This is a genomic window from Rhizobium sp. SRI_017 (assembly GCF_057586295.1).
On record NZ_JBYCZP010000015.1, the window covers coordinates 55,710 to 112,755 of the forward strand.

Sequence of the window (57,046 nt, forward strand, 5' to 3'; positions counted from 1 at the left end):
CTGAATGTGGTGGAGAGCGCAGGCTCGCTCGAAAATTTCAGCGGCGTCCGCAACCGCAAGAACACGCAGTTCGGCATCGTCCAGAATGACGTGCTCGAATATCTAAAGACCTTCGAGGCAAATGACCCCGAGATCCAGCAGGCCGTCCGCGGCGTGCGCATCATGTTCCCGCTCTACAACGAAGAGGTCCATGTTCTCGCCAAAACCGACATCAAGTCGATGGCGGATCTCGCGGGCAGGAAGGTCGCTGTGGGCGTCAAGGACAGCGGCACTTATCTTACGTCATCGCTGATGCTTGACATCCTTCAGATCAAGGGTGTCCAGAAGGTCGAGGTGAACCCGGACAAGGCGCTGCCACAGCTTCAATCCGGCGAGATCGACGCCTTTTTCTACGTCGCCGGCGCGCCCGCGTCGCTATTCCAGGGCGACGCGATCGACGGCGCGAAATTCCACCTTGTGCCGATCACCGAGGCGCCGCTGCTCGCGACCTACATTCCAGCCAAGATCGAGCCCGGCACTTACACCTTTGAGAAACAGGCGGTCGATACGGTGGCTGTGAAGGCCGTGCTGATGACCTTCGACTATGACAAGAAGCGCAACGCCTATCACCGCGATTCCTGCAAGGCGGTCGCCGATTTCTCCAACTACATCATCACCAATATGGAAAAGCTCCAGGCGACGGGACACCCCAAGTGGAAGACAGTGGACCTCACCGCGGTTCCTCCCGGCTGGAAGGTCGGCGTCTGTGTCAAGGAAGGGCTTGCGGCTGCCTACAAGCCGACTTGCGCGACGCCCGTGGCGACGCCGGCCGAGGATGCGACCGATGAGAATGACGATTATCTGAAGCTGCTCAAGGAGCGGCTCAAGAAACAATAGGCAAGGGCGAGGTATGCGTTCCGGGTTTATCGGTCAGTTGGTCGGCGTTGGACTGGCGGTGGCGCCGCTGCAGGCGTCCGCCGAGGACTGGAGGCGATATGACAATCCCCGCTTCGCCTATGCGATCGATATTCCGTCCGGCTTCTCTGACGTGTCCGAGGCCGAAAACAGCGATGGTGGCGTGTCCACGAGCGCGGATGGAAATGCTGAACTGCGGGTGTGGGGCGCCTATCTCGTCGATCGGGATTTCAAGTCCGATATCGCGGGCCGTGTACGGTCAGATCTGTCCGAAGGCTGGGATATCTCCTATGATCGCCGAACGGCAAAGAATGCGAGTTGGTCGGGCGGCAAAGGCGGCCGGGTGTTCTATGCCAGGGCAATGACGGGCTGCGATGATGCGGTCATCTACTTCCGGCTTGAATACGATCGCTCACAGCTGAAGGCTTATGACGCCGTCGTCGGCCGCCTGGTCAAATCCTTGCACGGCACATGTTGAGAGAAAAAAGAGAAGAACACTGCTCGCCCCATTGATCAAGACCGACAATCTCGTCCTACGGCCCTACCGGTCGGAGGATTTTCAACATCTTATGGCGCTTTACGAAACCGATCGGGCGGCTTTCATCGGCGGTAGGCTTTCGCCGCGGCAAGTCTGGGATGGTTTCATGAACTGCATCGGGCAGTGGAATGTCCTGGGTTTCGGCGGTTGGGCCGTCGAGGAGGCAGCTTCCGGCGCGCTTGTCGGCGAAGTCGCGGTGCATCGGCCGATTGATTACCCGGAAATCGAGCTGGGCTGGCTGCTGTTCGAGGGCTTCGAGGGCAGGGGATATGCCCATGAGGCGGCCTTCGCGGCACGACAGTGGGCGTTCGACGAACGCGGTCTGTCGTCGCTCGTCTCCTACATAGATCGCGACAATATACGCTCGATCCGTCTCGCGGAGCGACTCGGCGCAGTGCTGGATTCGCAGGCGCCGACGCCGAACGGCGATCCCTGCTTCGTCTATCGGCACCATCGCGGCTAGTCGCTGTGCCGGTTAGCCTTGCTCAGCTCCGCAAGACGGCGTTCGATGAAGCGCCTTTCCGCGGGCGCCGGCGTCCGCTCAAGCGCCGAGTGATACGCAGCACAAGCCTCCACTTTTCGACCAAGTCTGCGCAGAAAATCTGCACGGGTGAGTTCCGCGTAGCGATAGTCTGGTAGCTCGCCGCGTGTCATAATCGTGTCAACCATGGAGAGGCCGGCAGCCGGCCCATCCCGCATGCCGACCGCGATCGCGCGATTGAGCTCGGTCACAGGTCCGGGGTCGGCAATCATCAAGAGGTCATACCAGCCGATGATTGCGCTCCAGTCGGGGGCTCTCCCATCGATGGTGGCCGCATGTACAGCAGCGATGGCGGCCTGAAGCGTGTAAGTCGACAGGGGCGGTCGGGCGAGGGCGGCGCGCACCAACCTGCTCCCTTCTTCTATCTCGCTAGCGTTCCAAAGCGAACGATCTTGTTCGTCGAGCGGCGTGAGGTTGCCCGCTGCATCGAGCCGTGCCGAGCGACGCGAATGCTGCAGCAGCATCAGCCCCAGGAGCCCTTCCACATCGGGATGCGGGATATGCCCAAGCAACAACCGCGCCAGCCGGACTGCTTCTTCGCAGAGGTCAGTACGCAGGATCGCCTCGCCAGCGCCGGAAGCATGGCCTTCCGAGAACACGAGGTAGATGACGCGCAGCACGACCTCCAGCCTTTCCTCAAGTTCGATCTTGCTCGGTATCTCATAGGGGATCGCCTCGGCTTTGATCCGTCCCTTGGCGCGGACGATGCGCTGCGCCATCGTCGGCACCCGAACGAAATAGGCGGCTGCGATCGCCTCCGTCGTCAGGCCGCAGACCTCTCGCAGGCAGAGCGCCGCCTGCTGGTCCGGCGGCAGCAACGGATGGCAGCAAGTGAAGATCAGCCGCAGCATGTCGTCCTTGACCATGTCGGGGTCGAGCGGCTCATCCTGATCCTCTTCCATCAAGCGCGTGATCTCCGGTTCGAGTTCGCGGAATCGCGCGCGGCGGCGGAGCTTGTCGATCGTCCGGAATCGCCCCGCGGAGACCAGCCACGACCGCGGATTGGCCGGCACACCCTCGCGCGGCCATCGCTCGGCCGCGGTGAGGAAGGCGGCCTGCACCGCCTCCTCGGCCAGTTCGAAACTGCCGAGCAGCCGGATGAGCGTCGCCAGCACATAGGGCGCATGCGTCCGATAGGCGCGATCAATGTCCTGCATCAGCCATTCGGATCCGGAATTTCGTAGATCGGACGCACCTCAATCGTGCCGAGCCGGGCGAGAGGTATGCCAGCCGCGATCTCGATTGCTTCGGCTCTATCGATGGCGTCGATCAGGATGAAGCCGCCCATCTGCTCCTTGGCTTCCGCATAGGGGCCATCGGTCACCAACATCTGTCCGTTGCGGACCTTGACCAGCGAGGCAGAGGAGGGCGATTGCAGCGCCTCGGCGTGGACCAGCTTGCCGCTGCCATGGAGACTTTGGTCATAGCCGAGCGACTCGCGGTCGAATTCACGCTTTTCGGTCGCATCCATCCTATCGAGGACAGTGCCGTCGAAATGCACGATGCAGAGGAATTTCATGGTCTTTCTCCGTGCTTTCGATTCAGGCTTTGGTTGGAACTGTGTAGACGGGGCGGATCTCGATCTGCCCATATTTTGCGAGCGGAATGCCGGCGGCAATGCCCACTGCCTCGTTCATGTCGCGGGCTTCGATCAGGATGATGCCGGCCATCTGCTCCTTGGCTTCGGAGAAAGGACCAGCGGTCATCGAGACCTCGCTGTTGCGGACCTTGACGATCAGCCCACTATCGGGCGGCTCGAGCCCATGACCCGCGATCAGTTGGTGGCGTTCTCCGAGCTCTGTGTCATAGGCCAGGTTGCTGCGCTCGAGCGTCGCGATCTCATCCGGCGACATTGCCGAGAAGACTGCGTAGTCGAGATGCACGATGCAGAGATACTTCATCGACGTCCTCCGTTGTTGACATCAATGGTCGAACGGGTCGAACGGGATTCGACAGCGCCTCGGAAAATAGCAGCGAAATTTTCACTCGGCCAACGGTCGGCACGAAAAAGCCGCCGGAAACGAGTCCCGGCGGCTCTTGAATACCGGCTGATCGAAATCAGCAGGAATAGTACATGTCGAACTCGACCGGGTGCGGCGTCATTTCGAAACGCATCACTTCAGCCATCTTGAGCTCAATATAGCTGTCGATCTGGTCGTCATCGAACACGCCGCCGGCGGTCAGGAACTTGCGATCCTTGTCGAGGCTTTCCAGCGCTTCGCGCAGCGAACCGCAGACGGTCGGGATCTTCTTGAGCTCCTTCGGCGGAAGGTCGTAGAGGTCCTTGTCCATGGCCTTGCCGGGATGGATCTTGTTCTTGATCCCGTCGATACCGGCCATCAGCATTGCCGCAAAGCCGAGATAGGGGTTCTGGGCCGGATCGGGGAAGCGGACTTCGACGCGCTTGGCCTTCGGCGAAGAGCCGAACGGGATACGGCACGAGGCGGAGCGGTTGCGGGCCGAATAGGCGAGCAGAACCGGTGCTTCATAACCCGGCACCAGACGCTTGTAGGAGTTGGTGGTCGGGTTGGTGAAGGCGTTGATCGCCTTGGCATGCTTGATAATGCCGCCGATGTAATAGAGGCAATTCTCGGAGAGACCTGCATATTCGTCGCCCGCGAAGGTCGGCTTGCCGTCCTTCCAGATCGATTGATGCACATGCATGCCCGAGCCATTGTCGCCGAAGACCGGCTTCGGCATGAAGGTAGCCGTCTTGCCATAGGCATTCGCGACCTGATGAACCACATACTTGTAGATCTGCATGTGATCGGCGCTGCGCACCAGCGTGTTGAACTTCACGCCGAGCTCATGCTGCGCGGCGGCGACTTCATGGTGCTGCTTTTCGACCGTTACACCCATTTCGGTGAGCACGGTCAGCATTTCCGAGCGCATGTCCTGTAGGCTGTCGATCGGCGGAACCGGAAAATAGCCGCCCTTGATGCGCGGACGGTGACCGAGATTGCCGGATTCGTAGTCGGTATCGTCATTCTCCGGCAGTTCGGAGGAATCGAGCTTGAAGCCGGTATTGTAGGGCATCGCCTTGTACTTGACGTCGTCGAACACGAAGAATTCCGGCTCCGGGCCCATATTGATCGTATCGCCGAGGCCTGAGGCCTTGAGATAGGCTTCAGCCTTCTTGGCCGTGCCGCGCGGGTCGCGATTATAGGCTTCGCCCGAGATCGGATCGAGAATGTCGCAGAGGACGACCATGGTCGACTGCGCGAAGAACGGGTCCATATGCGCGCTCGACGCATCGGGCATCAGCACCATGTCGGACTCGTTGATCGCCTTCCAACCGCCGATGGACGAGCCGTCGAACATGACGCCATCGGCGAACATGTCCTCATCGACGGCGATAACGTCCATCGTCACATGCTGCAGCTTGCCCTTGGGGTCGGTGAAGCGGAGGTCGACGAATTTTACGTCGTTGTCCTTGATCTGCTTCAGGATGTCTTTTGCTGTCGTCATTTAGCTCTTCCCTATGGTTATGACGATGTCCGCCCATACGCGGATATGCGTGGGCAATCAGATGGCGTCTACGCCGGTCTCGCCGGTGCGGATACGGACGACTTCCTCCACATTGGAGACGAAGATCTTGCCGTCCCCGATACGTCCGGTCTGTGCCGCATTGCGGATCGCATCGATGACACGCTCCACATTCTCATCTGCAAGCACGACCTCGACCTTCACCTTGGGCAGGAAATCGACGACATATTCGGCACCACGATAAAGTTCCGTGTGGCCCTTCTGCCGTCCGAAACCCTTCGCTTCGGTGACGGTAATACCCTGCAGGCCGACTTCCTGAAGGGCTTCCTTCACTTCATCGAGCTTGAAAGGCTTGATGATCGCTTCGATCTTTTTCATGAGGAAAGTTCTCTCCGCTTCTCCCGTTTCTGCAGGTCTGGCCCGCTGCCGCCTCCGATGCATTTTGTATGCCAGTCAGGAGCGAGATTCTTGTTTTTGGGGCCAGAAATCAGCCGAACGGTGGTGATGTTGCGCGTTTCTCGGCAAAAAACCAGATGAAAATCGCCTCGTCGTGGAGTTTTTTTGCCGCTTTCGCAGATTTTGACCCCCGCACCATAGACAGGCTTGGGTCGGCGCATGCTGCGCGGGGCAAATCTTGTGCATTTGCTTAGTTTTCAGTCATTTGCTTTTTCCCGACTGGCAGGGCAGACTCCCTATGCGGGTGCCGGTTGCTGTTGCACCTCGTCATTTTTGCCAAAAAAGCGTGCAAACGGTCATTTCATGCTGATCCTTCCCGATGCCGTCACCAAGATCGATTCCGCCTGCATCGAGTCCGGAATATCGAGCTATGGCCTGATGACCGCCGCAGGTCGAGCGGTGTCCGCTTGCGCGCTGAAGCGGCACCCTGGTGCTTGTCGTTTTGTCGTCGTTGCTGGACCCGGCAACAATGGCGGTGATGCCTATGTAGCTGCTCGGGGATTGAAGGATGCGGGCGCCGAGGTCGCCCTTTACCAGCTCAAAGCAGGCGCGCCCGCGACAGCCGACGCGAGACGAGCCTTGGCTGAATGCGGCATCGTGAATGCACCGATTGAGGCCTATCAGCCAGCACTGGGAGACGTCGTGATCGACGGCGTGTTCGGCGCCGGGCTGGCACGCGATGTGCCAGCTGCGCTGGTGGCTTTCATCGGCAAGGTGAAAGACGCGCGCCTTCCGGTGATCGCAATCGATTTGCCGAGCGGCATCGATGGCCGAACGGGCCACGTGCACGGGGCCGCCTTTGACGCCGAGGTCACCGTCACCTTCATGGCGCTCAAGCCCGGCATGCTGCTTCTGCCGGGCCGCGACCATTGCGGCGAGGTCGAGATATCAGATATCGGCGTCCCTCGGCGGTATGTGGAAGCGCACCAATGCGACGTCGCCATCAATGGCCCGGATGTCTGGGCCGCCTTCACAGGCCGACACCGTTCGGCGGCCCACAAATATACGCGCGGGGCCCTGGTCGTGTTTTCCGGCGAAGCATCCCATACCGGCGCAGCCCGCCTGGCAGCAGAGGCAGGCTTGCGCGCCGGGGCCGGTCTGGTGACGATTGCGTGCCCCCCGAATGCGATGGAAGAGAATGCGACTCATCTCACCGCGGTCATGTTGCGACAAATCGACAATTCGAGCGATCTTCGCGAGTGGCTGACCGACAACCGCCTCGGCACATTCGTGCTGGGCCCGGGTTTCGGCATCGGCCAGAAGGCACGGGATTTCGCGCTGGCGCTCGGCGATCGTAAACTGGTGCTCGATGCCGATGGCATCACCAGCTTCAAGGATGATCCGCAAACACTGTTTGAGGCTTTCTCAGGAGAGCCGCGGCTCGTGCTGACACCGCATGAAGGCGAGTTCGCGCGATTGTTTCCCGATATCGCCAAGAATGTCGGCCTCTCGAAAGTCGATAAGGCCATCGCCGCAGCCAGGCGGGCCAATGCCGCCATCATCTACAAGGGTTCGGATACCGTGATCGCCGGTTCCGACGGTCGCGCCGCGATCAACACCAATGCACCGCCTACGCTCGCCACGGCAGGCTCAGGCGATGTGCTGGCCGGCATCTGCGGCGCGCTGATGGCCCAGGGTTATCCCGTCTACGAAGCAGCTTGCGCCGCGGTCTGGCATCATGGCGAGGCGGCGCAGCGGGCGGGGACAGGGCTGACGGCGGAAATCCTCGCCAGCCATGTCCGGACCTGACCCTACTCCGCAGCGTCCTTGTTCATCGGCCGCCGCTCCAGCAACTCCTTCAGGAACTGCCCGGTATAGGAGCGCTTCTCCTTGACCACTTGTTCCGGCGTGCCCTCGGCGATGATCTCACCGCCGCCATCGCCGCCCTCGGGGCCGAAATCGATGATCCAGTCGGCGGTCTTGATGACTTCGAGATTGTGCTCGATGACGACGACGGAATTGCCCTGGTTGACCAGTTCGTGAAGCATTTCCAAGAGCTTGACAACGTCGTGGAAATGCAGGCCGGTGGTCGGCTCGTCGAGAATATAGAGCGTGCGGCCGGTGGATTTCTTTGACAACTCCTTGGCCAGCTTGACGCGCTGAGCCTCACCGCCCGAAAGCGTGTTGGCCTGCTGGCCGACCTTGATATAGCCGAGGCCGACTTCGCGCAGCGCGGTCAGCTTGTCGCGCACGGCCGGCACGGCGGCAAAGAAGTCGCAGCCTTCCTCGACGGTCATATCCAGCACGTCGGAGATCGACTTGCCCTTGAAATGCACGTCGAGCGTTTCTCTGTTGTAGCGTTTGCCGTGGCAGACGTCGCAGGTGACATAGACGTCCGGCAGGAAGTGCATCTCGATCTTGATGACGCCGTCGCCCTGGCAGGCCTCGCAGCGGCCACCCTTGACGTTGAACGAGAAACGACCCGGCGCGTAACCTTTCGCCTTGGCGTCCGGCAGACCAGCGAACCAGTCGCGGATCGGGGTAAACGCGCCGGTATAGGTCGCCGGATTTGAACGCGGCGTACGGCCGATCGGCGACTGATCGATGTCGATAACCTTGTCTATATGCTCGAAGCCATCTATGCGGTCGTGCTCGGCCGGGTTTTCGCGGGCACCCATGACACGGCGGGCGGCAGACTTGTAAAGCGTCTCGATGAGGAAGGTGGACTTGCCGCCGCCCGACACGCCGGTGACGGCGGTGAAGACGCCGAGCGGGATCGCCGCCGTCACATCCTTGAGATTGTTGCCGCGCGCGCCGACGACCTTGATTTCCTTGCCCTTCTTCGGCTTGCGGCGCCCGGACGGCACCGAAACCGAAAGCTCGCCCGACAGATATTTGCCGGTGAGCGAGTTCGGGTTGTTCATGATGTCGGACGGTGTGCCCTCGGCAACAATCTGGCCACCGTGAATACCGGCGGCAGGGCCGATATCGACGACGTGGTCGGCGGTCATGATCGCGTCCTCGTCATGCTCGACGACGATCACGGTATTGCCGATGTCGCGCAAGTGCTTGAGCGTATCGAGCAGTCGCGCATTGTCGCGCTGGTGCAGGCCGATCGACGGCTCGTCGAGCACATAGAGGACGCCTGTCAGGCCGGAGCCGATCTGCGAGGCAAGCCGGATGCGCTGGCTTTCGCCACCCGATAGCGTGCCGGAATTGCGCGACAGCGAGAGGTAGTCCAGGCCGACATCGTTGAGGAATTTCAGACGGTCGCGGATTTCCTTGAGGATTCGGATCGCAATCTCGTTCTGCTTCGAATTCAGGTGTTGCGGCAGCGCGATGAACCAGTCATTCGCCACCTTGATCGACATTTCCGAGACTTGCCCGATATGTAGCTTGTCGATTTTCACCGCCAGCGATTCCGGCTTCAGCCGGTAGCCGGCGCAGGCCGGGCAGGGGGCGGCGCTCATGTAGCGCTCGATTTCTTCGCGCGACCATGCGGAATCGGTCTCTTTCCAGCGGCGCTCGAGGTTGGGGACGATACCTTCGAACGTCTTGGTCGTCTGGTAGGAGCGGGCGCCGTCGGCATAATGGAAGGTGATTTCGCGCTTGCCGGTGCCGTTCAGAATGGCGTCCTGCGCCTCCTCGGTCAGCTCGTTCCAGCGGTTCGAGAGCTTGAAACCATACGCTTTGCCGAGCGCCTCGAGCGTCTGGTTGTAATAGGGCGAGGACGACTTGGCCCAGGGCGCGACGGCGCCATCGCGCAACGTGCGATGCGCTTCCGGCACGATCAGGTCGGCATCGATCTTCTGCTGCGAGCCGAGGCCGTCGCAGCTCGGGCAGGCACCGAATGGATTGTTGAACGAGAAGAGACGAGGCTCAATCTCAGGAATAGTGAAACCGGACACCGGGCACGCGAATTTTTCCGAGAACATTACCCGTTCATGCGTCTCGTTGAGCGATTTGTTGGCCGAGCCGCCCTCCGAAGTGTCTTCCGCCCGCAGAGGCTTGTCGGCGAATTCGGCGATTGCGAGGCCATCGGCGAGCTTGAGCGACGTCTCGAAGGAATCCGCAAGCCGCGAGGCCATGTCCGGCCGCACGACGATGCGGTCGACCACGACATCGATATCGTGCTTGTACTTCTTGTCCAAAGCAGGCGCATCGGCGATCTCGTAAAACTGGCCGTCGATCTTGACGCGCTGGAACCCCTTCTTCATCAATTCGGCGAGTTCCTTTTTGTACTCACCCTTTCGTCCGCGCACGATCGGCGCAAGAATGTAGAGCCGCGTACCTTCTTCATAGTCCAGCACCCTGTCGACCATCTGGCTGACCGTCTGGCTCTCGATCGGCAGCCCCGTTGCCGGCGAGTAGGGAACGCCAACGCGCGCGAACAGCAGGCGCATATAGTCGTGGATCTCGGTGACCGTGCCCACCGTCGAGCGCGGGTTCCTGGATGTCGTCTTCTGCTCGATCGAGATGGCGGGCGACAGCCCGTCGATCTGGTCGACATCGGGCTTCTGCATCATCTCAAGGAACTGGCGCGCATAAGCCGACAGGCTTTCGACATAGCGACGCTGGCCCTCGGCATAGATCGTGTCGAAGGCGAGCGATGACTTGCCCGAACCGGACAGGCCGGTCATGACGATCAGGCTGTTGCGGGGCAGGTCGAGGTCGATATTCTTCAGGTTATGCTCGCGCGCGCCGCGTATCGAGATAGTCTTCAGTTCGCTCATGAACGAGAAATTCCGGTCTTGGGGATCACGGGATTGATCACTGGCCGGTGACAGTTCCGCCGGCCCATTTTCCTGCTTCTAACTAACGCAAACGAACCGGCATTGGCAAACGTCAGTCTGCCAAAAAGTGTCAGCATCGGTGCGAATCCGTTTGACAAACTCTACCGCCAAAACTAGAACAAAAAAAGAACAAATTTCTGGCAGCCGATCCATCGCGGTCTTTAGCTGTGGATGACGCCCCACTAAGGGCGCATCGCTGGCGCAAAGCGTTTATGGATGTCTGGATATTTCTGCGGGAAGATCCCGCGTTGCAAGGAAGATAGTTATGGCGGGAAGTGTCAACAAGGTCATTCTCATCGGCAATGTGGGTGCAGATCCCGAAATCCGGCGTACGCAGGACGGCCGGCCGATCGCCAACCTCCGCATTGCAACTTCGGAACAGTGGCGCGACAAGAATTCCGGCGAGCGCAAGGAGAAGACTGAGTGGCATACTGTCGTGGTCTTCAACGAAGGCCTCTGCAAGGTCGTCGAGCAATATGTGAAGAAGGGTGCCAAGCTCTATATTGAGGGCGCGCTGCAGACGCGTAAATGGCAAGACCAGTCCGGCAACGAGCGTTATTCCACGGAAGTGGTTTTACAGGGATTCAATTCGACCCTGACCATGCTTGACGGTCGTGGCGAGGGCGGCGGCCGCGGCCAGGGCGGTTCCGACGATTACGACCAGAACTATGGTGGTGATACCGGTGGCCGCAGCAGCGCGCCTGCTCGTTCGTCGAACCAGGGCAGCCGCAGCTCGACCCCCGTGCCGTCCTTCTCGCGCGACATGGATGACGACATTCCTTTCTGAGCCGCACGGAATGCATTGCCTGACGACGAACACCGACGGCGCTCGAACCGATGACCGTCCTTGATACCGGCCGAATTTCGAGCGGCTGCAGTCTGCAGGTCTACGCTGATGGTTGCTACGAGCCCGAAAGCTGTACCGGTGGCTGGGCTTTCGTGGCCTATCGCGATGGTGTGGAAATCGCTTCCGAATCTGGCCATATCGCGCGCTCGTCGAACAACGCGATGGAGTTGATCGCGTTGCTGGAAGCGGCGACCTGGATCAACGTCAATGCTGCGGGCGAACCGTCAATCCTTTGGTCCGATTCCGTATATGCCGTGAAAGGCTGCAATCAGTGGCGGCATGTCTGGAGGAGCAGGGGCTGGAGGAAGAAAGGGCCGGACCCGAAAGCACGGAGCCGGGCCATAGCCGATCAGGCGCTCTGGATCGCAATCGACAGCGTGTTGTCGAAGTACCGTCGGATCGACATTGTCTGGTGCAAAGGTCATGCGGGCAATCCCGGTAATGAGCGAGCCGATAACCTGGCTGAGCTCGGGCGCCGCGCAAAGGCGAGAAATACCTCATAAGCGGCCGCAAGCGCGGCTTCGATCAGCATAGACCGCATTAGGGTCCGGTATAGACCGTCATCGTTGCCCGAACGCCATCTATGACGAACTGCACGGCCAGCGCCGAGAGCAGCACGCCGAGCAGCCGGGTGAGGATCGCCCGGCCGGTCTGGCCGAGAAGCCGGTCGATGCGGTCGGCAACCATCAGGGCTGCCAGGATGATTGCAAAGACGACCGCAATGATCAGAATCAGCTGCACGCGCTGGAAAGCCGTCGGGAAATTGCCCGCCAGCAGGATGGTGGCCGAAATTGAGCCAGGCCCGGTGATCAGCGGGATCGCCAAGGGAAAGACCGCGAGATTCTGGATGTGATCCTTGGTTATGGCGACCTCGCCGACCTTCAGCTTACGCTCCTGGCGTTTCTCGAAAACCATCTCGAAAGCGATGAAGAACAGCAGGAAGCCGCCCGCGATGCGGAAGGCCGGCAGCGAAATTCCGAGCACTGACAGCACGCCCGCGCCGCTGATGGCAAAAACAAGCAGGATGCAGAAGGCGATGAGCGTGCCGCGAATGGCGGTCTGCTTGCGCTGGGCGGCATTCATGCCCGCAGTCAGACCGAGGAAAATTGGTGCAAGCCCCGGAGGATCGGTCGTCACCAGCAGCGTCGTGAAGGCATTGATCAACTCCGCCGTCGTCGCCATATGAGCCCCCTGGTTCCCCCTTTCTTGATAGCCTTTCCCGAATGGCGCGACAAGCGGTCGAATTCTGCGTCGAGGGATGGCGCAAGGCATTGGAAAATCCGCCAAAGCTGTTCATAAACGAGCCGCAAAATTGGCCTATCCGAACCCTTTCCGCTATAAGTCAGGCAGTGATTCCGAATAAGGAAACGTAAGCGCTTTGTCAGAGATTACTCCACCCCCGGGCGGCAGAGGCCCGAGCGGCATCGAACCTATCTCCATCATCGAGGAAATGCAGCGTTCCTACCTCGATTACGCCATGAGCGTGATCGTGAGCCGCGCGCTACCCGACGTTCGTGACGGCCTCAAGCCGGTCCATCGCCGCATCCTGTACGGCATGAGCGAGCTGGGCATCGACTGGAACAAGAAGTACGTCAAGTGCGCCCGCGTCACCGGCGACGTGATGGGTAAATATCACCCGCACGGCAACCTGGCGATCTATGACGCACTGGCCCGCATGGCGCAGGATTGGTCGCTTCGCCTGCCGCTGATCGACGGGCAGGGCAATTTCGGATCGGTGGACGGCGATCCGCCTGCGGCTGAACGCTACACCGAATGCCGCCTCGACAAGGCCGCGCATTCCCTGCTCGACGACCTCGACAAGGAAACGGTCGACTTCCGTGAGAACTATGACGGCACGTTGCGGGAGCCGGTGGTCCTTCCGGCCAAGTTCCCCAACCTGCTGGTCAACGGCGCGGGCGGCATCGCCGTCGGCATGGCGACCAACATTCCTCCGCACAACCTCGTCGAAGTCATCAATGCCTGCATTGCGCTGATCGACAATCCAGCGATGGACCTCCTGCAAATCATGGAGATCATTCCCGGGCCGGACTTCCCGACAGGCGCCCAGATTCTCGGCCGTGCCGGCATCCGCCAGGCCTATGAAACGGGCCGCGGCTCGGTCATCATGCGCGGCGTCGCCCGCATCGAGCCGATGCGCAACGACCGCGAGCAGATCATCATCTCCGAGATTCCCTATCAGGTGAACAAGTCGACGATGATCGAGAAGATGGCCGAACTGGTGCGTGACAAGCGCATCGAGGGCATCTCCGATATCCGCGACGAGTCCGACCGCGAGGGCTACCGCGTCGTCATCGAGCTCAAGAAGGACGCCAACGCCGACGTCATTCTCAACCAGCTCTATCGTTACACGCCGCTGCAGACCTCCTTCGGCTGCAACATGGTGGCCTTGAACGGCGGCAAGCCGGAACAACTGCCGTTGCTCGACATGCTGCGCGCCTTCGTCAGCTTCCGCGAGGAAGTGGTGATGCGCCGCACCAAGTACCTGCTTCGCAAGGTGCGCGAGCGGGCGCATGTCTTGGTCGGTCTCGCCATTGCCGTCGCCAATATCGACGAAGTGATCGCGCTGATCCGCCGCGCACCCGATCCGCAGACCGCGCGCGAGCAGTTGATGGAGCGTCGCTGGCCGGCGCATGACGTCGAATCGCTGATCCGCCTGATCGACGATCCGCGCCACAAGATCAACGACGACGGCACCTACAATCTTTCCGAGGAGCAGGCCCGCGCCATTCTCGAACTGCGTCTGCAGCGCCTCACCGCGCTCGGTCGGGATGAAATCGCAGACGAGCTCAACAAGATCGGTGCCGAGATCAAGGACTATCTCGACATTCTGTCCTCGCGCCTTCGCATCTTGACAATTGTCAAGGACGAGCTCGGCGCCGTGCGCGACGAATTCGGTACGCCGCGCCGCACCCAGATCGCCGATGGCGGTCCTGACATGGATGACGAGGACCTGATCGCCCGCGAAGACATGGTGGTGACGGTTTCCCATACGGGTTACGTCAAGCGCGTGCCGCTCAACACCTATCGCGCTCAGCGTCGAGGCGGCAAGGGTCGGACGGGCGTGACGACGCGGGATGAAGATTTCGTCACGCGCCTGTTCGTCGCCAATACACATACACCGGTGCTGTTCTTCTCCTCGCGTGGCATCGTCTATAAGGAAAAGGTCTGGCGCCTGCCGATCGGCACGCCGACATCCCGCGGCAAGGCCCTCATCAACATGCTGCCACTCGAGAAGGGCGAACGCATCACCACGATCATGCCGCTGCCCGAAGACGAGGACAGCTGGGCCAATCTCGACGTCATGTTCTCGACGACAAGGGGCACCGTCCGGCGCAACAAGCTGTCGGACTTCGTCCAGGTCAATCGCAACGGCAAGATCGCGATGAAGCTCGAGGAAGAGGGCGATGAAATCCTCTCGGTCGAGACCTGCAACGGTCCCGATCCTCTCATCGGCGATCCAGGCGATGACGTGCTTTTGACAACGGCGCTGGGCCAAGCGATCCGCTTCTCGGTCGATGAGGTCCGGGTGTTTGCCGGCCGCAACTCGATCGGCGTCAGAGGCATAACGCTGGCTGAAAACGACCGCCTGATCTCGATGACGATCCTTGGTCATGTCGATGCAGAAGCCTTCGAGCGCGCCGCCTACCTGAAGCGGTCGGCGGTGGAGCGTCGGGCCCTTGGTGTCGACGAGGAGGACATCCAGCTTGTAGGTGAGGAGGTTGCCGAAGAGGGCGATATCTCCGACGAACGTTATGCCGCTCTCAAGGCGCTGGAGCAGTTCGTTCTGACGGTGTCCGAGAAGGGCTTCGGCAAGCGCTCGTCATCTTATGACTTCCGCATCTCCGGCCGCGGCGGCAAGGGTATCCGCGCCACTGACACGTCCAAGACCGCGGAGATCGGCGAACTCGTTGCCGCCTTCCCGGTGGAAGACGCCGACCAGATCATGCTGGTCTCCGATGGCGGCCAGCTGATCCGCGTTCCGGTCAACGGCATCCGCATCGCCAGCCGCGCCACCAAGGGCGTCACGATCTTCTCGACAGCCGCCGACGAAAAGGTCGTGTCCGTCGAGCGGATCAGCGAGCCGGAGGAAGAAGAGGGCGCAGAGGCCGAAGGCGAAACCGGGGCAGAGGCTTCCGGCACGCCGGAAGCTGAAGGTCCGGTTGAAGGCTAAGTCGTGACGATTATGATGGGCCGCCGAGACAATGAGCGTGGCGGCTCATTCAATGACAGGATCACGAGGCCGGCCTCAGAAACATGTCTTAGTGCCAAAGTGTAATCCTTTGCGGTCGATCAGTGGCCCGCGGGCAATGCATATCTCCCCGGAATTCGCATAGTCGTCTTTATCGGTATCGACGAAGGCGAAGACTCTTTCGGTGGCGGTCAAAATCTCCACGTTGGTAAGTTCGCCGTCAGCGTTGCTATCAAGAGACATGATCTGGTAGGCGGCTTTGGCGTTCAATGCGATCAACTCCGCCGACTCTTGCGCCGCGCGCTGACTTTCCTGAGGATCGATCATCCCGTTCTTGTCTCGGTCCGCCTTCATTGTTCTGTTGATCCGGTAGTCCTCACCAAAGCGCGATGGCGTCGCCAAGACGAATGACCGGACCTCGGACTCGGAGACGTTTCCATCGGCATCAAGGTCCATTTTGGCGAGGTATTTGCTGTGAGCGGAGCGCGCGTTTTCTTCGACCGCAGCCGTGACAGCCTCAACACCGGTAGCAGTCAGGACATCGGTTCCACCCGTAAGCGCGTGAAACGCCGCCAGTGTTGTTCGCTCAAAGTCTGACAGCTTCAGCGTTTGGTTTGGCGTCTCGTCGAACTGGCCCATTATCCAACTGTGGCCTGCGCCGAACCCGCCTGCCGCTGCGCCGACAGCCTTCAGCGACGGAGCGGTCGCCGCGACGCTGGGAGCAAGCATGGCAGCAACTGCAAACCATGTCCTTAGAGAGCGCATCGCAAACCTCGCCTTTCAATCGCAATCCAGCATCACGATCAACGAGGCAATCAGGCGATTGTAAGGCCATGACCGGCTTAAGCCGCCGCCAGCTTCAGCCCCGCAACACCTGCCACGATCAGCGCAATGCAGGTCAATCTCAGCGCCGTCGCCGGTTCGCCGAAAGCCATGATACCGAGCATCGCCGCACCGACGGCGCCGATGCCAGTCCAGATCGCGTAAGCCGTGCCGACGGGGATCGATCTTAGCGAGAGCGAGAGGCAGGCCATGCTGAGCACAAGCAAAGTGATGGCCAGTGCCGCAAACTTCAGATTGGCGAAATTGTCGGATTGCTTGAGTGCATAGACCCAGCCGATCTCTAAGACGCCTGCGATGAAGAGAAGAAACCAGTTCATGAGCGACCCTCCTTGGTCAGTAGGGTCGTCCCTGGTCAAAGTCCGCGCTGGCGAGGTCGTCCCCGCCGGACTACTCATACTTTATCGGCCCCAGCGCCAAGGGTCAAATGCCCGGCGTGCATGGCTGGTGGTCCGGGACGGCAAATCCGGCGTCCAGACAAAGAAAAAACCGGACGGGCAGGGGAAGCCGTCCGGTTTTCTAAATTGCGCGGGAACAAGGGGAGGGGGAGGGAAACCCGCGCGTCGGGGAGGTCGTAAACTTCAGAATGCCATGCGGCGGGCAGAGGCTTCCTTCATGCCTTTGCTTTCGCGGATAGAGTTGACGATCGAGGAAACCGCAGTCGTCACGAACATCGTGGCAATCAAGGCTGCCATCAGGGTCAGGGTCATCTGCATCATCTCGTCGTCCTCTTTGGCGTCTCGCCTTTAACTTGATGTCTTTATGCCATCTGGAAGGCTACGCGGCTGTTACAAAAGGAACAGGGTCGGTACCAAAGGGTCTTTGCTGTTCCGAACTTGAAGCCATTAAAGCATTGAGGCACTGAAACGGCTCTGAATGGCGCGTTCATCCAACGTTCATCGCGAGAATTGGTTTCGCGGCCACAGACTTTTTTCGGATGGATGCTATCGGTCACATTGCGATTGCATCGGCCATGCCCTAACTTCCAGCGGCGATTTGTATGATTTTGCATTGAGAATTCGGGGGCCTTGATGAGCAAGTTCACGCGGCGGGTCATGCTGGCGGGTGTGTCCGCGGCTGCCGGCATCGCCGCCGGCCGCAATTGGCTTGCACCGCAAAGCGATCCCGGCCCAAAATTTCCGATTGTGGACAGCTTTGCCCAGGTCGATGGCAGCGTCCTCAACGATGCGAGCGAACTTAATCCGACCAAGATCTACAAGCACGCCACCCTGAATTCCGGCCTGGACACGGAATACACCAACCGGCTTCGCACTTTCCTCTCCGACGCCGTCGACAATGATCGGCCCTTTGCGGCAAGCACGGCGCGGCATTCAATGGGTGGTCACAGCCTTCCCGACCAAGGCCTGGCACTCACGCTGTCGCAGAAATGGATCGAGGCGGACACCGCGAAGAAGACCTATCGGGTGACGGCCGGCACGCGCTGGTCGACAGTCATAGCCGAACTCGACAAGATCGGCTTTTCGCCTGCGGTCATGCAGTCCAACAACGATTTCGGCGTGGCCAGCACCTTTTCCGTGAATGCCCATGGCTGGCCGGTTCCGTTCGGGCCGATGGGCAGCACCGTCCGGTCGATCCGCTTGATGCGTGCGGACGGCGATGTCATCAAGTGCTCACGCGAGGACAATCCGCAACTGTTTTCGCTCGCTATGGGCGGCTACGGCCTGTTTGGCCTGATCACCGATCTCGAACTCGACATGGTGCCCAATGCCCGGCTCACCCCTACCTATACCCGCATGCCGGGCGCCGATGTCGGCAAGGCCTTCGCCGAGGCGCTGGCCAAGGATCCGACGATCCAGATGGCCTATGGGCGGCTGGATGTGTCGATCGACCGATTCTTCAATGACGGGTTGCTGATCACGTATCGGCCCAGCGCGGACCAGAACGAACTGCCGCCGGCCGCCGGCAGCGGTGTTGTCAGCTATGTTTCGGCCGGTCTGTTCCGCGCCCAGCTCGGCTCCGACTCCACCAAGCATTTCCGCTGGTGGACAGAAACCACCGTGGGGCCCGGGATCGTGGGCGACTCGACGCGCAACAGCTTGATGAATGAGCCGGTCGCGACCCTGGCGGACGGCGATACTGGCCGGACCGACATCCTGCATGAATATTTCGTGCCACCCGACCGCTTCCGCGAGTTCGTAGCGCATTGCCAACAGGTGATTCCCGCCTCGTATCAGCAACTCATGAACATCACGGTGCGCTACGTTGCAGCCGACAACGACAGCGTGCTGAGTTACGCGCCGGAACCACGCATCGCCTCCGTCATGCTGTTTTCGCAGGAGAAATCGGTGCGCGCCGAGGCGGATATGGCACGGATGACACATCACCTGATCGAGCGGGTCCTCTCGATCGGTGGGACTTACTACTTGCCCTATCGCCCGCATGCGACGATCGAACAATTCAAGCGTGGTTATCCGAGAGCAGGGGAGCTGGCGCAAAAAAAGCGCGAGCTCGACAAAGGAATGACCTTCCGTAACCGTTTCTGGGATAACTACCTTTCAAAAATCTGATGAGGACGACCATGAATCGCCTAAGGCTCGTTGCCATCCTCTACTTTCTCGTGCTGCTGTTTGCGGCGTCGCTCAACTATCTGCCCTTCATTCCCGTCACCGACGGCAAGACCTTCGGCATTTTCGCGCTCGATATCTACGATGACGCGCTGCATCTTGCCTCGGCGCTTTGGGCGGGGATCGCGGCATGGCTTGGCGCCCGCGCCTCGCGTACCTTCCTTCTCGCATTTGGCGTGCTTTACTTCGGCGACGGCCTGCTCGGATTGATCACCGGGTCTGGCTATCTCGATCTCGGGATCATTAATTACGGCATCCAGGATCTACCCTTCAGCTTCAAGATCATGGCCAACCTGCCGCATCTCGGCCTGGGCGGCCTTGCGATCCTCTCCGGTTTCTTCTTCCGGAATGACGCAGCATGATCCGGTTCATCGGCAAGCTCGTCAAATGGGTCGTAATTCTGGTCCTGCTGACCGCTGTCGGCCTCGCCGCACCGATCGGCTATGTCGAATTTTCCTGCCATATTCCGGTGACGAACGCATCCTATGCGCCCGTCATCACCGATCCAAACGAGCAGCGACGCGAGGCGAACACGTATCTGACCTATCCGGAATGGCATATTGTCTATGCCTATGACGGCCTGGCTGAGGTTCTGAAAACCTCGGATGAGTACGATTTCGACTATGCTTCGAGCGTCTGGCGGTTCTGGGAATCGACCTGCGCGCTGACGCGTGTTGCCGATGCCCATGGCGGTGCTGACGGCGACACACGGCTGATGCTCTATACGATCGGTGCCAGCTTCACCCTCGAGATGGGGCTGAAGGCTGCCTATGAAGAAACGGTGGGCCGTGTTTTCGCCGCCGTTCGTGGACCAGTAAAGTCGCCGCAGGACGTCGTGGCGGCCACGATGGCGGCGGACTATGCGGCCTTTCTCCGCCAAACACCCTGGTACAAGTACAATTTCCAGCGGATGGTCGATGCATTGTGGGATATCCCCATTGTCGATCCTTGGCGCGGTTGGGAGCGGCGTCTGGCGCTTGGCGGCGAATGGAAGGCAAAGATCTTCTACGCCGACCTGATCGCTGCGGGCGTTGCGGCGACCGGCGAAGCCAAGCTGACCATCCAATCGGTCGTCACCGGGCTCGATGCGACTCAACTTGGTATCATCCCCGATGTGAAAGTCGTTTCCGAGGCACCCGACGGCATGGTCATAGAGACGCCACGCTACGCGCGATTCACGCAGATCCTGTCGGAGATCGCACGTGCCGGCGGTTCGATTCGTGAAATCGCCGGAAATGACGATATCATGGTGGCGCTGACGCTGCCGCCCGGCGAAGAATATGTCGGACCGGGTGAGGTGATTGAGCGGATGCCGCGGGACGGCTTCTGGTCCGAGCGGGTGCTTGTCGACACCAAGGTCTCTGACCTCGCCCGTCTTCTCGCCGCCCGCACGCCCGGCGATCCAGGACTCGAGCACGTGTTTGACTACTGAGGGGATAGGCTTGGGCCGTGGCCTGTTGCTGACGATAATGGCGGCAATCGCTGCCATCGCACTTCCGGCGCTCGTTCTTCCGCTGGCAGGCCCGGCACAGGCGGCGCGCGTCATTTTTCTGGAAGTGCCGGACCTTTCGACCTTACCCGACGGCGTCACGATCGATCGCTGGAATGGCCGGCAGGCGATTCTCGCCGGCGTAGATGCGGGGGCGGCGCGGGCGCTCTATGCGAGTGGCGCCCTCATTGTCTATCCAGTGCGCCGCGCGGGTTGTCTGTCTCTATCGCAGACATGAAGAAGCCGGACGGCAGGGGACCGTCCGGCTGCTTTGAAGGGCGAAGGGCAGGGAGGGGAATGCCTATCGCTCCAGGGGGATCAGAGTGCCGCGTTGCGGCGCATGCTGTCTTTCACGGCCTCGTTTTCACGGATGGCGTTGATGACGGAGGAAACAGCTGAAGCAACGAACATCACGGCAATTATGGCAGCCATAAAAGTAAGCGTCGCATACATCATCGTCATCGTCCTCTCATCCGTGGGCGCCGTGCATGCGACCGTCGTCGCACGCAGAGCGCGTTGTTGCTGTCTCCTGGGGAACCGGCTTTGGCACTGGAGTAACCAACCGTTCCGCGAACTTGACGTTAGATAAACACGAGCCCACTGAAATCGGCCTGAATGGAACGTTCATCTGGCGTTCAGGTTCCGTCAAAGCACTGGAAAATCAGTTGCGTGGCCGGGTTTTCCATGACACAAGGCGTCGCGAAATCGTGACGGAAGGCGAGATGACGAAGGCGTTTTATCCCGGATCGTTCGACCCGCTGACGAACGGGCATCTCGATGTTCTGATTCAGGCGCTCAGCATTGCCCCGACCGTGGTCGTCGGCATCGGCGTCAATCCCAACAAGCAGCCAACATTCAGCTTCGAGGAACGCGCGGCCCTGATCCGGGAATCACTCGCCGGTGCGCTGCCCGAGCGCAAGGATGACATCGAGGTGGTCGCCTTCCAGAACCTCGTCGTCGATGCCGCCCGGCAGTTCGACGCCAAGGTTCTCATCCGCGGCCTGCGCGATGGCACCGACCTGGACTATGAAATGCAGATGGCCGGAATGAATCGGCAGATGGCGCCTGATGTTCAGACCGTGTTCCTGCCGGCGGCGCCCGCTTCACGGCCCATAACGGCCACATTGGTGCGCCAGATCGCCGCGATGGGCGGCGATGTCAGCGCCTTCGTACCGCCGGCAGTCTTCGCCGCGCTTCAGAACAAACGAAAGTCCTGATCCTTCAGGAAGGGAGAAACATGAACATCTTCAAGACTCTCGCTGCGGGCCTGTTTCTGGTCCTCGGCTTCGCCGGCCAGGCTTCGGCCGATCCGAACCAGCTTACCATCCAGCTTAAGGATGGATCGGTCGTGATCCAGCTGATGCCCGACGTGGCACCGCAGCATGTCGCCCGCATCAAGGAACTCGCCAAGAAGGGTGCCTATGACAATGTCGCCTTCCACCGTGTGATTGACGGCTTCATGGCCCAGACAGGCGACGTCCAGTACGGCAACATGTCAAAGAATTTCCAACCGCAGATGGCCGGCATGGGCGGTTCCGACCTGCCGGATGTACCGGCCGAATTCTCGAACGTGCCCTTCGAACGCGGCATCATCGGCATGGCTCGATCGCAGGATCCGAACTCCGCCAATTCGCAGTTCTTCATCATGTTCGCGCCTGGCGACTTTCTGAACGGCCAGTATACGGTCGTCGGCAAGGTCCTTTCCGGCATGGAGCATGTCGACGACATCAAGCGCGGCGATCAGGACAACAATGGCAGCGTGACCGACCCCGATCGCATGATCAAGGTCACGGTCGGCAAGTAAGATAAGCGCAATAAGCTGGGCCCCAATAAGTTACGCCCAAAGAAGCTAGACAAGGAGAAAGCATATGGCCGAGATCAAGGATCCGGAAAACACCCTCATCGTCGAGACCACGAAGGGCAAGGTCGTCATCGAAATGATGCCGAACGCGGCGCCTGACCACGTCACGCGGATCAAGGAACTGGCGCGCGAAGGCGCCTATGACGGCGTTGTTTTCCACCGCGTCATCCCCGACTTCATGGCCCAGACGGGCGATGTCAAGTTCGGCAAGAAGGGTGGCAAGGACTTCAACCCGGCGCGCGCCGGCATGGGCGGTTCCGACAAGCCGGACCTCAAGGCCGAGTTCTCCAACATCAGCCACATCAGAGGCACCTGCTCGATGGCACGTTCGCAGAGCCCGAACTCGGCGAATTCGCAGTTCTTCATCTGCTTCACCGACGCGCCTTGGCTCAACAAGCAGTACTCGGTCTGGGGCCAGGTCATCGAGGGCATGGACAATGTCGACAAGATCAAGAAGGGCGAGCCCGTCACCGATCCGGATTCCATCGTCTCGGTGAAGGTCGCCGCCGACGTCGCCTGATCGAAAGCAGTAGACATCAGCCGCTCCGGGGCTTATGCGCCGGGGCGGTTTTCTATTTCTCCCATCCGTTCCCTCAGCAGGGGAGCCCCGCCCACAAGCTCACATGCGCGTAGACCTCTTCGACTTCGACCTGCCTGACGAACGGATCGCCTTGCGACCGGCGAACCCGCGCGATTCCGCGCGACTGCTCGTCGTCGACCCCTCGAGGGACAGGTTCGAAGAGCGGCAGGTGCGCGATCTCGCCGACCTGCTTCGTCCGGGTGATGCGCTCGTCTTCAACGACACAAAGGTCATCCCGGCCCAGCTTGAGGGCATGCGCGAACGCGACGGAAATCTGTCAAGCGTTTCGGCCACGCTGCATATGCGGATCGGCCCGGATCGTTGGAAGGCCTTCGCCCGCCCCGGCAAGCGTATCAAGGTCGGCGACCGCATTCGCTTCGGCGATCGGGGCGATCTCTGCCTGCTGGGAGCGATCGATGCCACAGTGGAAGAAAAGGGCGATGCCGGCGAAGTGACGCTGCACTTCGATTTTTCCGGCCCTACCCTCGACGAGGCGATCGCCACCGTCGGCCACATTCCGCTGCCGCCCTACATTGCCTCCAAGCGCGACGAAGATGCTCAGGATCGCGCCGACTATCAGACGATTTACGCAAGGGAAGAGGGCGCGGTCGCGGCTCCCACCGCCGGTCTTCATTTCACGCCGCAACTCTTTGAAAAGCTGGATCAAAAAGGCGTCGAGCGGATCTTCGTCACGCTGCATGTCGGGGCAGGGACCTTCCTGCCCGTCAAGGCCGACGACACGGAAGATCACGTGATGCATTTCGAGAGCGGCTATATCGATGCTGCGACGGCGGAGCGGTTGAATGCCGTGAAGGCGAGGGGCGGCCGTATCATCTCCGTCGGCACGACGTCACTCCGCCTGCTTGAAAGCGCCGCAGGCGAGGATGGCTTGATCCGTCCCTGGGCAGGCGCCACCGATATCTTCATCACGCCCGGTTACCGCTTCCGCGCGGTCGATATGCTTCTCACCAATTTTCATTTGCCGCGTTCGACTCTCTTCATGCTGGTCTCCGCTTTTTCAGGCATAGAAACGATGAAGTCGGCCTACGATCACGCCATCCAATCCGGCTATCGCTTCTATTCCTACGGCGATGCCAGCCTGCTTTTCCGGAAAGACCGATGAACAGCGAATTCAAGTTCACATTGCTGAAGACCGACGGCAAGGCGCGGCGAGGGGAGGTCTCAATGCCGCGCGGCACGATCCGAACACCCGCCTTCATGCCTGTCGGCACCGTCGGCACGGTCAAGGCGATGTATCTCGACCAGGTGCGCGATACCGGTGCCGATATCATCCTCGGCAACACCTATCACCTGATGCTGCGGCCCGGTCCCGAGCGTGTGGCCCGCCTCGGCGGTCTGCATGAACTGATCCGCTGGTCGCATCCGATCCTCACCGATTCCGGCGGTTTCCAGGTCATGTCGCTCTCGGGCCTGCGCAAGCTCGACGAGAAGGGCGTGACATTCAAGAGCCATCTCGACGGCTCGCTGCATCACATGTCGCCGGAGCGCTCGATCGAGATCCAGGGCCTGCTCGGTTCCGATATCCAGATGCAGCTCGACGAATGCATCGCACTGCCGGCCGACCCGAAGGAGATCGAGCGGGCCATGGAAATGTCCATCCGTTGGGCCGAGCGTTGCAAGGTCGCATTCGGAAACCAGCCCGGCAAGGCGATGTTCGGCATTGTCCAGGGCGGCGATCAGCCGGGTCTCCGCGTGAAAAGCGCCGAGGCGCTGCGCGCCCTTGATCTGAAGGGCTATGCTATCGGCGGCCTCGCCGTCGGCGAACCGCAGGCTGTGATGCTTGACATGATCGACACGGTCAATCCGCACCTGCCGACCGAGAAGCCGCGCTATCTCATGGGCGTCGGTACGCCTGACGACATCCTGAAATCCGTCGCCCGCGGCATTGATATGTTCGATTGTGTGATGCCGACCCGCTCTGGCCGCCACGGCCTGGCCTTCACCCGCCGCGGCAAGGTCAATATCCGCAACGCCCGCCACGCCGAGGACATGCGCCCGCTCGACGACGAATCGTCATGCCCGGCCGCGCGAGATTATTCGCGGGCCTATCTGCATCATCTCGTCCGCTCCAACGAGGCGCTCGGTAGCATGCTGCTGACCTGGAACAACCTAAGCTACTATCAGGACCTGATGAGCGGCATCCGCAAGGCGATCGACGAGGGGCGGTTCGCGGACTTCATGGCGGAGACGCAGGAGAACTGGGCGAGGGGAGATCTCGAGCCGGCTTAAGCGCTCGGCCAAAACCCCTCCCAAATCCTCTCGACAAGCGGAAGACTTAGGAGGGGTTCGTTCTTGAATAGGTCAGGCTACTCCCTGAACGTCCCCAGCTTCTTCGCCGAAACGGTCGCCAAATAATCCATCAGCGGCGGATTAAGGCAATCATAGGGTTCGAGCCCAAGCTCCCTAAATCGCGCGCGGATTGCATCCATCCGGCTCGGGCTGACACCTGACTCAATGACCGACGAAACGAAGGCGGCAAAGCCCGGCGCGGCAGATCCGGATTCCGCGAAACGCTCCGGATGGATGAAGCTCAAGCCCTTGAAGCCATGTTCCTTTTCCACCGGACCATACATATGAACGCCGCATTCCTTGCAAGCGTTGCGCTGGATGAGGGCGGCTGGATCGACGACAGCGAGCTTGTCGCCATTTTCAACGACCTCGACATTCTCGGTGCCCGTCACGGCGACAACCGAAAAGATGGCTCCCGCCGGCTTCCAGCATTTGGTGCAGCCGCAGGCGTGATTGTGGGCAACATCTCCCTTGATCTTCAGCTTGACGGTTCTCGACGTGCAAAGGCAGGTGAGGGTACCGCCGGCAAAGCTTCCGCTTCCCGGTTTGACGCCATTGTCGATAGATGGATGCAAGGCAACTGTCATCGCAAGTCCTCCCACTTGAGTAACATTCCAGCACTGCCAGTGTTTCACGCCTTCCGAGCGGTGGCAATGTGCAAATCCGCAGCGCGGATCGCCGCACCGTACCGCTTGGCCGCGTGAAACGCTTTTTGCTGTCCGGTCTTCATGCGATAGGATGGCCGATATCGGGAATGGGACGACGACAATGAACAGGGCAGATGTTGAAACGGCGCTTGAGGTGATGCGTGGGCTCTTTCCCGAGACGCCGCTGCAATACAATCAGCATCTTTCCAACCGCTTCGGTGCCGATATCTGGTTGAAGCGCGAAGACCTGACGCCGGTCCGCTCCTACAAGATCCGCGGCGCCTTTAATTTCATGCGCAAGGTCATCGCCAAGGGCGGCCAGAAGCCTGAAAACGGCGAGACATTCGTTTGCGCCTCAGCCGGCAATCATGCCCAAGGCTTCGCCTTCGTCTGCCGCCACTTCGGCGTCAAGGGTGTTGTTTTCATGCCAGTCACCACGCCGCAGCAGAAGATCGAGAAGACCCGGATCTTCGGCGGCGGCATGATCGAGATCAAGCTCGTCGGCGACATCTTCGATCAGTGCTATGCCGCAGCCCGCACCTTCGTCGAGGTGACTGGCGGCTATATGGTTCCGCCTTTCGATCACGCCGATATAATCGAAGGGCAGGCCACTGTGGCGGCCGAGATCATGTCCCAGCTGCCGGATGACGCCGTGCCTGATTTCATGGTGATGCCAGTCGGCGGTGGCGGCCTCTCGGCGGGCATGACCGGCTATCTCGAAGGCATCATCCAGGACGAGGACTTCTTGTTCATCGAGCCCTCCGGCGCACCCAGCCTCAAGCGGAGCCTCGAGACAGGTCATATCGTGACGCTGCCCAAGGTCGACAACTTCGTCGATGGCGCTGCCGTGGCCCGGATCGGCGAGCTCAATTTCAAGGCGCTCGCCAAGTTCGACAGCATCCAGGTCATGCTGGTGCCTGAAAACGCGATCTGCGTGACGATGATCGATATGCTGAATGTCGAAGGCGTCGTGCTCGAGCCCGCCGGTGCGCTTTCGATTGCCGCGCTCGATCGGATGGGCCGGGAACAACTCAAGGGCAAGACCGTGGTCTGCGTCGTCTCAGGCGGCAATTTCGACTTCGAACGGCTGCCCGACGTCAAGGAGCGCGCCATGCGCTACCAGGGGCTCAAGAAATATTTCGTGCTGCGTCTGCCGCAGCGTCCCGGCGCGTTGCGCGACTTCCTCACGCTGCTCGGCCCGGACGACGACATTGCACGCTTCGAATATCTGAAGAAGTCGGCGCGCAATTTCGGCTCGGTTCTGCTCGGCATCGAAACGACATCGTCGCAGAATTTCACCGGGTTGTTCGAGCGCATCGAAGCGGCAGGGCTATCCTATGAGGATATCAGCGAAAACGAGACCCTGGCAAACTTCTTGATCTGACGGCGTTGAAGTGCAGATCGGGTGGCGTCTCCGCCTATACACAAAGATCGCATAAGATAGATTATGGAACTGAAATTGATACTTTCAGATCAGAGGCTTGGCCTGACCGGTTCGAAACAGGCCTGGATGTCTGGGACGTCTGCACAATGCAATGCGTGGTCTCGCTATTGCGCTGATGGCCGCAGCCACCGTTGGCACCACCGGCATATGGGGAACGCTCGCGATATGTCCGCCGCCTGGCAAGATCGCGTCGCCTAGTGATCACCTGCCTTGTCCTTTGCCGCCACCGATAGCATCGTGTAGCCCACCTCCGTAAGCTGGTAGATGCCGGGCGTTACCCGTTCAAACCAGCCATAGACATTGCTCAGCAGGATCTTTCCCGCGTTGGGAACCTGAGCCTTTATGTCCCGCGGCCGCAGCGGCCCAGCCCGGAGCGCTTCGGCGCAAAGCACGGCCTGCTGCCGATAGGCTGTCATGATCGGTTTTCGCGTGCTGCCGCCCAATGTCGGATCTCCGCGCCGCCGCTGGTGTTCGCGCACGAGCCGTGTGCGACGCTTCGGATTGGTCCGTGGCATCGGAGAGACGGAGCTCACGATGATACTGACTTCGCCACGGTCCGAAACACCCAGCATGCCGATGCCGAGCCGGCGACAGAGATCGCGATAGCGTCGATCCGCTTCGCGCCCCCTGCCCTTGGCCGAGATCCTGGCGGCAATCCAGACTTCGTCCGATACCGCTGCCCGATCGACAGCCTGCAGGATAAGTTCCAGATTGAAGGTCAGCTTGAGCTCACAGATCACGACAACGGGCGGATCGACGGCACTCAGTCCGACGAGGTCGCAGCCGCCGACTTCGCCTTTGACCTCATAGCCGGCGGCCTCGAGGAACATCTTGACTGGCTGATAGAGTGAAGTTTCCATTGTGTCCGCATCGGAGAATCGTCGCGAGAGGCTATCAATCCAGCGCCGCCGTCGCCACAAATGAAAAGGCCCGGGAAACGATCCCGGGCCTTCCATGATCCGTGTTGGATCAAGTCTTACTGCGCCTTGGCGGCGTTCTGAGCGTCTTCCAGCTTCTTGCGCGCTTCCTCGGCCTTCTTCTGCATTTCTTCCTGCAGCAGGCGCTGACGCTCCTCCAGCTTGGACTGTTCCATGGCCGGGCCGTCAAACACGCCGGTGAAGCCCTGCAGCGACATCTTGATCGGGTTCGGGGCGCGCTGGAAGTTGATCGAAGTGAAGACCACTTCCTTGCCCTTCTTCAGGTTGGCAATAATGCCATCGGTCAGCGCCAACTCTGCGATGCAGAGGTCGGGCATGCAAACAGCGTAATCGAGCTTGGAGCCCTTGCCGCCATCAATCTGCATCAGGATGCCCGGAGGCACGAGACGCGCCGAAGGTACCGAGACCTGCATGAACTTGCGGTTCACCTTGCCCTTGACGTCGATGATCGCAACAGCGGTGATCAGCTGCCCGGTATTGGCGGTCAGAATGTTGCGGATGGAGCAGACTTCGTTTTCATTCTGCTTGTCGCAGACCTTGAACCAGCCCTGCGGCGCCTGGGGCGCCGTCTGCGCCGAGGCAACCACCGGCAAGCTCACCGCTGCGGAGAGGAAGGTAAGCGCGGCGAGACCCGTCCGCATGGCGGTCTTGAAAGTCAAGTTCATAGTGTTTTCCCGTTTCGCAATCCCAATGGGCGGCGCCTGGTGGGCCGTCCGAAACCGAAGCCGTCCTGCCGGTCAAATGAGGCAAATACATGACCCGCAGAAGTTATGGAAGCACCTGTTACATCGGCCTTGACAGAATATCCAGCCCTAGTTTCTCAGGCTTTCGGCATTTTGTTAATTTCAGCAGCCACGTTGGACAAGGCGGCGGGTATTGATAGATTCGGCCACCGTGAATCGCACGCCTCCAACAGGAAACGCCCGTGTCCAGACTGCTCCTTTCGCTCATCGCATCCCTGTTCTACACCGGTCTCGCCCTTGGAGAACCGCTGCACGGCATTTCCATGCACGGCACGCCTGCCCTGCCCGCGGGCTTCACGCACTTCCCTTACGTCAATCCAGACGTCAAGAAGGGCGGAAAGATCGCCTATGGCGTTGTAGGCACGTTCAATTCGCTCAATCCTTTCATCGTCAAAGGCTTCCGCACGACGGCCCGCGGCATGTGGGATCCGGAATACGGCAACTTCATCATCGAGCCCCTGATGATGCGCTCGAAGGACGAGCCCTTCACCATGTACGGCCTTCTCGCCGAAACGGTCGAATGGGACGATGCTCGGACCTTCATGCAGTTCAATCTCAACCCCAAGGCCCATTGGTCCGACGGCAAGCCGGTCACGCCGGAAGACGTCATCTTCTCCTTCGAACTGATGCGCGACAAAGGACGCCCGCCTTTCTCGACGCGCCTCGACAAGGTCGCGAAGATGGAGAAAATCGGCGAGCGCTCGGTGAAATTCACCTTCACCGCGGACGCCGACCGTGAATTCCCGCTTCTCCTCGCGCTCTCTCCGGTGTTCCCGAAACATGCCACGAAGGTCGATGGCTTCGATCAGACCAGCCTCGTTCCGCCCATTGGGTCGGGGCCATATCTCGTGAAGCAGGTCCGGGCTGGCGAGAAGATCGTCTACGAGCGCGACCCGGACTATTGGGCCAAGGACCTGCCCACCAAGATCGGCCTGGATAACTATGATCAGGTCTCGGTCGAATATTTTCTCCAGGACAACTCCCTTTTCGAAGCCTTCAAGAAGGGCGAGGTCGATCTTTATGTCGAGGGATCGCCGACGCGGTGGAAGCGCAGTTATGACTTTCCCGCCGTGACGTCAGGCAAAGTGGTCAAGGACACGTTCAAACCCGGCCTGCCCGCCACGATGTTCGGCATGGTCTTCAATACCCGCAGGCCGATCTTCGCAGACCCCAAGGTGCGTGAGGCGCTGACCCTGGCCTTCGATTTCGAATGGCTGAACAAGAACTTCTACGAGAACGCCTACAAGCGAACCCAGAGCTTCTGGCAGAACTCGTCGCTTTCAAGTCTTGGCGTGCCGGCAGACCCGCTGGAACTCGAACTTCTCGGCAACGCGCAAAAGCAATTGTCGTCCGCGATCCTCAAGGGCGATTATCAGCTGCCGGTGACAGACGCCTCTGGCCGGGACCGAAAGATCCTGAAGCAGGCTTTCGACCTGCTGAAATCCGCCGGCTTCAAGCTCGCCGGCAGCAAGATGCTCGCGCCCGACGGAAAACCGTTTGCCTTCGAGATCCTGAGCCAGAACCTGGAGCAGGAAAAGATCGCGCTCGCCTATCAGCGCAATCTGGCGCCGCTCGGCATCACCGTCTCGATCCGGACCGTCGACGACTCCCAGTATCAGGAGCGCACGCAGAGGTTCGACTACGACATGATCCTCAAGAGTTATCCGGCCTCGCTATCGCCGGGCCTCGAACAGATCCGTCGCTGGGATTCGAAGGCACGTGAGACCGAAGGCAGTGAGAATTTTGCCGGCGCGGCCAGTCCAGATATCGACCGGATGATCCAGAATATCCTGACGGCCAAGACCGACGACGCGTTCCAAGCCGCCGTCCGGGCGCATGATCGCCTCCTGGTGGCCGGACACTATCTGATCCCGCTATACCACATTGGTGAACAATGGTACGCGCGCTGGAAGCACATCAACCATCCCGATCGCATTCCGCTCTACGGCGCCTACCTGCCGGCCTGGTGGGATCAGAGGGCGCAGTAGGGAAATCCTCATGCAGCATATTCAAATCGATATCATTTCCGACGTCGTCTGCCCGTGGTGCTATCTCGGTCAGCGACGACTGGGGCTGGCCTTGGAAGCACTCTCGTCAGAAATCAAGGCCGATGTCACGTGGAAGCCCCATCAACTCGAACCCAACGCGCCACCTGAAGGTTTCGACACCTTCGACTATCTCTCCCGCAAGATCGGCGGCCCCGAGCGCGTTCGCCAATCGCATGAAATGCTGACCAAGATGGGTGCGGAGATCGGTCTGCCATTCGCACTGGACAAGGCAAAGGTCTTTCCCAACACGCTTGATGCCCATCGCCTGCTACTTTGGGCCGGCCAGGTAGGAGCGGAATTGCAGGGCAACGTGGCGCATGCTCTCTTCACGGCGAACTTCGTCGAGGGCCGCAATGTCGGCGACCATGAGGTTCTGGCCGAGATAGCAAGCGCCTGCGGCATGGATGGTGAGGAGGTGACACAACGTCTCGCCACCGACGAGGATCGCGACACGATCCGGCAGGAAATCGCCAATGCCCAGCGCATGGGCGTCAACGGCGTGCCCTTCTTTGTGGTCGAAGGAAAATACGCGATTTCAGGTGCCCAGGGCGTCGATGTCTTCACCAACGCGCTGCGGCAGATCGCCGGAATGAAGTCGTAGATCCCTAGGCCGCTCTCGCCACGATCCCGGCCAGGTGGGTCATGACCTGCGCAGCTGCCGTCAGACGCTTGTCGGGTGCCGGCAGGTCACGCGCCAGGAACACGCTGTGGTCCGGCCGGATCTTGGCGAGCGTGCCCTGGCGGGAAATGTACTCGACCAGCCCGGCCGGGTTCGGAAACTCCCTGTTCCGGAACTGCACGACCACACCCTTCGGCCCCGCTTCTAGCTTCTCGACATTCGCCGTGCGGCACAGCGACTTTATGTAGACCACCTTCAAGAGATGTTCGACCTCGACCGGCATCGGTCCGAAACGGTCGATCAACTCGGCTCCGAAGCCATCGATCTCCTTGAGCTCAGTGAGTTCGCCAAGGCGACGATAGAGCGCCATGCGCAGATTGAGATCCGGCACATAGTGTTCCGGGATCATCACGGCCGCACCAACCTGGATCTGCGGCGACCAGCCGGAATCGCTGATCTCCTCGTCGCCCTTGACCTCGGCAACGGCCTCTTCGAGCATCTGCTGGTAGAGTTCGAAACCGACTTCCTTGATGTGACCGGACTGCTCCTCGCCAAGCAGGTTGCCGGCGCCGCGCAGGTCGAGGTCGTGGCTTGCGAGCTGGAAGCCGGCACCCAGGGAATCGAGCGACTGCAGCACCTTAAGCCGCTTGTCGGCATTGGTGGTCAGAACCTTGTTCACGGGCAGCGTCAGCAGCGCGAATGCCCGGACCTTCGACCGGCCCACACGGCCGCGGATCTGATAGAGCTGGGCCAATCCAAACATATCGGCGCGATGGACGATCAGCGTATTGGCTGTCGGCACGTCGAGGCCGGATTCGACGATCGTGGTCGACAGCAGCACATCGTATTTGCCATCATAGAACGCGTTCATGATGTCATCGAGCTCGCCCGGTGGCATCTGTCCATGCGCGATCGCGATCTTCAATTCGGGCACTGCCTCGCGCAGGAAGATATGAATTTCGTCGAGATCGGAGATCCGCGGACAGACATAAAAACTCTGGCCGCCGCGGTAATGCTCGCGCATCAGCGTCTCGCGGATCACGAGCGGATCAAACGGCGAGATGAAGGTGCGCACCGCCATGCGATCGACCGGCGCCGTCGTGATCAGCGACAGCTCGCGGACACCGGTCAGCGCCAATTGCAGCGTGCGCGGGATCGGAGTCGCCGACAGCGTCAGCACGTGCACATCACTTTTAAGTTCCTTGAGCCGCTCCTTGTGCTTGACACCGAAATGCTGCTCTTCGTCGACGATCAGAAGGCCGAGATTGGCGAAATTGATGCCGGCGCCGAGCAGTGCATGCGTGCCGACGACAACATCGACCTTGCCCTCGGCAAGTGCCTTCTTGGTTTCGTTCAGCTCCTTGGCCGGAACCAGCCGCGACGCTTGCCGCACCTTGATCGGGAAGCCGCGAAGGCGTTCACTGAAGGTCTTGAAATGCTGACGAGAGAGCAGCGTCGTCGGCACCACGACCGCGACCTGCCCGCCATTCATTGCGGTAATAAACGCGGCGCGCAACGCCACTTCCGTCTTGCCGAAGCCGACGTCGCCGCAGATGAGCCTGTCCATCGGCTTGCCGGCCGCGAGATCGTCCTTGACGGAGTCGATTGCGGTGGCCTGGTCGTCAGTCTCGTCATAGGGGAAACGAGCGGCAAACTCGTCATACAGCCCCTCCGGTGCGGCGAGCACCGGCGCGCGGCGCATCGTGCGCTCGGCTGCGATCTTGATGAGACCCGCCGCCATGTCGAGCAGCCGCTTCTTGAGCTTGGCCTTGCGCGCCTGCCAGGCAACGCCGCCCAGCTTGTCGAGCGAGGCCTCGGTCCCTTCGGAGCCATAGCGCGACAGGAGTTCGATATTCTCGACCGGCAGGAACAGCTTGTCGCCACCGGCATATTGCAGTTCGAGGCATTCATGCGGCGCACCCACGGCCGTGATGGTCGTCAGGCCCATGAAGCGGCCGATGCCATGCTCGGCATGGACGACGATCGAACCGGCTTCGAGCGACGTCGCTTCGGAAATGAAGTCGGCAGCGCGCTTGCGGCGCTTCGAGCGCCGGACCAAGCGGTCGCCAAGGATGTCCTGCTCGCCAATGACGATCAGTTTACCGGTCTCAAAACCGCGTTCGAGCGACAACGCGGTTGCCCCGGCCTCGCCCGGCTTGAGCTTGCCCATTTCGGCAAGGCTCGCAACCGGCACGACTTTTTCCAGGCCATGTTCCGCCAACACCTGAAGCAAGCGATCCAAGGAGCCCTCGGTCCATCCGGACACCAGCACCTTGTCGCCTCGCGCCCGATGATCAGCCACGTGCTTCACGGCAGAGGTAAAGACGTTCTCGCGTTCCTCGCCCGGCTTTTCAGCTGCCGCCGTTGCCCATTGCACGCCTGGCCGGGCATCGATGTTCACGACCCTTCTCGCATCCGCGTCCGCTTCGTTGAAGGGCGAGAGGCGTATGGCGCCCTTTTCCCTCAAGGCAAGCCGAACCTGTTCACCCGAGAGATACAGCTGGTGTGGCGGCAGCGGCTTGTAGGGTGCGGACTGAGTCGTGCCCTTCTGCGGTTTGGCGGAATCGACGCGGGCCTCGTAGTAATCAGAGATCAGCTTGAAGCGTTCCTCGACGGACTCGTGCAGCGTGTGGTCCGTGAAGACCCGGAAACCCTCGAGGTAGTCGAGCACGGTTTCCAAGTGATCGTAATAGAGCGGCAGCCAGTGCTCCATGCCTGGATAGCGGCGTCCTTCGGAAATGGCCTGATAAAGTGCATCGTCCCGCGTCGCGGCGCCGAACAGCGTCAGGTAGTTCTTCCGGAACCGGCTGATCAAGTCGGGATTGAGCGACACTTCGCTCATCGGATTGATCGACAGCGATTTCGCCGTGCCTGTGGTGCGCTGGGTCGCCGGGTCGAAGTAGCGAATTGTCTCCAGCGTGTCACCGAAGAAGTCGAGCCGCATCGGCTGATCGCTGTCGGGCATGAAGACATCGAGAATGCCGCCACGAACGGCGAACTCGCCGACCTCGCGCACTGTCGAGTTCCGTTCGAAGCCATTGCGCTCCAGCATCGAAGCAATCTCTTCCATGCGGATCACCTGCCCCGGCCGGGCCGAGAACGTCATCGCGGCAATGGCATCCTGCGGGGGCAGGCGCTGCACGATCGCATTCGCGGTCGTCAGCACGATCGCCGGATGCGGCTTCTTGTGGAAGGAGGCGAGTCCCGCAAGTGCCGCAAGCCTTCTTGCGGAAATATCCGTGCCGGGCGACACGCGGTCATAGGGCAGGCAGTCCCAGCCCGGCAATGTCAGTACCGGAATCTCGGGCGCGTGGAAGGCGAGCATCTGCTCGACATCGGCCATGTGTTGCCCGTCGGACAGGACATAGGCGACCGGCTGGCCGGTCTGGGCGAGCAGCGCCAGCACCAGCGCCTCCATGCCGGGCGGCACGTTGCCGATGGTGAAGCTCTTGTTATCCCCGAGCAATGCCTTGGGATCGAAGCCGGGAATCATGGGAATGCCTTGAAATGACTGCGAATGGATCAGGATTTGATTGCTATGGACGGGAAGGCCTCTTCCGGCCGGAAGGCGGTAATCTTCCGAAACAGGGGCGTCTTGAGATGCGGCGGTGTTTCTGCCTTGCCGCAGATCCACTTGAAGAGATCGTTGTCGTCCTCGCCGAGAATGGCCTCGAACTCGTCGAGGTCGGCATCGACGATACCGGCAAGCTCGTTGTCCGCGAACTGACCAAGGATCAGGTCCATCTCGCGGATGCCGCGGTGCCAGGCGCGAAACAGCAGCCGCCTGCGGCGGGGATCGAGTTCAGCGCTGGTGATAGTACTGCCGGTCATCGGGCAAGAGTCCTTGAATTGATGGCGCCTCTATATAGCCTGTCGACGGGCTTGTCAGCCTTGCCAATCGACGTCTGAATTGGGAAGAAGGGTTCATGCGCCCCTCGCTCCTCGATCCGCTTTTTGCTTCGCTTTCGTCCCTGCCCGGCATCGGCGCAAAGACCGGCGAACTCTACGCGCGGCTGCTCGGGCGTGACACCATCGAAGACTGCCGGATCATCGATCTCGTCCTGCACGCACCGACGTCGATCATCGATCGCCGCAAGCAGCCGGGAATCGCCCTTGCGCCGCAAGGCACGATCGTCACCGTGACCGCCCGAGTCGATCGCCACCAGCCGCCGCCGCGCGGCAATCCGAATATGCCCTACCGGGTCTTCCTGCAGGATGATACCGGCGAACTCGCTCTCGTCTTTTTCCGCGCCAAGGGCAACTGGCTGGAGAAATCTTTGCCTGTCGACGAGACAGTTATGGTCAGTGGCAAGGTGGATTGGTTCAACGGCCGTCCATCGATGGTCCATCCCGATCATGTCGCCCGGATTGCAGAGGGTGAAAGCCTGCCGCTGGTCGAACCGATCTATCCGATGACCGCTGGCTTGTCTGCCAAGGTTCTGCGCAAGACGATCGAAGCAGCGGTCGCCAAGGTGCCGGACCTGCCGGAATGGCTCGACCCCAGCCTCCTGAAGCAGGAGGGCTTCAAGACGACATCGGAAGCGCTCCGGGAGATCCACCATCCTCGCGACGAGAAGGATATTGACCCGCAGGCGCCGGTTCGCCGCCGCCTCGCCTACGACGAATTCCTCGCCGGCCAGCTCTCGCTCGCGCTCGTCCGCTCACGGCTGCGCAAGTCGCCCGGCGTGCCGATCCATCCCACCGGCAAGCTGTCCAAGCTCGTCATCGACGCCCTGCCCTTCTCACTGACACGCAGCCAGTCGGACGCGGTGGCTGACATCCTGAAAGACATGGCCGGCGAGGATCGCATGCTGCGCCTGCTCCAGGGCGATGTCGGATCGGGCAAGACTGTCGTGGCATTGATGGCGATGATGGCGGTGGTCGAGGTGGGCGGCCAGGCGGTGTTGATGGCGCCAACCGAAATCCTGGCGCGCCAGCATTTCGCTACCCTGTCAACAATGGCCCGTAACACCGACACCCGGATCGAGGTCTTCACCGGCCGCACCAAGGGCCGCGAGCGCGACGATCTGCTCGCGCGCATCGCCGCCGGCGAGATCGATATTGTCATCGGCACCCATGCACTTTTCCAGGACAATGTCGCCTATCACAATCTCCAGCTCGCCGTTGTCGACGAGCAGCATCGCTTCGGCGTCCATCAGCGGCTGCGGCTGACGGCAAAAGGCATCTCCCCGCATATGCTGGTGATGACGGCGACACCAATTCCTCGAACGCTGGTTCTCGCCGCGTTTGGCGACATGGACGTGTCAAAACTCACCGAGAAGCCGGCTGGTCGCAAGCCGATCCAGACGGTGATCGTGCCGGGTGAGCGGCTCGACGAGATCATCCATCGCCTGCAAACCGCCGTCGCCGACGGCCGCAAGGTCTACTGGATCTGCCCGCTGGTCGAGGAAACCGAGGAAAGCAACCTCATGTCGGTCGAGGAGCGACATGCCGTCCTGTCGCAGTTCTTCGGCAGTCAGGTGGCTCTTATACATGGCCGCATGAGCGGACAAGAGAAGGACGAGGTCATGGCCGGCTTCAAGCGCGGCGAGACGCGCCTGCTCGTCGCCACCACCGTCATCGAGGTCGGCGTCGACGTGCCCGACGCGACCATCATGGTGATCGAGCATGCCGAGCGCTTCGGTCTCGCCCAGCTGCACCAGCTCCGTGGCCGCGTCGGGCGTGGCAACGAGGCGTCCAGCTGCATCCTGCTCTATTCCGGCCGGTTGAGCCCGAATGCCGAAGCGCGGCTGAAGATCATGCGGGAGACCGAGGATGGCTTCCTGATCGCCGAGGAGGATCTCAGGCTCCGCGGCGAAGGCGAGCTGCTTGGAACGCGGCAGTCGGGCACGCCGGGTTTCGCCATCGCGAGTCTCGAGGCCCATGGCGACCTGCTCGAAATCGCCCGCAAGGATGCCCATTACCTGCTGGATCGGGATCCGGAACTCGAAAGCGCGCGCGGCCAGGCGATCCGCGTGCTGCTCTACCTCTTCCGCCGCGACGAGGCGATCCGCTTTCTAAAGGCCGGCTAAGCCGCCGAGATCGAAGGCGGCGCCGGTATCTTCTTCGGAGTCCAGTCTGGCGAGACAAGACCGCCAGAAATCAGCAGCTTGGCAGCATCTTCGGTCGACATGTCCAATTCCATGATCTTCTTCTTCTCGACGAAGATCAGAAAGCCCGCCGTAGGTATGGGCGTCGGAGGCAGAAAGACGATGGCCATCTCCATGCCGTTCTGGCTGAAACGAGAGGCAATTTCGCCTTTGGCATCGGTCGCCACGAAGACCAGCGCCCAGAGACCGGGCGACGGATACTCGATCATGCCGACCTTCTTGAACGAGTCGGAGCGCTCCCGCAGCACAGTCTCGAAAAGCTGCTTGAGACCCTTGTAGAGCGACCGCACCAGTGGCGTCCGGTCGAGTACGGATTCACCGGACTCGACGATGGCCCGGCCGATGAAGTTCTTCGCCAGAACGCCGATGATGGTGATGACGATCACCGCGATCAGCAGGCCGAAGCCGGGAACCGCGAAAGTGATATAGTGCTCCGGCCGATATTGCACTGGAATCAGCGGCTTGACCCAGCTGTCAGCCCACTGGATCAGCGTCCAGGTCAGCCAGATCGTGATCGCGATCGGGGCGCAGATGATGAGCCCGGTCAGAAAATTGTTGCGAAGTCTGACGCTGAACGATGGCTTATGCGGCGCCTCAGTCATCCGTCTGTCCCAGTTTCGTCGACCCAGATTCATCGGCCAGAACAAGGAATAGCGTCAGACTATTGCGTCGCACAAGGACCAATCACTCGACCGTGACCGACTTGGCGAGATTTCTCGGTTGGTCCACATCGGTGCCCATGAAGACGGCGGTGTGATAGGCGAGAAGCTGGATCGGCAGGGTGAAGATCATCGGCTGAATCACCTCGTCGACATCAGGCAGGATGATCGTCGCCATGGTGGAGAGGTCGGAGGCGGCAGCGCCGCGCTCGTCGGTGATGAAAATGATCCGGCCGCCGCGCGCGGCGACTTCCTGCATGTTCGACACCGTCTTCTCGAAGAAACGATCATGTGGCGCGATGACGATAACCGGCATGTTCTCGTCGATCAGCGCAATCGGCCCATGCTTCAGCTCGCCGGCGGCATAGCCCTCGGCATGAATATACGAAATCTCCTTGAGCTTCAGCGCGCCTTCCATGGCGATCGGGAAGCTTGTGCCACGGCCGAGATAGAGCACGTCGTTGGCCTTCGAGAGATCGCGCGCCAATGCTTCGATAGAAGGCTGGATCGTGTTGAGCACCTTTGCCATCAGACGTGGCATCTCGGCGAGATGCTTGACGATCTGTTTCTCAGCGGCCGGCGTCAGCGTCCCGCGCGCCCGGCCTGCCTGGATGGCGAGTGAAGCCAGCACGGTCAGCTGGCAGGTGAAGGCCTTGGTGGAGGCGACGCCGATCTCGGGACCAGCCAGGATCGGGAAGACGACATCGGATTCGCGCGCAATCGTCGATTCCCTGACATTCACCACGCCGCCGATCTTGAGACCGGCTTCCTTGCAATAGCGGAGCGAGGCAAGCGTATCCGCCGTCTCGCCGGACTGCGATATGAACAGTGCCGCGGACTTCGGGTTGAGCGGGATCTCGCGATAGCGGAACTCCGAGGCGACATCGATCTCGACCGGCAGCCGTGCATAGCGCTCGAACCAGTATTTGCCTGTCAGGCCCGCGAGATAGGCGGTGCCACAGGCCGAAATGGCAAGGCTCGAAATATTGGCGAAATCGATGCCGTCGACCGGCTTGATGCGGCTTTCGGCGAAATCGATGTAATGCCCCAGCGTGTGCGAGATTGCCTCCGGCTGTTCATGGATTTCCTTTTCCATGAAGTGCCGGTGATTGCCCTTATCGATCAGGAAAGCGCTTGCCGAGGATTGCTGGCGCGGCCGCTTCACCGGCGTGCCGGCGGCATCGTAGATTTCGGCCGACGTGGTGGTGATCACAGCCCAGTCGCCATCTGTCAGATAGGCGATCTGGTTGGTGAACGGGGCAAGCGCGATCGCGTCGGAACCTAGGAACATCTCGCCATTGCCATAGCCGATCGCGAGCGGCGGACCGGAGCGGGCGGCGTAGATCTTGCCAGGCTCCTGCTCGAACAGGATCGCCAGAGCATAGGCGCCGGTGACGCGCTTGAGCATATCCTCGACGGCCGCGCGCGGCGTCTTGCCATCCTTGACATACCGGGCGAGCAGTTGCGCGACGACTTCCGTATCGGTCTGGGTGCGGAACGTGGCGCCGGATGCGGCCAGTTCCTGCTTGATCTCAGAAAAATTCTCGATGATGCCGTTGTGAACCACCGACACGCCATCGACGAAATGCGGATGGGCATTGCTTTCGGTCGGCGCGCCATGGGTGGCCCAGCGGGTGTGGGCGATGCCCGAATTGCCGGCCAGCGGTTCTTCGGCCAGCCTGCGCTCGAGATTGAAGAGCTTGCCTTCGGCGCGGCGGCGCTCGAGCCGGCCTTCATGGACCGTAGCAACGCCTGCCGAATCGTATCCCCGGTATTCCAGCCGCTTGAGGGCATCGACGAGGCGCGGCGCCACCGCATGATTTCCGACGATGCCGACAATTCCGCACATGAGCTGCCCCTGATCCGTTTTGCTGTCTCGCGTCTTAGCGCAAAATAGTGGCCTAGCAACGCGCGGGCTATCACTTTCGGATTCTTGCGTTAACGCGGCTTCTTGTTGGCTTCCTTGATCGCCTTGTTCCGAGCGGCGATTTTTGCGCCATAGCCTTCTTTGTTGATCTGGCGGGCACGACCGAAGGCGGCGGCATCGTCGGGTACATCTTCCGTGATGACGCTTCCTGACGCCGTCAATGCGCCTCTGCCGACTCTGACCGGTGCGACCAGCAAGGTGTTCGAGCCTATGAAGGCATCAGCACCGATCACCGTGTCGAACTTGTTGAAACCGTCATAGTTGCAGGTCACCGTCCCTGCGCCGATGTTCGTATTCTGGCCGACCGTGGCATCGCCGATATAGGTCAGATGACTGACCTTGGCGCCCTCCCCGATCTCGGCCTTCTTGATCTCGACGAAATTGCCGACCTTGGCATTGGCGTGCAGGTTGGCGCCGGGCCTTAGCCGGGCAAAGGGGCCGACATTGGCGCCTGAGGCAACATGAGCCCCCTCAAGATGCGAGAAGGCGTGGATCACGGCTCCCGTGTCGATACGGACGCCCGGTCCGAAGATCACGTTCGGTTCGATCGTTACATCCTGGGCAATGTCAGTATCGAATGAGAGGAATACCGTCTCCGGTGCGATCATTGTCACGCCCGCCACCATGAGCTCATGTCGCTTACGGCGCTGCCAAATCGCTTCGAGCTCCGCCAATTCGGCGCGGTTGTTGCAGCCGGCCACGGTGTCTGCCGGAGCCTCCACGGTCGCCGCCTTGCCGCCCGCGGCGCGCAGCACTTCGATGATATCGGTGAGGTAATATTCAGCCTTGACGTTGTTGTTGGTGATCTTGCCGAGCAGATCGAGCGCCTTTGCCCCGTCGATGGCCAGCAGGCCGGAATTGCAGAAGGTGACCTTCCGCTCCTCTGATGTCGCGTCCTTCTCTTCGCGGATTGCGATCAGTTCACCATCGCGTTCCAGCAGTCGGCCGTAGCCGGTGGGCTTGTCGGTCTCGAATCCGATCACGGCAGCATCGAAGCCGGCGCGCACCTTCTCCAGCGCCTCGCCAAGCGGACCCGGCTCGATCAAGGGTGCATCCCCATAGGCGACGATGATCTGATCATAGCCCTTGGCGATCGCCTCGCGGGCAGCGAGGACGGCATGTCCGGTGCCAAGCCGTTCCTTCTGCTCGAAGGCGGTGACGTTGAGCTTGCCACTGCGCGCAGCAGAAATCACCGGATCGGCATCACGCCCGACAACCAGGGCAACTTCGCTTACCCCCGTCTTTTCAAGAGCGGAGATCACGTGGGAGATCATTGGCAGATTGCCGATCGTGTGCAGCACCTTGGATTTGGACGACTTCATCCGCGTGCTTTCGCCCGCGGCAAGCACCACCGCCAGAACGCGATCGCTCATTCCGATTCTCCCCAATCTGTCGGGATTGAATTAGCGCCCCGGCCAAGGCCGCGCAACTCAGACTCCGTCGCCATCGCTATGCCGCGAGCCGGCGCGGCTCATCAGAATCTTGTCGATGCGACGACCATCCATGTCCATGACCTCGAACACATAGCCGAAGGCCTCGAACCTGTCGCCTTCCTCCGGACTTTTGCGCAGATTCTGCACGACGAAGCCGGCGATAGTCTCATAGCCATCGTCGGTTGAGAGTTGATCAAAGCCTAAGGTCAGCTGCATTTCATGGATCGGCGTCCGGCCGTCGATCAACCAGGTGCCGTCATGTCGCTCGCGAATAGCGATATCCTCGACATCGTCGTAATTCGACGGGAGAATGCCCACGATCGCCTCAAGAAGATCGGCAGAGGTAACGATGCCTTCGGTCGAGCCATATTCGTCGACGATGACAGCCATATGGATATTGGAGCTCTTGAAGAACTCGAACGCCTTGAGGCACGTCGTCATTTCCGGAACACTCGGAAGATCCTCGACGTAATCCTTCAGGTGGAATGACTTTGGATGCAGCGTCGCCCGCAGGATATTCTTGGCCCGGACCGCGCCAATGACATTGTCGGAATCGCCATCGATGACGGGGTAGCGGGAATGGCCGGCTTCGTGGACCGTAGCGACGACTTCCTCGTAGCTGTCCCCCACATCGATAGCCACCATTTCCGTCCGATGAGTCATGATCGACTTCACCGAGCGGTCGGCCAGTGAAATGATCCGCCGGAGCATTTCGTGCTCCGACTTTTCGAATACGCCGCTTTCCGCACCTTCGGCCAGCACTGCGTGGACTTCGGCCTCGGTCACCTCTTCTCCATCCGCCGCCGTCATACCGAAAAGTCTCAGCAGCACCTTGGCCGACATCTCGAACAGGTAGACAACCGGAGCGGTGATTTTCGAAAGAACCGACATCGGTGTGGCCACGAACATGGCGATGGATTCAGCATTGCGAAGCGCAAGCTGCTTGGGAATCAACTCGCCGATGATGACCGAAAAATAGGTAATTGCGACGACGACGATCGCGCCGGCCAGTGCATGTCCATACGGCGCAATGATCTCATAGGCATTGAGTACCGGCCCAAGCTTTTCGGTAATCGAGGCGCCGCCATAAGTGCCGGCCAGAATGCCGACCAGCGTGATACCGACCTGTACCGTGGAGAGGAAGTTTCCGGAATCCTCCGCAAGGCCAAGAGCGGTGGCGGCGCGGGCGTTGCCCTGTTTTGCCAATTGTCTGAGAAGCGGCCTGCTGGCAGAGACGATTGCCAGTTCCGACATGGCAAAGAACGCGTTCAATACCAGTAGGAAGAAGATGATGATGATTTCTGTCACGGAATGGGAGCCGATTGCAATCGACCGGTAAACTAAAGACCCGTTCCGCATACTTCAAGGCTAGAAGCGAAAAAGCACGATATTCTCAGGCGATAACGGATTTTACCCGGTCGCGCCCAGAGAGAATCACGTCACGCATCGCCTGTGCCGCACCTTCTTGATCGCGACGCGCAATGGCATCGACGATAAAGCGATGATTCGCGGAAACCTCTGTAATGCGGTTCTCGCTGCTCTTGGGTGAACTTAGCTTGAAGATGCCGACCAACGCGGCCTCGATCAGGCTGCCGACCGTGCGCATGAAAGGGTTGCGCGACGCCTCGGCAATGGCGAGATGGAATTTAAGGTCGGCGACGGCGAGCGTTCCCGGTGTGTGCGCCAGATCACCCATCTCGTCGGCCAGACGATACAGCTGAGCGATATCCTTCTCATCCGCATTGTCAGCAGCGAGGCTGGCGGCAAAGGGTTCGAAGGCCATCCGGATCTCCGTCAGGTGCTGCAGGAATTCGCGATCGACGCCTTTGTGAAAATGCCAGGTCAGCACATCGCTGTCGAAGAGGTTCCATTGGTTCTGTGGGGTCACCTTTGTGCCGATCCGCGCACGCGGCACGATCAGGCCCTTGGCAGCCAGCGTCTTCATCGCTTCCCGGAGAACGGTTCGTGACACCTTGAAGCGTTGCGCGAGATCCTGGTCACCAGGCAAAGTCGTGCCGACCGGATAATGGCCGGAGATGATTTCCCGACCGAGTTCGTCCACGACCTGAGCGTGACTCGTCCTGGTCTTCCTACCCGAAATCTCGGTCTCCAAAGGTCCCCTGCGCACCCTTCGCCTCCCCTAAGGCATCATGCTCTTCTTTCTAGTTTTGAAGCGAGCAAGATACCTTTCTGCATAAGAATGAAGATAAAGAGCAAGAGGCCGATCACGATTTTCGTCCACCAGCTCGAAAGTGTACCGTCAAAAGTTATGTAGGTCTGAATTAAACCCTGGATCAGGACGCCGATCAGCGTGCCGGCAACGAAGCCAGCGCCACCGGTGAGCAGCGTGCCACCGATGACCACCGCAGCAATCGCATCGAGTTCGACACCGACGGCAGCCAGCGAATAGCCGGCCGATGTATAAAGCGAGAAGACAATTCCCGAGAGGCCGGCGAGGAAACCCGACGTCGCGTAGATCGCGATCGTCGTCTGCCCGACGGGAACACCCATCAGTCGCGCCGTCAGCGTGCCGCCGCCAAGCGCATAGATGTTGGTTCCGAATTTGGTGCGATGCGCGATGATGATTCCAATGACGAACATCACCAGCATCACGCCGCCGATCAGCGTGATCCGCCCGCCGCCCGGCAGCTTGAAATAGAAGGCTTTCAGCGTCTTGTAGAACGGATGGACGATCGGGACGGAATCGATCGTCAACACGAATGCCATGCCGCGCGCCAGGAACATGCCGGCCAGCGTAACGATAAAGGCAGGCATTTCCAAATAGTGGATGATTGCGCCCATCAGCGCCCCGAAGGCCGTTGTGATTGCGAGCGCCAGCGCGAAGGCAAACAGCGGATGAATATCCGTATTCTTGAGGATGACCGCGAGAAAGACCCCGGTGAAGGCAATCACCGAGCCGATCGAGAGATCGATCCCGCCGGAGATGATCACGAAGGTCATGCCGATCGCTGCAATGCCGAGAAAGGCATTGTCGGTCAGCAGGTTGCCGATGACACGGGTCGACAGGATATTCGGGAACTGCAGATAGCAGAGCGCATAGGCGACGACGAAAATGACGGTTGTCGCTATCAGCGGCAGATATTTCGACTTCGTCATGGATTGCCCTGCCGATTGTTTTCGCCTGTGCGGTTGCTTTTGAACAATGCCGACAGGTCTCCGATCCGCGGCGACTGGATGACGAGGATCGCCACGATGATCACCGCCTTGATGATGAGATTGTATTCCGGGGGGAAACCCGAGGTCAGAATGCCGGTATTGACCGACTGGATGATTACGGCACCGAGCAGCGATCCGAGAATGCTGAAACGCCCGCCGAGCAGCGAATTGCCACCCACCACCACGGCCAGGATGGCGTCGAGCTCGAGCCAGAGCCCCGCGTTGTTGGCGTCCGCGCCCTTGATGTCGGCGGCGACGATGAGCCCGGCAATCGCAGCGCAGAGGCCGGCGAGCAGATAGGACGCTATCAGCAAGGCCGTCGTGCGCACGCCCGCGAGCTGGCTCGCCTGCCGGTTCACACCGATCGCCTCGATCAGCAGGCCGAGCGCCGTGCGACGAACGAGCAGGGTTACCAGCAGGCCAAAGACGATCCAGATCACGATCGGCATTGGCAGACTGAAGGCAGTGCCACTGCCGATGAAGATCAGCCCCTCATCAGTGAAGGTGAGGATCGCGCCCTCGGTGACAAGCTGGGCAATGCCGCGGCCCGCCACCATCAGGACCAGCGTGGCAATGATCGGCTGAATGCCGAGAATGGCAACCAGAAAGCCGTTCCAGATGCCGCAAATCATGCCGACCGCCAGCGCGGCGATGACGGCAACGGCTGCCGAGTGTCCGCTTGCGATGGAGGCTGCCGCAACGGCACCGCAAATCGCAACCACCGCGCCGACCGAGAGATCGATGCCTTTGGTCGCGATGACCAGGGTCATGCCGACAGCGAGCAGTGCCACCGGTGCGCCGCGATTGAAGACGTCGATCAGGCTGCCATAGAGGCGGCCATTCTGAAACGACAGGTCGAAGAAATTCGGAAACAGGATGACGTTGAAGATGAGCACGGCGGCGAGCGTCGCGATCTGCGGCAGAAGCCGGACAAGGGTCGGCGGCAGGTTCTTCGTCATTGCACTGCTTCCTGCCCGTCCGAAGCCGCGATTACCGCGACAATGCCTTCCGTCGTCATTTCGTCACCCGAGAGTTCGTCGACATGCCGCCGATCCCGCAGCACCCGCACGCGCGAACTATAGGCCACCAGTTCCTCGAGTTCGGAGGAAATCACCGCCAGCGACATGCCCTTCTCGCAAAGATCCCTTATCAGCTTGATGATTTCGGCATGTGCCCCGACATCGATGCCGCGTGTCGGCTCGTCGAGGATCAGCAGTTTCGGATCCATGGCGAGCCAGCGGGCCAGGATTGCTTTCTGCTGGTTGCCGCCGGACAGCAGCTTGATCGGCTTCTCGCGGCCATCGGTCCTGATATCGAGAGCACGGATGTATTTGTCGGCAAGGTCGTTCTGCTCGGAGCGTGAGATCGGCTTGGCCCAACCCTGCCGCGCCTGCAGCGCAAGAACGATGTTTTCCCGCACCGAAAGGTCACCGATAATGCCATCGGTCTTGCGGTCTTCCGGGCAGAAACCGAAACCCTCGGCGATCGCCGCTTGAGGCGAGGCAAGTGTCACTTCTCGGCCATCGACCTCGATCGCACCGGCATCGGCGGGTTTCCAGCCGAACATGACCTCCGCCGTCTCTGTACGCCCGGACCCGAGCAAGCCGGCAAGCCCGACAACTTCGCCTTCCGCAATATCGAGATCGAACGGAGCGATGTGACCGCGTCGTCCAACGCCCCTGAATCGAAACCTGGCCGGTCCAACCTTCGCCTGCGGACCTGCCGAATGGCTGGTCTCTTCGCGGAGCTCGCGACCCAGCATCATCGCCACGAGGTCGCGCCGCTCAAGCGATGCCGTATCGCGCATGCCCACGAGCTTGCCGTTCCTCAGAACCGTGATGCGATCCGAGATCCGGTAGACCTGTTCGAGAAAGTGCGTGATGAAGACGATCCCCAACCCCCTCGCCTTCAGTTCACCGACGATGCGGAACAGAAGATCGACCTCATGCGCGTCGAGACTGGCGGTGGGCTCGTCGAGAACCAGTACCTTGCCCGAGAGATCGACGGCACGGGCGATGGCAACCACCTGCTGGACGGCGACCGAGAACTGCGCAAGCGGCGCTGCTGGATCGATATCGAGCCCGTATTGCGCGAGCAGAGCCCGCGACTTGCGATTCATCTCCCGTGTCCATGTCAAACCGAACCGCCGGGGCTGCCGGCCGAGAAAGAGGTTTTCGGCGACCGTGAGATTCGGCAGGAGATTGACCTCCTGATAGACCGTGCCAATACCGAGCTTCTGCGCCTGGAATGTATTATGCGGATCGATCGCCTCGCCATCGAGGGCCAGCGTGCCGGAATCGCGTCGATAGGCGCCGGTCAGGCATTTGATCAACGTCGATTTGCCCGCCCCATTCTCGCCCAAGAGAGCATGGACTTCGCCGCGCCTGAGATCGAAATCGACGCCGTCGAGGGCTTTCGATCCGAAAAACTGTTTTGAAATGCCCGTGGCGACGAGCACACTTTCCTGGCCTACCGGCATAGACGCCCTCCCCACCCGAACGTCGAGCCTCACAGCATATCCGACGCAACGGGTCACGCAATGCATGGTGTGCCGCGAGAAAACTCGCGGCACACCAGTTCGTGGTAAATTAGTAACCGAGGCCCTTCTTGAGGTCATACACCTTCATCGGATCTTCAGAGGTCGGCGTGTAGAGCTTGGATTCGGTCTGGATCCACTTCGGAGGAGCCTTGCCATCCTTGAGGAATGCGTCGAGAGCGTCGAAGGCCGGGCCGGCCATGTTCGGCGTCAGTTCGACGGTCGCATTGGCTTCGCCGGCTGCCATCGCCTTGAAGATATCGGGCACCGCGTCGATCGACACGACCAGGATGTCCTTGCCGGGCTTCAGGCCGGCTTCCTTGATTGCTTCGATGGCACCGACGGCCATGTCATCATTATGGGCGTAGAGCGCGCAGATATTCTTGCCGCCGTCTTCAGCCTTCAGGAAGCTTTCCATGACTTCCTTGCCCTTGGTGCGGGTGAAGTCGCCGGTCTGGCTGCGGATGATCTTGAGGTTCTTCGCGTCGGCAATCGCCTGCTCGAAACCCTTCTTGCGGTCGATGGCCGGGGACGAACCCGTCGTGCCCTGAAGCTCGACGATGTTGCAATCCTTGCCCTTGGTCTCGTCGACCAGCCACTTGCCGGCAACATTGCCTTCATGGACGAGGTCGGACGTGACAGCTGTCAAATAGAGTTCTTTGTCGCTGTCGACGGTGCGGTCGAGCAGGATCACCGGGATCTCGGCATCCTTGGCTTCCTGCAGCACGTCATCCCAGCCGGTTGCGACAACCGGAGCGACGAAGATCGCATCGACGCCCTGGGCGATGAAGGAACGGAGAGCTTTGATCTGGTTTTCCTGCTTCTGCTGCGCGTCGGCGAACTTCAAGTCGATGCCGCGCTTCTCGGCTTCCTGCTTGGTCACGGTGGTTTCGGCGGCACGCCAGCCCGATTCCGAGCCGATCTGCGAGAAGCCGACAGTCAGCGCGCTGGCCTCGGTCGCCGCGAACATGCAGACAGCAAGAGCCGTGGCACTCGTAAGTGCGTGGAATAATTTCATGATTACCTCCCAATGGTTGCTGCGTAGGGCAGCGCAGTTTTAAAATCATATAATATGATTATTGTAAAGACGCAGAACGCAAAAATCATACTTTATTCAGAGCCGCTTTTGGCCTCGAATTCGCCCCGGCAAAAACATCTTGCTCCCTCAGGTTCCGCTCTCTAAAAGCCATATCTCCGCGGGATGGCGTATATGTGCGCCAAATGCCGGCACTTATTGGGAATTGGACGGGGAAGAGATGCTTCAATCGCTGCGTAGAGCCGCCGACACCTGGGCCGCCAAATTGCTGCTGATCGTAATGGTGTTTGCATTCGGCATCTGGGGTGTGCAGGCATCAATGTTTGCGGGTTCGGCTAGCGCTGTTGTGACAGTCGGCAACCAGAAGGTCTCGGATGTCGAATTCCGCATTGCCTTCAATAATGTCGTGCAGATGATTTCCCAGCAGTTCGGCACCCGCTTGACATTGGAACAGGCCAAGATGTTCGGTGCCGAACAGATGGTCTACGGCCGCCTTGTTTCAGGCGCCGCGCTGGACCAGCTCGCCGAAAACATGAAGCTCGGGCTTTCCGAGGATCGCATTCTGATGCTGATCCAGCAGGAGCCGGCCTTCAAGGATCCGGTATCCGGCGCCTTCAGCCGAGACCGCATGATGGAGCAGCTCCAGGCCGGAAACATCCGCCAGGAGGACTATCTCCTTTCGGTCACGCAGCAAGCCGTTCGTAGCCAGATCGTCGATGCAGTCTCTGATGGCTTTGTCGCGCCGCAGACTCTTACAGGCGCGCTCGAAGCCTACAGCAACGAAAGCCGCGACATCGAATACCTTCTCCTCGGCAAATCCAACATCGAGCCGATCAAGCCGCCGTCCGACGACGAACTCGGCAAGTGGTTCGAGGCCAACAAGGACAAGTACAAGGCGCCGGAATACCGCAAGTTCAGCTTCGTCAAACTTGAGCCCGCAGACATCGCCGACCCAACGGCCATTTCCGACGAGGCGGTCAAGGAAGACTATGAAAAGCGCAAGGAAAGCTACCGCACGCCCGAAACCCGCACGATCGAGCAGTTGAGCTTCCCGGACAAGGCTGCGGCAGATGCTGCTGCCGCCAAGCTCGCCGCCGGCACCACGTTCGAGCAGCTCATCGCCGAACAGGGCAAGACCGCAACGGATGTGCTGCTCGGCGATTTCCGCAAGGATACGATGCCGACTCCGGCCATGGCTGACGCTGCGTTTGGCGTGAAGACCGATGGCGGTACAAGCGGCGTCGTCGACGGTCTGGTCGGCCCCGTCATCCTGCGCGTGACCAACATCCGCCCGGAAGTGGTCAAGACGCTCGACGAAGTGAAGGACGCCACCCGCAAGGAACTCGCGCTGGTTCTCGCCAATGACGAAATCGAGAATGTCTACAAGAGCTTCGAGGATGTCCGCGCGTCGGGTGCCTCGCTCGCCGAGAGCGCCAAGCAACAAAAGCTGAAGGTCGTGACGATCGATGCGATCGACGCCGAGAGCAAGGATATGAAAGGCGTCGAGGTCGCAGGCCTTCCTAGCGCCCAGAAGCTCGTCAATGATGTCTTCCAGGCTGAAATTGGCACCGAGCCCCTGCCCCTGGCGCTTCAGGATGGCGGTTATGTCTGGTTCGAAGTCCTTGATATCGTCCCGGCACGCGACCGCAAGCTCGAAGAGGTCAAGGACAAGGCTGTCGCCGATTGGACTGCCGAACAGCAGAAGGCCGCTCTGGCCAAGAAGGCGCAGGATATCGTCGCTCAGGTCAAGGGTGGCAAGGCGCTTGCCGACGTGGCGACCGAGCTGAAAATCGCCGTCGAATCCAAGGCCGGTCTCCGTCGCGGGGCGAGCGACGCCGTGCTCAGCACCGACGCGGTCAGCGCCGCCTTCGACGGACCGAAAGGTCTGGCGACGAATGCGGCGGCCGAGGGCGGCGACACCCAGATCGTCATCCTGGTCAAGGAAATCAACGCAAACGCACCCGCTGATGCCTTGGAGAACAAGGACGAGCAGATCAAGGAACTGGCGCAAAATGCCAGCCAGGATCTTCTCAACCAGATGGTCGGCGAACTGCAGATCGAATACGGCGTATCCTTCAACCGGACGCTGGCCGAACAATTGATGATCCAACGCTGATCGCGGGGCCTTCCTGATATGGGTGACTTGAAACCGCTTCTCGCCAAGGTCTCGACTGGAGCGGCGCTCAGTGCGGAAGAAGCACGCGCCGCATTCGACATCATGATGTCGGGCGAAGCCACGCCGAGCCAGATCGGCGGGTTCCTGATGGCGCTCCGCGTACGCGGTGAGACGGTCGAGGAGATCCTCGGCGCCGTCACCACCATGCGCTCCAAGATGCTAAGGGTAAATGCCCCCGATGGCGCTATCGACATCGTCGGTACCGGCGGGGATGGCACCCACACCTACAACATCTCGACGCTCGCCTCCGTCATTGTAGCCGGCGCTGGCGTGCCTGTCGCCAAGCACGGCAATCGTGCGCAGAGCTCAAAATCCGGCACCGCAGATGCGCTGTCGGCACTCGGCGTCAAGCTCGACATCACGCCTGATGTGACCGAACGCTGCATCAATCAGGCCGGCATCGGCTTCATGTTCGCCCAGGCGCATCATACCGCTATGCGTTTCGTCGGTCCGAGTCGCGTCGAACTCGGTACCCGCACGATCTTCAACCTTCTCGGCCCGCTTTCCAATCCCGCCGGCGTCAAGCGCCAATTGCTCGGCGTCTTCTCGCCCCACTGGCTGCGCCCTGTGGCCGAGGTGCTGAAGAGTCTTGGCTCGACGAGCGTCTGGGTGGTGCACGGTAGCGGGCTCGACGAGATCACGCTGACCGGCAAGACCGATGTCGTCGCGCTCGAAAATGGCACGATCAGAGAATTCACGCTGACGCCGGATGATTTTGGCTTGGCGGGCTGCACTCTCGACGAGATCCGCGGCGGTGACGGTGAGCATAATGCCGCGGCACTCAAGGCGATTCTGGACGGTGCGGAGAACGCCTATCGTAACGTCTCTATCGCCAATGCGGCCGCCGGCCTTGTCATTTCAGGCAAGGCAGCGGATGTTCGCGAGGGCGTGGCGCTGGCCTCGCGGTCGATCACCAGCGGCGCCGCACGCGCCGCACTTGATCGCCTCGTCACTGTCTCGAACGGGTGAATGTGATGGCTGACATTCTGAGAAAGATCGAAGCCTACAAGCGCGAGGAAATCGCCGCGGCGAAGACTGCGGTGCCGGAGAGTGAACTCAAGGCCCGTATTCGCGACGTTGCCGCGCCGAGAGGCTTTCTCGCCGCACTCGAGGACAAGAAGGCCCGTGGCCAGTTCGGCCTGATCGCCGAAGTCAAGAAGGCCAGCCCTTCCAAGGGCCTCATTCGCCCGGACTTCGATCCGCCCGTGCTGGCGCAAGCTTATGAGTCTGGCGGCGCTGCCTGCCTTTCAGTACTGACCGATGGCCCGAGCTTTCAGGGTGCGCCCGAATTTTTGACCGCTGCACGAGCCGCGACCTCGCTGCCGGCCTTGCGCAAGGATTTCATGTTCGAGACCTACCAGGTCTTCGAGGCGCGCGCCTGGGGTGCCGACTGCATTCTCCTGATCATGGCCTCGCTGTCGGATGATGAAGCCCGAGCACTCGAGGACACGGCGTTCGAACTCGGAATGGATGTTCTGATCGAGGTCCATGACGAGGCGGAAACGGAGCGCGCGCTCCGCCTTGCGTCGCGTATGGTCGGTATCAACAACAGAAACCTCCGCACCTTCGAAGTCGATCTCGCAGTATCCGAACGGCTGTCGAAGCTCGTGCCAGCCGACCGTCTCCTGGTCGGCGAAAGCGGCATCTTTACCAATGACGATTGCCGCCGGCTCGCGGGATCCGGCATCAGCACGTTCCTTGTCGGTGAAAGCCTAATGCGCCAAACGGATGTGACCGCGGCGACCGCGGAGCTCCTGAACGGTGCCGCTCCTGCAGCGGCCGAATAGTCATGACGTCAGGCCTCACTCATCTCAACACGGCCGGTGAGGCGCATATGGTCGATGTCGGCGGCAAGTCCGAGACCGCCCGCACTGCCGTCGCCGAAGGATCCGTCAGGATGCTGCCCTCGACGCTGGAGGCGATCCTGTCGGGCAACGCGGCGAAAGGCGATGTCATCGGCACCGCCCGACTCGCCGGCATCATGGCCGCGAAGAAGACCTCCGATCTGATCCCCCTTTGCCATCCCCTGCTGATCTCGAAAGTCTCGGTCGATATCACGCCCGATCCGGATCTTCCGGGGCTGCATGTCGAGGCGACCGTCAGCATCTCAGGCAAGACGGGCGTCGAAATGGAAGCACTCACTGCCGTATCCGTTGCGTGCCTCACACTTTACGACATGGGCAAGGCGATCGAGAAGGGCATGGAAATCGGCGGCATCAGGCTGAAAAGCAAGTCCGGCGGCAAATCCGGCGACTACATCCGCGGAGCATGACATGTCGCTGATATCAGTCGAGGAAGCACTGCGCAGGCTGATCGACGGCGCGCAGCCGTTCGAACGGACTGAGACGCTCCCGCTGGCAACAGCATCTGGCCGCGTCCTCTCGGCGCCGCTCGCGGCCCGGTTGACGCAGCCGCCATTCGATAATTCCGCCATGGATGGCTATGCCCTTCGGGCCGACGATGTCGCCGAACTCGGCAACCACCTGCATGTGATCGGCGAGTCGGCCGCCGGCCGGGGCTTTGCAGGCGCAGTGGGCGCCGGAGAGGCCGTCCGGATCTTTACCGGAGCACCGATACCCGCGGGCGCAGACGCGGTGCTTTTGCAGGAAGACGCGAAAAAGCTCGACGGTGGATTTATCGAGAACGGTTTCGTGCTGAGCAAGGGTCGACATATCCGCCCGCGCGGCCAGGACTTTCTCGAAGGTGAGAAAGTGCTCCCGACGGGCACGTTGCTGGACGCGGGCAATCTCGTTGTCGCGGCCGCGATGAACCATGCCGAGGTCGACGTTTTCGCCAGGCCGCTCGTTGCGGTTATTGCCACCGGGGATGAGTTGGTACAAGTCGGCGGCCAGCCCGGTCCCCATCAGATCATCGCATCGAGTATCTTCGGCGTCTCGCATCTGGCGCGCCAGGCGGGGGCCGACGTGATCGATTTCGGGATCATCGCCGACGACCGAGCCGCGATCGAGGCCGCCGTCGACAAGGCCCGTGTGGCCGGTGCAGATGTGATCGTCACACTCGGCGGAGCGTCTGTCGGCGACCATGACCTCGTGCAGGCGGCATTGGTCGCTGCGGGTATGCAGCTCGATTTCTGGCGGATTGCCATGCGACCCGGCAAACCGCTGATGGTCGGCTCGCTTGGGCCCGCGCGCGTGCTCGGCCTGCCGGGAAATCCGGTGTCCAGCATGGTCTGCGCACTCCTCTTCCTAGAGCCGCTCATCGCCCATCTGGCGCGCCGCCCTGCCCCACATCGCCTTGCGACAGCGTTCACGACGACCGATCTTGCGGCCAACGATCAACGACAGGATTATCTGCGGGCGACGTTGCTGCGGCGCGAGGATGGGGAACTGGAAGCTCGCTCTTTCGGCAAGCAGGATTCATCGCAGATGAAAATCTTTGCCCGCGCCGACTGCCTGATCATCAGGCCGCCGCATGCCCCGGCTCTAGAGGCTGGCGCGCGCGGCCCGATCCTCATGCTGCGAGATCGCTAAGGGTCAATCCGGGACAATTGCCCGAGGGATCAGATGCTTGGCGCCTTCAAGCCGGCGGCAACGAATTGGACGATGCGGTCGATGCCGGAATCCAGGTCGGCCGTGTCGAAACGTCCCTCGGCGAGCGTTCCAATATCGTCCGTATATCCGGCCGCATGCTGGAACACACCGAATACACAGTGGAGACGCCAGTAGAAAGTCGCATCGTCGAGATGGCCGCATGCGCCACGAAGCAGATGCACGAAACGGTTTGTCGGCTCGGTAAAAATCTCCACCACGATCGCTCGGACTTCAGGTGCCGGGTCGGTGAGGATGCGGGTATATGTCCGGCAGAATAACGCTCGCTTTGCCGGATCCTCTCGATGGCTCAGGAAGGCAGGTTCGAAATAGGCGCGAAGTATGTCCTCGATCGAACTCGGGGACGCCGCAAGCACGTCAAAACGTGACATGCGATTTTCAATCATCGGCGCCATGCGCCGGGCGCAGGCCGCGCGGAAGAGGCTGGCTTTGCTGCCCCAATAGTAGTGCAGTGCACCGAGATTGGCCTTGGCCTCGTCCGCAATGGCGCGAATCTTGGCACCGGCGTAGCCGTTCTCCGCGAACTGGCGTTCTGCGGCGTCGAGAAATTCTGTCTCGGTTGTTTCCGCCAATCCGGCGGGGCTCCGCTTTCGCCGAGCAGTGGCAGCACCGGTTCTTGCGTTCATAGCTAATCTCTCGACTGGCGTTCCCTGCGCACGAATTCCCCGCTTCGCCAATCATATGTCCGATGAACATACCACGGCCGGTCTCCCTCACCCAAGGCGGAAAGGAGGCTAAATTGACGAATGTTTTCCGGATCGAGCCAAATTTCCACCGTTCCGGAACGGCGTAGCCCGTCCTGCGACAGGAGTTTCGCGCCGGAATGGCAATTGTCCCATGACAATCGCGCAGGAGTAATAATGAGGTCCGCCCGGTCGCATGCCGCGCCGACAAGCTCGCGCATTTGCACCACTATGATTCGGGTGCCGTTGCCGACGCGCGCGACGCACCACCTTTCATTCCGGCAGAGAAACCGGCCGTTCGGCAGTTTTTCGAGATCGCGCTCAAGCGTTGCCACTTCGGCGCGCCTTTCGATGTCACTGAGGATTTTCCTCTTTCGCGACCGTGGTGCCGACTCTTTCTCCAATGGCTTCACGTGACGCGTCACTGGCAAAGCGCGTTGCCATTGCTCGAAGATGAATCCGCTTGGCCGCGCCGCGGTCGTTGCAATTCGGTCGCCTTTGATCAACCCGACAAGCCGGCCGTCCTCGAAAACGACGATGTCAGGACGCGGTGCGCCCGGAACCATCCAGTTCGTAGCAAGGAGCAAGACGCCGCAAGACGCACTTACGATCCGGAGCCTTGATCGCAGAATGCCGGTGGCGATGAGGCAGATGGTCAGACCGACGAAGAGCCAGGCGTGGATGCGCCCGGTCACGACGTCACCGCCGAGCGAGGCTGCCCACTTGGCGATGACGATGACGAGATCAAGCCCCATACCCATCAGTTTCAGCGGCAACCAGTCGAGGCCGATCGGCATCAGGATAAGGGCGGCGAGCCCCGCCGGCATGACGACGATGCTGATAACAGGCATCGCGAGGAGATTGGCCGGCAGTCCCCACACGGCAATTCGATGAAAATGCTCTATCGAGAACAGAGCGGTCGAAAGCCCCCCGATGAGGGACGTCACGAAGACGCCGGTGGCGAATTTCCACAAGAAGGATAGCGGCCTCAGGAAGCCCGGCAACGTCGTCTCGATGCCACCCTCGCCACGCCGCTGCCACAAGGAATAGCCTGCGACAAGTGCCAGCGTCGCCGCATAGGACATCTGAAAACCCGGCCCCAGCACGGCCGATGGCGACAGCGCAAGGATGATGATAGCCGAGAGCGCAACATTCCTCAGACTGATCGCGGGCCGCCCAACGATCGCCGCCGTGAGTATGATCGCCATCATCAAATAGGCCCGCTCGGCCGAGACGGCGAAACCGGAGATCAGGTAATAGCCGGTAACCGTGACCAGCGCACCAGCGGCTGCGATTCTCTTGACCGGATAGCGATGCGCGACTTCCTGGCTCAAGCTGAGCAGCGCGCGAATGCCGACGAAGAATATGCCGGCTGCCAGCGCCATGTTCAGCCCGGAGATCGCAACGATATGCGACAGCCCGGCCAATCGCAGGGCTTCCGTCGTCTCCTCGCTGATGGCTCGCCGGTCGTCAGTCACCATCGAGGCAGCGAAGGCGCCTGTATCTCCCGGCAAGACCGCGCGGATGCGTGCGCTGATCGTGCCGCGCAGGTTCTCGAGCATCAGGCGGGCGCGCTGATAGAACGAGCGTGAATCTGGATTGACAGCCGCCACTGTCTCCGGCTTGCCGTAGAAGAAGCCGATGGCGCCCGTTCCTGAGAAATAGGCATCGAACGCGAAGTCGTTGAGGCCAACCAGCGCAGGTCCCGAAGGCGGCAGCAGCCGCGCCCTGCCCTGAACCGTCGTACCGAGCGCGATAGGTGCCTTTCCTCCTGAGGCCGTCAGCGTCACGCGTGCCGGCGCGCGTTTTAGATTCGGCTTTTCCGTACCGCTCACCTCGATGATGTAGCGCCACCGCCCACCGGCCACCGCCTCTCGACCAGTGACCGTCCCGGTGATCGTCGTGGTCACGGCGGTGTCCAGGATAACGGT

52 protein-coding genes (2 of these 52 only partly in view) are annotated in these 57,046 nt (G+C 60.6%); 25 read left to right on the top strand and 27 right to left on the bottom strand.

What is annotated here, in order from left to right; all coding sequences use genetic code 11:
• The 3 genes in view from AC2YI2_RS26315 to AC2YI2_RS26325 are tightly spaced (at most 13 nt apart) and all read left to right on the top strand, a layout consistent with a single transcriptional unit that may run on beyond the window.
• A protein-coding gene (locus AC2YI2_RS26315; protein WP_487389493.1) for a TAXI family TRAP transporter solute-binding subunit crosses the window boundary here: on the top strand, positions 1-876 show its 3' portion. It extends 162 nt beyond the left edge of the window; only the last 876 of its 1,038 coding nucleotides appear in the window; its start codon lies beyond the left edge, outside the window; its stop codon occupies positions 874-876.
• 13 nt (positions 877-889) lie between these two features.
• Entirely contained in the window at positions 890-1,372 is a 483-nt protein-coding gene (locus AC2YI2_RS26320) for a hypothetical protein (RefSeq protein ID WP_487389494.1), read from the top strand.
• On the top strand, positions 1,323-1,895 hold the full coding sequence (locus tag AC2YI2_RS26325; protein ID WP_487389495.1) for a GNAT family N-acetyltransferase: 573 nt from the start codon (positions 1,323-1,325) through the stop codon (positions 1,893-1,895). The genes AC2YI2_RS26320 and AC2YI2_RS26325 overlap by 50 nt, the downstream gene beginning before the upstream one ends.
• On the opposite strand, the gene AC2YI2_RS26330 is transcribed toward AC2YI2_RS26325, so the two are convergent.
• From AC2YI2_RS26330 to AC2YI2_RS26350, 5 genes are all read right to left on the bottom strand, one after another.
• Positions 1,892-3,130, bottom strand: coding sequence for an RNA polymerase sigma factor (locus AC2YI2_RS26330; RefSeq protein ID WP_487389496.1), 1,239 nt, complete (start codon positions 3,128-3,130; stop codon positions 1,892-1,894). The two genes, AC2YI2_RS26325 and AC2YI2_RS26330, sit on opposite strands and share 4 nt — an antisense overlap.
• Positions 3,130-3,492: a YciI family protein gene (locus tag AC2YI2_RS26335; RefSeq protein ID WP_487389497.1), complete on the bottom strand. Its 363-nt coding sequence runs from the start codon at positions 3,490-3,492 to the stop codon at positions 3,130-3,132. The genes AC2YI2_RS26330 and AC2YI2_RS26335 overlap by 1 nt, the downstream gene beginning before the upstream one ends.
• A 22-nt stretch (positions 3,493-3,514) precedes the next feature.
• Positions 3,515-3,874, bottom strand: a complete 360-nt coding sequence (locus AC2YI2_RS26340; protein WP_487389498.1) for a YciI family protein — start codon at positions 3,872-3,874, stop codon at positions 3,515-3,517.
• Positions 3,875-4,031: 157 nt separating this feature from the next.
• Entirely contained in the window at positions 4,032-5,441 is a 1,410-nt protein-coding gene (glnA, locus tag AC2YI2_RS26345) for a type I glutamate--ammonia ligase (RefSeq protein WP_487389499.1), read from the bottom strand.
• Positions 5,442-5,498: 57 nt separating this feature from the next.
• Positions 5,499-5,837: a P-II family nitrogen regulator gene (locus AC2YI2_RS26350; protein ID WP_137153622.1), complete on the bottom strand. Its 339-nt coding sequence runs from the start codon at positions 5,835-5,837 to the stop codon at positions 5,499-5,501.
• Between the two features lie 381 nt (positions 5,838-6,218).
• Between AC2YI2_RS26350 and AC2YI2_RS26355 the strand changes: the two genes are divergently transcribed.
• A complete protein-coding gene (locus tag AC2YI2_RS26355) occupies positions 6,219-7,664 on the top strand; it encodes an NAD(P)H-hydrate dehydratase (protein ID WP_487389500.1) in 1,446 nt (481 codons plus the stop codon).
• Between the two features lie 2 nt (positions 7,665-7,666).
• On the opposite strand, the gene uvrA is transcribed toward AC2YI2_RS26355, so the two are convergent.
• A complete protein-coding gene (gene uvrA / locus AC2YI2_RS26360) occupies positions 7,667-10,588 on the bottom strand; it encodes an excinuclease ABC subunit UvrA (protein ID WP_487389501.1) in 2,922 nt (973 codons plus the stop codon).
• A gap of 325 nt (positions 10,589-10,913) precedes the next feature.
• On the opposite strand from uvrA, the gene AC2YI2_RS26365 reads away from it, so the two are divergent.
• Entirely contained in the window at positions 10,914-11,435 is a 522-nt protein-coding gene (locus AC2YI2_RS26365; protein ID WP_487389502.1) for a single-stranded DNA-binding protein, read from the top strand.
• Between the two features lie 50 nt (positions 11,436-11,485).
• On the top strand, positions 11,486-11,998 hold the full coding sequence (locus AC2YI2_RS26370; RefSeq protein WP_487389503.1) for a ribonuclease H family protein: 513 nt from the start codon (positions 11,486-11,488) through the stop codon (positions 11,996-11,998).
• Positions 11,999-12,035: 37 nt separating this feature from the next.
• On the opposite strand, the gene AC2YI2_RS26375 is transcribed toward AC2YI2_RS26370, so the two are convergent.
• Positions 12,036-12,677: a MarC family protein gene (locus tag AC2YI2_RS26375; RefSeq protein ID WP_487389504.1), complete on the bottom strand. Its 642-nt coding sequence runs from the start codon at positions 12,675-12,677 to the stop codon at positions 12,036-12,038.
• A gap of 196 nt (positions 12,678-12,873) precedes the next feature.
• Here AC2YI2_RS26375 and gyrA point away from each other — a divergent pair, with 196 nt between their 5' ends.
• Positions 12,874-15,687: a DNA gyrase subunit A gene (gene gyrA, locus AC2YI2_RS26380; RefSeq protein WP_487389505.1), complete on the top strand. Its 2,814-nt coding sequence runs from the start codon at positions 12,874-12,876 to the stop codon at positions 15,685-15,687.
• Positions 15,688-15,762: 75 nt separating this feature from the next.
• On the opposite strand, the gene AC2YI2_RS26385 is transcribed toward gyrA, so the two are convergent.
• The 3 genes from AC2YI2_RS26385 to AC2YI2_RS26395 all read right to left on the bottom strand — a co-directional run bounded on the left by AC2YI2_RS26385 (position 15,763) and on the right by AC2YI2_RS26395 (position 17,264).
• Positions 15,763-16,434 carry an EF-hand domain-containing protein gene (locus AC2YI2_RS26385; protein ID WP_487389506.1) on the bottom strand — a complete coding sequence of 224 codons (672 nt, stop codon included), beginning with the start codon at positions 16,432-16,434 and terminating at the stop codon, positions 15,763-15,765.
• Between the two features lie 113 nt (positions 16,435-16,547).
• On the bottom strand, positions 16,548-16,865 hold the full coding sequence (locus AC2YI2_RS26390; protein ID WP_487389507.1) for a DMT family transporter: 318 nt from the start codon (positions 16,863-16,865) through the stop codon (positions 16,548-16,550).
• A 261-nt stretch (positions 16,866-17,126) separates the two neighbouring features.
• The gene (locus tag AC2YI2_RS26395; protein WP_487389508.1) at positions 17,127-17,264 is read right to left on the bottom strand and encodes a hypothetical protein; all 138 of its coding nucleotides are present in this window, start codon (positions 17,262-17,264) and stop codon (positions 17,127-17,129) included.
• A gap of 312 nt (positions 17,265-17,576) precedes the next feature.
• Between AC2YI2_RS26395 and AC2YI2_RS26400 the strand changes: the two genes are divergently transcribed.
• From AC2YI2_RS26400 to AC2YI2_RS26415, 4 genes are read left to right on the top strand one after another with little or no spacing between them, the layout of a single operon-like run.
• Entirely contained in the window at positions 17,577-19,073 is a 1,497-nt protein-coding gene (locus tag AC2YI2_RS26400) for an FAD-binding protein (RefSeq protein ID WP_487389509.1), read from the top strand.
• An 11-nt stretch (positions 19,074-19,084) separates the two neighbouring features.
• On the top strand, positions 19,085-19,492 hold the full coding sequence (locus tag AC2YI2_RS26405; protein WP_487389510.1) for a hypothetical protein: 408 nt from the start codon (positions 19,085-19,087) through the stop codon (positions 19,490-19,492).
• Positions 19,489-20,562 carry a hypothetical protein gene (locus AC2YI2_RS26410; protein WP_487389511.1) on the top strand — a complete coding sequence of 358 codons (1,074 nt, stop codon included), beginning with the start codon at positions 19,489-19,491 and terminating at the stop codon, positions 20,560-20,562. Before AC2YI2_RS26405 ends, AC2YI2_RS26410 begins: the two co-directional genes overlap by 4 nt.
• A gap of 10 nt (positions 20,563-20,572) precedes the next feature.
• Positions 20,573-20,857: a hypothetical protein gene (locus AC2YI2_RS26415; protein WP_487389512.1), complete on the top strand. Its 285-nt coding sequence runs from the start codon at positions 20,573-20,575 to the stop codon at positions 20,855-20,857.
• An 80-nt stretch (positions 20,858-20,937) separates the two neighbouring features.
• Here AC2YI2_RS26415 and AC2YI2_RS26420 read toward each other — a convergent pair whose 3' ends face one another.
• A complete protein-coding gene (locus AC2YI2_RS26420) occupies positions 20,938-21,081 on the bottom strand; it encodes a hypothetical protein (protein ID WP_487389513.1) in 144 nt (47 codons plus the stop codon).
• Positions 21,082-21,341: 260 nt separating this feature from the next.
• Here AC2YI2_RS26420 and coaD point away from each other — a divergent pair, with 260 nt between their 5' ends.
• The 5 genes from coaD (at position 21,342) to tgt (ending at position 25,310) form a co-directional block, all read left to right on the top strand.
• Positions 21,342-21,836: a pantetheine-phosphate adenylyltransferase gene (gene coaD / locus AC2YI2_RS26425; protein ID WP_487389605.1), complete on the top strand. Its 495-nt coding sequence runs from the start codon at positions 21,342-21,344 to the stop codon at positions 21,834-21,836.
• 20 nt (positions 21,837-21,856) lie between these two features.
• A complete protein-coding gene (locus tag AC2YI2_RS26430) occupies positions 21,857-22,423 on the top strand; it encodes a peptidylprolyl isomerase (RefSeq protein ID WP_487389514.1) in 567 nt (188 codons plus the stop codon).
• Positions 22,424-22,487: 64 nt separating this feature from the next.
• Positions 22,488-23,000, top strand: a complete 513-nt coding sequence (locus AC2YI2_RS26435; RefSeq protein WP_487389515.1) for a peptidylprolyl isomerase — start codon at positions 22,488-22,490, stop codon at positions 22,998-23,000.
• Between the two features lie 103 nt (positions 23,001-23,103).
• On the top strand, positions 23,104-24,183 hold the full coding sequence (gene queA, locus AC2YI2_RS26440) for a tRNA preQ1(34) S-adenosylmethionine ribosyltransferase-isomerase QueA (RefSeq protein ID WP_487389516.1): 1,080 nt from the start codon (positions 23,104-23,106) through the stop codon (positions 24,181-24,183).
• Positions 24,180-25,310: a tRNA guanosine(34) transglycosylase Tgt gene (gene tgt, locus AC2YI2_RS26445; RefSeq protein ID WP_487389517.1), complete on the top strand. Its 1,131-nt coding sequence runs from the start codon at positions 24,180-24,182 to the stop codon at positions 25,308-25,310. The genes queA and tgt overlap by 4 nt, the downstream gene beginning before the upstream one ends.
• A 77-nt stretch (positions 25,311-25,387) precedes the next feature.
• Here tgt and gfa read toward each other — a convergent pair whose 3' ends face one another.
• Positions 25,388-25,957, bottom strand: coding sequence for an S-(hydroxymethyl)glutathione synthase (gfa, locus tag AC2YI2_RS26450; RefSeq protein ID WP_487389518.1), 570 nt, complete (start codon positions 25,955-25,957; stop codon positions 25,388-25,390).
• A 181-nt stretch (positions 25,958-26,138) separates the two neighbouring features.
• Here gfa and ilvA point away from each other — a divergent pair, with 181 nt between their 5' ends.
• A complete protein-coding gene (gene ilvA, locus AC2YI2_RS26455; RefSeq protein ID WP_487389519.1) occupies positions 26,139-27,401 on the top strand; it encodes a threonine ammonia-lyase in 1,263 nt (420 codons plus the stop codon).
• A gap of 254 nt (positions 27,402-27,655) precedes the next feature.
• Here ilvA and AC2YI2_RS26460 read toward each other — a convergent pair whose 3' ends face one another.
• Together AC2YI2_RS26460 and AC2YI2_RS26465 are read right to left on the bottom strand one after the other, a co-directional pair.
• Positions 27,656-28,321, bottom strand: a complete 666-nt coding sequence (locus tag AC2YI2_RS26460) for a DUF2161 domain-containing phosphodiesterase (protein WP_487389520.1) — start codon at positions 28,319-28,321, stop codon at positions 27,656-27,658.
• Between the two features lie 116 nt (positions 28,322-28,437).
• Positions 28,438-29,064, bottom strand: a complete 627-nt coding sequence (locus tag AC2YI2_RS26465) for an invasion associated locus B family protein (protein WP_487389521.1) — start codon at positions 29,062-29,064, stop codon at positions 28,438-28,440.
• A 260-nt stretch (positions 29,065-29,324) separates the two neighbouring features.
• Between AC2YI2_RS26465 and AC2YI2_RS26470 the strand changes: the two genes are divergently transcribed.
• Together AC2YI2_RS26470 and AC2YI2_RS26475 are read left to right on the top strand one after the other, a co-directional pair.
• Positions 29,325-31,130 (top strand): extracellular solute-binding protein, encoded by a 1,806-nt coding sequence (locus tag AC2YI2_RS26470; protein ID WP_487389522.1) that lies wholly within the window; start codon positions 29,325-29,327, stop codon positions 31,128-31,130.
• A 10-nt stretch (positions 31,131-31,140) separates the two neighbouring features.
• Positions 31,141-31,791, top strand: a complete 651-nt coding sequence (locus AC2YI2_RS26475) for a DsbA family oxidoreductase (RefSeq protein WP_487389523.1) — start codon at positions 31,141-31,143, stop codon at positions 31,789-31,791.
• A gap of 4 nt (positions 31,792-31,795) precedes the next feature.
• On the opposite strand, the gene mfd is transcribed toward AC2YI2_RS26475, so the two are convergent.
• Together mfd and AC2YI2_RS26485 are read right to left on the bottom strand one after the other, a co-directional pair.
• Positions 31,796-35,302, bottom strand: a complete 3,507-nt coding sequence (mfd, locus tag AC2YI2_RS26480) for a transcription-repair coupling factor (protein WP_487389524.1) — start codon at positions 35,300-35,302, stop codon at positions 31,796-31,798.
• 29 nt (positions 35,303-35,331) lie between these two features.
• Positions 35,332-35,640 carry an FAD assembly factor SdhE gene (locus AC2YI2_RS26485; RefSeq protein ID WP_487389525.1) on the bottom strand — a complete coding sequence of 103 codons (309 nt, stop codon included), beginning with the start codon at positions 35,638-35,640 and terminating at the stop codon, positions 35,332-35,334.
• Positions 35,641-35,735: 95 nt separating this feature from the next.
• On the opposite strand from AC2YI2_RS26485, the gene recG reads away from it, so the two are divergent.
• Positions 35,736-37,841 carry an ATP-dependent DNA helicase RecG gene (gene recG, locus AC2YI2_RS26490; protein WP_487389526.1) on the top strand — a complete coding sequence of 702 codons (2,106 nt, stop codon included), beginning with the start codon at positions 35,736-35,738 and terminating at the stop codon, positions 37,839-37,841.
• Here recG and AC2YI2_RS26495 read toward each other — a convergent pair.
• The 9 genes from AC2YI2_RS26495 to ytfQ all read right to left on the bottom strand — a co-directional run bounded on the left by AC2YI2_RS26495 (position 37,838) and on the right by ytfQ (position 48,669).
• Positions 37,838-38,521, bottom strand: coding sequence for a DUF502 domain-containing protein (locus AC2YI2_RS26495; protein WP_487389527.1), 684 nt, complete (start codon positions 38,519-38,521; stop codon positions 37,838-37,840). The two genes, recG and AC2YI2_RS26495, sit on opposite strands and share 4 nt — an antisense overlap.
• Before the next feature lie 82 nt (positions 38,522-38,603).
• Positions 38,604-40,427 carry a glutamine--fructose-6-phosphate transaminase (isomerizing) gene (glmS, locus tag AC2YI2_RS26500; protein ID WP_487389528.1) on the bottom strand — a complete coding sequence of 608 codons (1,824 nt, stop codon included), beginning with the start codon at positions 40,425-40,427 and terminating at the stop codon, positions 38,604-38,606.
• Between the two features lie 89 nt (positions 40,428-40,516).
• Positions 40,517-41,878, bottom strand: a complete 1,362-nt coding sequence (glmU, locus tag AC2YI2_RS26505; protein ID WP_487389529.1) for a bifunctional UDP-N-acetylglucosamine diphosphorylase/glucosamine-1-phosphate N-acetyltransferase GlmU — start codon at positions 41,876-41,878, stop codon at positions 40,517-40,519.
• Positions 41,879-41,935: 57 nt separating this feature from the next.
• A complete protein-coding gene (locus tag AC2YI2_RS26510; protein WP_487389530.1) occupies positions 41,936-43,246 on the bottom strand; it encodes a hemolysin family protein in 1,311 nt (436 codons plus the stop codon).
• Positions 43,247-43,331: 85 nt separating this feature from the next.
• On the bottom strand, positions 43,332-44,066 hold the full coding sequence (locus tag AC2YI2_RS26515; protein ID WP_487389531.1) for a FadR/GntR family transcriptional regulator: 735 nt from the start codon (positions 44,064-44,066) through the stop codon (positions 43,332-43,334).
• A 20-nt stretch (positions 44,067-44,086) separates the two neighbouring features.
• Positions 44,087-45,055, bottom strand: a complete 969-nt coding sequence (yjfF, locus tag AC2YI2_RS26520; protein ID WP_487389532.1) for a galactofuranose ABC transporter, permease protein YjfF — start codon at positions 45,053-45,055, stop codon at positions 44,087-44,089.
• Positions 45,052-46,074, bottom strand: a complete 1,023-nt coding sequence (locus AC2YI2_RS26525) for an ABC transporter permease (RefSeq protein ID WP_487389533.1) — start codon at positions 46,072-46,074, stop codon at positions 45,052-45,054. Before AC2YI2_RS26525 ends, yjfF begins: the two co-directional genes overlap by 4 nt.
• Positions 46,071-47,594, bottom strand: coding sequence for a galactofuranose ABC transporter, ATP-binding protein YtfR (ytfR, locus tag AC2YI2_RS26530; protein ID WP_487389534.1), 1,524 nt, complete (start codon positions 47,592-47,594; stop codon positions 46,071-46,073). The genes AC2YI2_RS26525 and ytfR overlap by 4 nt, the downstream gene beginning before the upstream one ends.
• 109 nt (positions 47,595-47,703) lie before the next feature.
• Entirely contained in the window at positions 47,704-48,669 is a 966-nt protein-coding gene (gene ytfQ, locus AC2YI2_RS26535; RefSeq protein ID WP_487389535.1) for a galactofuranose ABC transporter, galactofuranose-binding protein YtfQ, read from the bottom strand.
• Positions 48,670-48,907: 238 nt separating this feature from the next.
• Between ytfQ and AC2YI2_RS26540 the strand changes: the two genes are divergently transcribed.
• Genes AC2YI2_RS26540 through AC2YI2_RS26560 form a run of 5 tightly spaced genes read left to right on the top strand, consistent with a single transcriptional unit; the run spans position 48,908 to position 54,354 of the window.
• Positions 48,908-50,803: a peptidyl-prolyl cis-trans isomerase gene (locus AC2YI2_RS26540; protein WP_487389536.1), complete on the top strand. Its 1,896-nt coding sequence runs from the start codon at positions 48,908-48,910 to the stop codon at positions 50,801-50,803.
• Between the two features lie 18 nt (positions 50,804-50,821).
• Positions 50,822-51,832 carry an anthranilate phosphoribosyltransferase gene (gene trpD, locus AC2YI2_RS26545; protein ID WP_487389537.1) on the top strand — a complete coding sequence of 337 codons (1,011 nt, stop codon included), beginning with the start codon at positions 50,822-50,824 and terminating at the stop codon, positions 51,830-51,832.
• Between the two features lie 2 nt (positions 51,833-51,834).
• Positions 51,835-52,650 (top strand): indole-3-glycerol phosphate synthase TrpC, encoded by an 816-nt coding sequence (gene trpC, locus AC2YI2_RS26550; RefSeq protein WP_487389538.1) that lies wholly within the window; start codon positions 51,835-51,837, stop codon positions 52,648-52,650.
• A gap of 2 nt (positions 52,651-52,652) precedes the next feature.
• Complete coding sequence (moaC, locus tag AC2YI2_RS26555; RefSeq protein ID WP_487389539.1) at positions 52,653-53,135, top strand: cyclic pyranopterin monophosphate synthase MoaC; 483 nt, start codon at positions 52,653-52,655, stop codon at positions 53,133-53,135.
• A 1-nt stretch (position 53,136) separates the two neighbouring features.
• Positions 53,137-54,354, top strand: coding sequence for a molybdopterin molybdotransferase MoeA (locus AC2YI2_RS26560; protein WP_487389540.1), 1,218 nt, complete (start codon positions 53,137-53,139; stop codon positions 54,352-54,354).
• Positions 54,355-54,383: 29 nt separating this feature from the next.
• Here the strand turns inward: AC2YI2_RS26560 and AC2YI2_RS26565 are convergent, their stop codons facing one another.
• Positions 54,384-55,004, bottom strand: a complete 621-nt coding sequence (locus tag AC2YI2_RS26565; protein ID WP_487389541.1) for a TetR/AcrR family transcriptional regulator — start codon at positions 55,002-55,004, stop codon at positions 54,384-54,386.
• Positions 55,005-55,060: 56 nt separating this feature from the next.
• Positions 55,061-57,046, bottom strand: the 3' portion of a protein-coding gene (locus AC2YI2_RS26570) for a ComEC/Rec2 family competence protein (protein WP_487389542.1). 432 nt of this gene lie beyond the right edge of the window; only the last 1,986 of its 2,418 coding nucleotides appear in the window; its start codon lies off the right edge, out of view — the gene reads right to left on this strand; the stop codon is at positions 55,061-55,063.

Bases quoted from the DNA above. Each gene is read 5' to 3' on its own strand.
- AC2YI2_RS26320 (WP_487389494.1), top strand. From the start codon at position 890: ATGCGTTCCGGGTTTATCGGTCAGTTGGTCGGCGTTGGACTGGCGGTG.
- AC2YI2_RS26325 (WP_487389495.1), top strand. From the start codon at position 1,323: ATGACGCCGTCGTCGGCCGCCTGGTCAAATCCTTGCACGGCACATGTT.
- AC2YI2_RS26330 (WP_487389496.1), bottom strand. From the start codon at position 3,130: ATGCAGGACATTGATCGCGCCTATCGGACGCATGCGCCCTATGTGCTG.
- AC2YI2_RS26335 (WP_487389497.1), bottom strand. From the start codon at position 3,492: ATGAAATTCCTCTGCATCGTGCATTTCGACGGCACTGTCCTCGATAGG.
- AC2YI2_RS26340 (WP_487389498.1), bottom strand. From the start codon at position 3,874: ATGAAGTATCTCTGCATCGTGCATCTCGACTACGCAGTCTTCTCGGCA.
- glnA (WP_487389499.1), bottom strand. From the start codon at position 5,441: ATGACGACAGCAAAAGACATCCTGAAGCAGATCAAGGACAACGACGTA.
- AC2YI2_RS26350 (WP_137153622.1), bottom strand. From the start codon at position 5,837: ATGAAAAAGATCGAAGCGATCATCAAGCCTTTCAAGCTCGATGAAGTG.
- AC2YI2_RS26355 (WP_487389500.1), top strand. From the start codon at position 6,219: ATGCTGATCCTTCCCGATGCCGTCACCAAGATCGATTCCGCCTGCATC.
- uvrA (WP_487389501.1), bottom strand. From the start codon at position 10,588: ATGAGCGAACTGAAGACTATCTCGATACGCGGCGCGCGCGAGCATAAC.
- AC2YI2_RS26365 (WP_487389502.1), top strand. From the start codon at position 10,914: ATGGCGGGAAGTGTCAACAAGGTCATTCTCATCGGCAATGTGGGTGCA.
- AC2YI2_RS26370 (WP_487389503.1), top strand. From the start codon at position 11,486: ATGACCGTCCTTGATACCGGCCGAATTTCGAGCGGCTGCAGTCTGCAG.
- AC2YI2_RS26375 (WP_487389504.1), bottom strand. From the start codon at position 12,677: ATGGCGACGACGGCGGAGTTGATCAATGCCTTCACGACGCTGCTGGTG.
- AC2YI2_RS26385 (WP_487389506.1), bottom strand. From the start codon at position 16,434: ATGCTTGCTCCCAGCGTCGCGGCGACCGCTCCGTCGCTGAAGGCTGTC.
- AC2YI2_RS26390 (WP_487389507.1), bottom strand. From the start codon at position 16,865: ATGAACTGGTTTCTTCTCTTCATCGCAGGCGTCTTAGAGATCGGCTGG.
- AC2YI2_RS26395 (WP_487389508.1), bottom strand. From the start codon at position 17,264: ATGATGCAGATGACCCTGACCCTGATGGCAGCCTTGATTGCCACGATG.
- AC2YI2_RS26400 (WP_487389509.1), top strand. From the start codon at position 17,577: ATGAGCAAGTTCACGCGGCGGGTCATGCTGGCGGGTGTGTCCGCGGCT.
- AC2YI2_RS26405 (WP_487389510.1), top strand. From the start codon at position 19,085: ATGAATCGCCTAAGGCTCGTTGCCATCCTCTACTTTCTCGTGCTGCTG.
- AC2YI2_RS26410 (WP_487389511.1), top strand. From the start codon at position 19,489: ATGATCCGGTTCATCGGCAAGCTCGTCAAATGGGTCGTAATTCTGGTC.
- AC2YI2_RS26420 (WP_487389513.1), bottom strand. From the start codon at position 21,081: ATGACGATGATGTATGCGACGCTTACTTTTATGGCTGCCATAATTGCC.
- coaD (WP_487389605.1), top strand. From the start codon at position 21,342: ATGACGAAGGCGTTTTATCCCGGATCGTTCGACCCGCTGACGAACGGG.
- AC2YI2_RS26430 (WP_487389514.1), top strand. From the start codon at position 21,857: ATGAACATCTTCAAGACTCTCGCTGCGGGCCTGTTTCTGGTCCTCGGC.
- AC2YI2_RS26435 (WP_487389515.1), top strand. From the start codon at position 22,488: ATGGCCGAGATCAAGGATCCGGAAAACACCCTCATCGTCGAGACCACG.
- queA (WP_487389516.1), top strand. From the start codon at position 23,104: ATGCGCGTAGACCTCTTCGACTTCGACCTGCCTGACGAACGGATCGCC.
- tgt (WP_487389517.1), top strand. From the start codon at position 24,180: ATGAACAGCGAATTCAAGTTCACATTGCTGAAGACCGACGGCAAGGCG.
- gfa (WP_487389518.1), bottom strand. From the start codon at position 25,957: ATGACAGTTGCCTTGCATCCATCTATCGACAATGGCGTCAAACCGGGA.
- ilvA (WP_487389519.1), top strand. From the start codon at position 26,139: ATGAACAGGGCAGATGTTGAAACGGCGCTTGAGGTGATGCGTGGGCTC.
- AC2YI2_RS26460 (WP_487389520.1), bottom strand. From the start codon at position 28,321: ATGGAAACTTCACTCTATCAGCCAGTCAAGATGTTCCTCGAGGCCGCC.
- AC2YI2_RS26465 (WP_487389521.1), bottom strand. From the start codon at position 29,064: ATGAACTTGACTTTCAAGACCGCCATGCGGACGGGTCTCGCCGCGCTT.
- AC2YI2_RS26475 (WP_487389523.1), top strand. From the start codon at position 31,141: ATGCAGCATATTCAAATCGATATCATTTCCGACGTCGTCTGCCCGTGG.
- mfd (WP_487389524.1), bottom strand. From the start codon at position 35,302: ATGATTCCCGGCTTCGATCCCAAGGCATTGCTCGGGGATAACAAGAGC.
- AC2YI2_RS26485 (WP_487389525.1), bottom strand. From the start codon at position 35,640: ATGACCGGCAGTACTATCACCAGCGCTGAACTCGATCCCCGCCGCAGG.
- recG (WP_487389526.1), top strand. From the start codon at position 35,736: ATGCGCCCCTCGCTCCTCGATCCGCTTTTTGCTTCGCTTTCGTCCCTG.
- AC2YI2_RS26495 (WP_487389527.1), bottom strand. From the start codon at position 38,521: ATGACTGAGGCGCCGCATAAGCCATCGTTCAGCGTCAGACTTCGCAAC.
- glmS (WP_487389528.1), bottom strand. From the start codon at position 40,427: ATGTGCGGAATTGTCGGCATCGTCGGAAATCATGCGGTGGCGCCGCGC.
- glmU (WP_487389529.1), bottom strand. From the start codon at position 41,878: ATGAGCGATCGCGTTCTGGCGGTGGTGCTTGCCGCGGGCGAAAGCACG.
- yjfF (WP_487389532.1), bottom strand. From the start codon at position 45,055: ATGACGAAGTCGAAATATCTGCCGCTGATAGCGACAACCGTCATTTTC.
- AC2YI2_RS26525 (WP_487389533.1), bottom strand. From the start codon at position 46,074: ATGACGAAGAACCTGCCGCCGACCCTTGTCCGGCTTCTGCCGCAGATC.
- ytfR (WP_487389534.1), bottom strand. From the start codon at position 47,594: ATGCCGGTAGGCCAGGAAAGTGTGCTCGTCGCCACGGGCATTTCAAAA.
- ytfQ (WP_487389535.1), bottom strand. From the start codon at position 48,669: ATGAAATTATTCCACGCACTTACGAGTGCCACGGCTCTTGCTGTCTGC.
- AC2YI2_RS26540 (WP_487389536.1), top strand. From the start codon at position 48,908: ATGCTTCAATCGCTGCGTAGAGCCGCCGACACCTGGGCCGCCAAATTG.
- trpD (WP_487389537.1), top strand. From the start codon at position 50,822: ATGGGTGACTTGAAACCGCTTCTCGCCAAGGTCTCGACTGGAGCGGCG.
- moaC (WP_487389539.1), top strand. From the start codon at position 52,653: ATGACGTCAGGCCTCACTCATCTCAACACGGCCGGTGAGGCGCATATG.
- AC2YI2_RS26560 (WP_487389540.1), top strand. From the start codon at position 53,137: ATGTCGCTGATATCAGTCGAGGAAGCACTGCGCAGGCTGATCGACGGC.